Origin of the sequence: Thermoanaerobacterium sp. RBIITD, assembly GCF_900205865.1 — a bacterium.
Classification (GTDB): Bacteria; Bacillota; Thermoanaerobacteria; order Thermoanaerobacterales; family Thermoanaerobacteraceae; genus Thermoanaerobacterium.
In genome coordinates this window covers 115344-173014 of the sequence record NZ_LT906662.1, presented here as the reverse complement: position 1 = coordinate 173014, position 57671 = coordinate 115344, and the positions used below count along the sequence as shown (strand labels likewise).

At 31.0% G+C, this 57671-nt stretch carries 56 protein-coding genes, 4 pseudogenes and 3 riboswitches (2 of these 63 cut by a window edge); of the genes and pseudogenes, 47 read left to right on the top strand and 13 right to left on the bottom strand.

Annotated features, from left to right (window positions below):
- The 4 genes from modA to efeU form a co-directional block, all read left to right on the top strand.
- Positions 1–226: the 3' end of a molybdate ABC transporter substrate-binding protein gene (gene modA, locus CPG45_RS00855; protein WP_096230200.1), read on the top strand. 563 nt of this gene lie to the left of the window's left edge; only the last 226 of its 789 coding nucleotides appear in the window; its start codon lies off the left edge, out of view; it ends in the stop codon at positions 224–226.
- 20 nt (positions 227–246) lie between these two features.
- On the top strand, positions 247–723 hold the full coding sequence (locus tag CPG45_RS17240; protein ID WP_231968912.1) for an ABC transporter permease: 477 nt from the start codon (positions 247–249) through the stop codon (positions 721–723).
- A gap of 27 nt (positions 724–750) precedes the next feature.
- On the top strand, positions 751–1020 hold the full coding sequence (locus CPG45_RS17235) for a hypothetical protein (protein WP_231968910.1): 270 nt from the start codon (positions 751–753) through the stop codon (positions 1018–1020).
- A gap of 269 nt (positions 1021–1289) precedes the next feature.
- The gene (gene efeU, locus CPG45_RS00845) at positions 1290–2108 is read left to right on the top strand and encodes an iron uptake transporter permease EfeU (RefSeq protein ID WP_096230199.1); all 819 of its coding nucleotides are present in this window, start codon (positions 1290–1292) and stop codon (positions 2106–2108) included.
- Positions 2109–2240: 132 nt separating this feature from the next.
- Here the strand turns inward: efeU and splB are convergent, their stop codons facing one another.
- The 5 genes from splB to thiD form a co-directional block, all read right to left on the bottom strand.
- Entirely contained in the window at positions 2241–3263 is a 1023-nt protein-coding gene (gene splB / locus CPG45_RS00840; RefSeq protein WP_096230198.1) for a spore photoproduct lyase, read from the bottom strand.
- A 105-nt stretch (positions 3264–3368) separates the two neighbouring features.
- Entirely contained in the window at positions 3369–3998 is a 630-nt protein-coding gene (gene thiE, locus CPG45_RS00835) for a thiamine phosphate synthase (protein ID WP_096230197.1), read from the bottom strand.
- Positions 3999–4000: 2 nt separating this feature from the next.
- Positions 4001–4801, bottom strand: a complete 801-nt coding sequence (thiM, locus tag CPG45_RS00830) for a hydroxyethylthiazole kinase (RefSeq protein ID WP_096230196.1) — start codon at positions 4799–4801, stop codon at positions 4001–4003.
- Entirely contained in the window at positions 4794–5975 is a 1182-nt protein-coding gene (cytX, locus tag CPG45_RS00825; protein ID WP_096230195.1) for a putative hydroxymethylpyrimidine transporter CytX, read from the bottom strand. Before cytX ends, thiM begins: the two co-directional genes overlap by 8 nt.
- The gene (gene thiD / locus CPG45_RS00820; RefSeq protein ID WP_096230194.1) at positions 5965–6774 is read right to left on the bottom strand and encodes a bifunctional hydroxymethylpyrimidine kinase/phosphomethylpyrimidine kinase; all 810 of its coding nucleotides are present in this window, start codon (positions 6772–6774) and stop codon (positions 5965–5967) included. Before thiD ends, cytX begins: the two co-directional genes overlap by 11 nt.
- Positions 6775–6835: 61 nt before the next feature.
- Positions 6836–6953, bottom strand: a riboswitch (TPP riboswitch).
- A gap of 184 nt (positions 6954–7137) precedes the next feature.
- Here thiD and CPG45_RS00815 point away from each other — a divergent pair.
- The 4 genes from CPG45_RS00815 (at position 7138) to CPG45_RS00800 (ending at position 11550) form a co-directional block, all read left to right on the top strand.
- Positions 7138–7773, top strand: a complete 636-nt coding sequence (locus CPG45_RS00815; RefSeq protein ID WP_096230193.1) for a class I SAM-dependent methyltransferase — start codon at positions 7138–7140, stop codon at positions 7771–7773.
- 12 nt (positions 7774–7785) lie between these two features.
- The gene (locus CPG45_RS00810; RefSeq protein ID WP_096230192.1) at positions 7786–8922 is read left to right on the top strand and encodes a bifunctional cystathionine gamma-lyase/homocysteine desulfhydrase; all 1137 of its coding nucleotides are present in this window, start codon (positions 7786–7788) and stop codon (positions 8920–8922) included.
- A gap of 4 nt (positions 8923–8926) precedes the next feature.
- Positions 8927–9847, top strand: coding sequence for a PLP-dependent cysteine synthase family protein (locus CPG45_RS00805; RefSeq protein ID WP_096230191.1), 921 nt, complete (start codon positions 8927–8929; stop codon positions 9845–9847).
- Between the two features lie 165 nt (positions 9848–10012).
- Positions 10013–10120, top strand: a riboswitch (SAM riboswitch).
- Positions 10121–10257: 137 nt separating this feature from the next.
- Entirely contained in the window at positions 10258–11550 is a 1293-nt protein-coding gene (locus CPG45_RS00800) for a homocysteine synthase (protein WP_096230190.1), read from the top strand.
- A gap of 448 nt (positions 11551–11998) precedes the next feature.
- Here CPG45_RS00800 and CPG45_RS16985 read toward each other — a convergent pair whose 3' ends face one another.
- Positions 11999–12184, bottom strand: coding sequence for a hypothetical protein (locus tag CPG45_RS16985; RefSeq protein ID WP_172856428.1), 186 nt, complete (start codon positions 12182–12184; stop codon positions 11999–12001).
- A gap of 171 nt (positions 12185–12355) precedes the next feature.
- Positions 12356–12670 carry a hypothetical protein gene (locus CPG45_RS00790; protein ID WP_096230188.1) on the bottom strand — a complete coding sequence of 105 codons (315 nt, stop codon included), beginning with the start codon at positions 12668–12670 and terminating at the stop codon, positions 12356–12358.
- 803 nt (positions 12671–13473) lie between these two features.
- Here CPG45_RS00790 and CPG45_RS00780 point away from each other — a divergent pair.
- Positions 13474–15756, top strand: a complete 2283-nt coding sequence (locus CPG45_RS00780) for a sensor domain-containing protein (RefSeq protein WP_096230187.1) — start codon at positions 13474–13476, stop codon at positions 15754–15756.
- A 756-nt stretch (positions 15757–16512) separates the two neighbouring features.
- On the top strand, positions 16513–16956 hold the full coding sequence (locus CPG45_RS00775; protein ID WP_502695808.1) for a tyrosine-type recombinase/integrase: 444 nt from the start codon (positions 16513–16515) through the stop codon (positions 16954–16956).
- On the opposite strand, the gene CPG45_RS00770 is transcribed toward CPG45_RS00775, so the two are convergent.
- Positions 16951–17616 (bottom strand): Ku protein, encoded by a 666-nt coding sequence (locus CPG45_RS00770; protein ID WP_096230186.1) that lies wholly within the window; start codon positions 17614–17616, stop codon positions 16951–16953. The two genes, CPG45_RS00775 and CPG45_RS00770, sit on opposite strands and share 6 nt — an antisense overlap.
- Before the next feature lie 66 nt (positions 17617–17682).
- Entirely contained in the window at positions 17683–18486 is an 804-nt protein-coding gene (locus CPG45_RS00765; protein WP_096230185.1) for a Cof-type HAD-IIB family hydrolase, read from the bottom strand.
- 208 nt (positions 18487–18694) lie between these two features.
- On the opposite strand from CPG45_RS00765, the gene CPG45_RS16980 reads away from it, so the two are divergent.
- The 13 genes and pseudogenes from CPG45_RS16980 to CPG45_RS00705 all read left to right on the top strand — a co-directional run bounded on the left by CPG45_RS16980 (position 18695) and on the right by CPG45_RS00705 (position 32861).
- Positions 18695–18862 (top strand): hypothetical protein, encoded by a 168-nt coding sequence (locus tag CPG45_RS16980; protein WP_172856438.1) that lies wholly within the window; start codon positions 18695–18697, stop codon positions 18860–18862.
- Positions 18863–19011: 149 nt separating this feature from the next.
- Positions 19012–19392: a UPF0236 family transposase-like protein gene (locus CPG45_RS16675; RefSeq protein WP_157732433.1), complete on the top strand. Its 381-nt coding sequence runs from the start codon at positions 19012–19014 to the stop codon at positions 19390–19392.
- 222 nt (positions 19393–19614) lie between these two features.
- Positions 19615–20187, top strand: coding sequence for a DUF6431 domain-containing protein (locus CPG45_RS00755; protein WP_096230183.1), 573 nt, complete (start codon positions 19615–19617; stop codon positions 20185–20187).
- A gap of 95 nt (positions 20188–20282) precedes the next feature.
- Positions 20283–21302: a tyrosine-type recombinase/integrase gene (locus CPG45_RS00750; RefSeq protein WP_096230182.1), complete on the top strand. Its 1020-nt coding sequence runs from the start codon at positions 20283–20285 to the stop codon at positions 21300–21302.
- Positions 21303–21412: 110 nt separating this feature from the next.
- A pseudogene (locus CPG45_RS00745) lies at positions 21413–21880 on the top strand (Mu transposase C-terminal domain-containing protein); the annotation flags it as partial.
- 21 nt (positions 21881–21901) lie between these two features.
- Complete coding sequence (locus CPG45_RS00740) at positions 21902–22096, top strand: hypothetical protein (RefSeq protein WP_096230181.1); 195 nt, start codon at positions 21902–21904, stop codon at positions 22094–22096.
- Positions 22097–22153: 57 nt separating this feature from the next.
- Complete coding sequence (gene istA / locus CPG45_RS00735) at positions 22154–23752, top strand: IS21 family transposase (RefSeq protein WP_096230180.1); 1599 nt, start codon at positions 22154–22156, stop codon at positions 23750–23752.
- A 1-nt stretch (position 23753) separates the two neighbouring features.
- A complete protein-coding gene (gene istB, locus CPG45_RS00730; protein WP_096230063.1) occupies positions 23754–24524 on the top strand; it encodes an IS21-like element helper ATPase IstB in 771 nt (256 codons plus the stop codon).
- 54 nt (positions 24525–24578) lie between these two features.
- Positions 24579–25103 carry an ExeA family protein gene (locus CPG45_RS00725; RefSeq protein ID WP_231968907.1) on the top strand — a complete coding sequence of 175 codons (525 nt, stop codon included), beginning with the start codon at positions 24579–24581 and terminating at the stop codon, positions 25101–25103.
- Positions 25104–27353: 2250 nt separating this feature from the next.
- Positions 27354–28673 (top strand): ABC transporter substrate-binding protein, encoded by a 1320-nt coding sequence (locus CPG45_RS00720; RefSeq protein WP_096230179.1) that lies wholly within the window; start codon positions 27354–27356, stop codon positions 28671–28673.
- Positions 28674–28748: 75 nt separating this feature from the next.
- Positions 28749–29648 carry a carbohydrate ABC transporter permease gene (locus CPG45_RS00715; RefSeq protein ID WP_096230178.1) on the top strand — a complete coding sequence of 300 codons (900 nt, stop codon included), beginning with the start codon at positions 28749–28751 and terminating at the stop codon, positions 29646–29648.
- A gap of 1 nt (position 29649) precedes the next feature.
- Positions 29650–30492 carry a carbohydrate ABC transporter permease gene (locus CPG45_RS00710; protein WP_096230177.1) on the top strand — a complete coding sequence of 281 codons (843 nt, stop codon included), beginning with the start codon at positions 29650–29652 and terminating at the stop codon, positions 30490–30492.
- Positions 30493–30620: 128 nt separating this feature from the next.
- Complete coding sequence (locus CPG45_RS00705; protein ID WP_096230176.1) at positions 30621–32861, top strand: glycoside hydrolase family 2 protein; 2241 nt, start codon at positions 30621–30623, stop codon at positions 32859–32861.
- 1100 nt (positions 32862–33961) lie between these two features.
- On the opposite strand, the gene CPG45_RS00700 is transcribed toward CPG45_RS00705, so the two are convergent.
- Positions 33962–34159 (bottom strand): hypothetical protein, encoded by a 198-nt coding sequence (locus CPG45_RS00700; protein ID WP_096230175.1) that lies wholly within the window; start codon positions 34157–34159, stop codon positions 33962–33964.
- 215 nt (positions 34160–34374) lie between these two features.
- On the opposite strand from CPG45_RS00700, the pseudogene CPG45_RS00695 reads away from it, so the two are divergent.
- From CPG45_RS00695 to CPG45_RS00680, 4 genes and pseudogenes are all read left to right on the top strand, one after another.
- Positions 34375–34728 (top strand): annotated as a pseudogene (locus CPG45_RS00695) (transposase); the annotation flags it as partial.
- 149 nt (positions 34729–34877) lie between these two features.
- A riboswitch (SAM riboswitch) is annotated at positions 34878–34987 on the top strand.
- Positions 34988–35052: 65 nt separating this feature from the next.
- A complete protein-coding gene (locus CPG45_RS00690) occupies positions 35053–36342 on the top strand; it encodes a homoserine dehydrogenase (RefSeq protein WP_096230174.1) in 1290 nt (429 codons plus the stop codon).
- A gap of 78 nt (positions 36343–36420) precedes the next feature.
- Complete coding sequence (locus CPG45_RS00685; RefSeq protein ID WP_096230173.1) at positions 36421–37239, top strand: MetQ/NlpA family ABC transporter substrate-binding protein; 819 nt, start codon at positions 36421–36423, stop codon at positions 37237–37239.
- 40 nt (positions 37240–37279) lie between these two features.
- Complete coding sequence (locus CPG45_RS00680; RefSeq protein WP_096230172.1) at positions 37280–38473, top strand: M20 family metallopeptidase; 1194 nt, start codon at positions 37280–37282, stop codon at positions 38471–38473.
- A 31-nt stretch (positions 38474–38504) separates the two neighbouring features.
- Here CPG45_RS00680 and CPG45_RS00675 read toward each other — a convergent pair.
- Positions 38505–38717: pseudogene (locus tag CPG45_RS00675) on the bottom strand (M48 family metalloprotease); the annotation flags it as partial.
- A 168-nt stretch (positions 38718–38885) separates the two neighbouring features.
- Between CPG45_RS00675 and CPG45_RS18390 the strand changes: the two are divergent.
- The 6 genes and pseudogenes from CPG45_RS18390 (at position 38886) to CPG45_RS00655 (ending at position 42630) form a co-directional block, all read left to right on the top strand.
- Positions 38886–39470, top strand: coding sequence for a B12-binding domain-containing radical SAM protein (locus CPG45_RS18390; protein WP_502695795.1), 585 nt, complete (start codon positions 38886–38888; stop codon positions 39468–39470).
- A 143-nt stretch (positions 39471–39613) separates the two neighbouring features.
- Positions 39614–39817 (top strand): annotated as a pseudogene (locus tag CPG45_RS18385) (B12-binding domain-containing radical SAM protein); the annotation flags it as partial.
- A gap of 90 nt (positions 39818–39907) precedes the next feature.
- Positions 39908–40390, top strand: coding sequence for a DUF4080 domain-containing protein (locus CPG45_RS18380; RefSeq protein WP_502695794.1), 483 nt, complete (start codon positions 39908–39910; stop codon positions 40388–40390).
- A gap of 185 nt (positions 40391–40575) precedes the next feature.
- Complete coding sequence (locus tag CPG45_RS00665) at positions 40576–41313, top strand: glycerophosphodiester phosphodiesterase (protein WP_096230171.1); 738 nt, start codon at positions 40576–40578, stop codon at positions 41311–41313.
- A gap of 27 nt (positions 41314–41340) precedes the next feature.
- Positions 41341–41991, top strand: a complete 651-nt coding sequence (locus tag CPG45_RS00660) for an ABC transporter substrate-binding protein (protein WP_096230170.1) — start codon at positions 41341–41343, stop codon at positions 41989–41991.
- A 117-nt stretch (positions 41992–42108) separates the two neighbouring features.
- Positions 42109–42630: an O-acetyl-ADP-ribose deacetylase gene (locus CPG45_RS00655; RefSeq protein ID WP_096230169.1), complete on the top strand. Its 522-nt coding sequence runs from the start codon at positions 42109–42111 to the stop codon at positions 42628–42630.
- Positions 42631–42669: 39 nt separating this feature from the next.
- Here the strand turns inward: CPG45_RS00655 and CPG45_RS00650 are convergent, their stop codons facing one another.
- Positions 42670–43476 (bottom strand): undecaprenyl-diphosphate phosphatase, encoded by an 807-nt coding sequence (locus CPG45_RS00650; RefSeq protein ID WP_096230168.1) that lies wholly within the window; start codon positions 43474–43476, stop codon positions 42670–42672.
- Positions 43477–43606: 130 nt separating this feature from the next.
- Between CPG45_RS00650 and CPG45_RS00645 the strand changes: the two genes are divergently transcribed.
- Both CPG45_RS00645 and sspI read left to right on the top strand, forming a co-directional pair.
- Positions 43607–43900, top strand: coding sequence for a pro-sigmaK processing inhibitor BofA family protein (locus CPG45_RS00645; RefSeq protein WP_350354076.1), 294 nt, complete (start codon positions 43607–43609; stop codon positions 43898–43900).
- An 87-nt stretch (positions 43901–43987) separates the two neighbouring features.
- Positions 43988–44188 (top strand): small acid-soluble spore protein SspI, encoded by a 201-nt coding sequence (sspI, locus tag CPG45_RS00640; protein ID WP_096230166.1) that lies wholly within the window; start codon positions 43988–43990, stop codon positions 44186–44188.
- A 45-nt stretch (positions 44189–44233) separates the two neighbouring features.
- On the opposite strand, the gene CPG45_RS00635 is transcribed toward sspI, so the two are convergent.
- Positions 44234–45586: a hypothetical protein gene (locus tag CPG45_RS00635; protein ID WP_096230165.1), complete on the bottom strand. Its 1353-nt coding sequence runs from the start codon at positions 45584–45586 to the stop codon at positions 44234–44236.
- Positions 45587–45734: 148 nt separating this feature from the next.
- Between CPG45_RS00635 and CPG45_RS00630 the strand changes: the two genes are divergently transcribed.
- The 12 genes from CPG45_RS00630 to CPG45_RS00575 form a co-directional block, all read left to right on the top strand.
- Positions 45735–46046 (top strand): hypothetical protein, encoded by a 312-nt coding sequence (locus tag CPG45_RS00630; protein ID WP_096230164.1) that lies wholly within the window; start codon positions 45735–45737, stop codon positions 46044–46046.
- A gap of 207 nt (positions 46047–46253) precedes the next feature.
- The gene (locus CPG45_RS00625; RefSeq protein WP_096230163.1) at positions 46254–47210 is read left to right on the top strand and encodes a phosphodiester glycosidase family protein; all 957 of its coding nucleotides are present in this window, start codon (positions 46254–46256) and stop codon (positions 47208–47210) included.
- 12 nt (positions 47211–47222) lie between these two features.
- The gene (locus CPG45_RS00620; protein ID WP_096230162.1) at positions 47223–48254 is read left to right on the top strand and encodes a hypothetical protein; all 1032 of its coding nucleotides are present in this window, start codon (positions 47223–47225) and stop codon (positions 48252–48254) included.
- Between the two features lie 126 nt (positions 48255–48380).
- Positions 48381–49277, top strand: a complete 897-nt coding sequence (gene gnd / locus CPG45_RS00615; protein ID WP_096230161.1) for a phosphogluconate dehydrogenase (NAD(+)-dependent, decarboxylating) — start codon at positions 48381–48383, stop codon at positions 49275–49277.
- A gap of 15 nt (positions 49278–49292) precedes the next feature.
- Positions 49293–50771, top strand: coding sequence for a glucose-6-phosphate dehydrogenase (gene zwf / locus CPG45_RS00610; protein ID WP_096230160.1), 1479 nt, complete (start codon positions 49293–49295; stop codon positions 50769–50771).
- On the top strand, positions 50758–51381 hold the full coding sequence (locus tag CPG45_RS00605) for a cyclase family protein (RefSeq protein WP_096230159.1): 624 nt from the start codon (positions 50758–50760) through the stop codon (positions 51379–51381). Before zwf ends, CPG45_RS00605 begins: the two co-directional genes overlap by 14 nt.
- Before the next feature lie 4 nt (positions 51382–51385).
- Positions 51386–51613, top strand: coding sequence for a hypothetical protein (locus CPG45_RS00600; protein ID WP_096230158.1), 228 nt, complete (start codon positions 51386–51388; stop codon positions 51611–51613).
- An 11-nt stretch (positions 51614–51624) separates the two neighbouring features.
- On the top strand, positions 51625–53421 hold the full coding sequence (pepF, locus tag CPG45_RS00595) for an oligoendopeptidase F (protein ID WP_096230157.1): 1797 nt from the start codon (positions 51625–51627) through the stop codon (positions 53419–53421).
- An 18-nt stretch (positions 53422–53439) separates the two neighbouring features.
- Complete coding sequence (gene sdaAB, locus CPG45_RS00590) at positions 53440–54108, top strand: L-serine ammonia-lyase, iron-sulfur-dependent subunit beta (protein ID WP_172856434.1); 669 nt, start codon at positions 53440–53442, stop codon at positions 54106–54108.
- Positions 54109–54134: 26 nt separating this feature from the next.
- A complete protein-coding gene (gene sdaAA, locus CPG45_RS00585; protein WP_096230156.1) occupies positions 54135–55013 on the top strand; it encodes an L-serine ammonia-lyase, iron-sulfur-dependent, subunit alpha in 879 nt (292 codons plus the stop codon).
- Between the two features lie 168 nt (positions 55014–55181).
- Positions 55182–56252 carry a 3-dehydroquinate synthase gene (gene aroB, locus CPG45_RS00580; protein WP_096230155.1) on the top strand — a complete coding sequence of 357 codons (1071 nt, stop codon included), beginning with the start codon at positions 55182–55184 and terminating at the stop codon, positions 56250–56252.
- Positions 56253–56554: 302 nt separating this feature from the next.
- Positions 56555–57671 carry the 5' portion of a PrkA family serine protein kinase gene (locus CPG45_RS00575; RefSeq protein WP_096230154.1) on the top strand. The gene runs 806 nt beyond the window's last position, so 1117 of the gene's 1923 nt are visible here — the first part of the coding sequence; the start codon lies at positions 56555–56557; the stop codon falls past the right edge of the window.

The window sequence follows — 57671 nt, the reverse complement described above, 5'->3', positions numbered from 1 at the left end:
GGGTGAAGCAGACGCTGGCATTGTTTATGTAACTGATGCAAAGCCATTTTCTGAAAAAATAAAAGTTATTAACATACCTGATAAATACAATGTCATTGCAACATATCCTGCTGCTATCGTTAAAAATACTAAATACAAGACTTTATCTTCGAAATTTCTTGATTTTTTATTAAATGGAGATGGTAAAAAGATATTAAAGGATTATGGATTTATAATGAAAGAATAATTATTAAAGAGGTGTTTCAAATGGCGTATATTTATTTGCCTATATCAATTTTAATTTTTTTCTTATTAATACCTTTTATTTCGCTAATAATTAAAACTCCTTTAAATATAATGGTAGCTGAAATCACATCTAGTCCTGCAATCAATGCACTACTCCTTAGTATCATATCATCCAGTGTAACTGTCGTCATCACATTTTTATTTGGAACACCTCTTGCATACTATATTGCATTTAAAAAAGGAAAGATATCTACATTTGCCGAATACCTTGTTGACATACCTGCAGTTTTACCACCTGCAGTTGCAGGAATTGCCCTTTTGATGGCATTTGGTAGAGAAGGCATCATAGGAAAATTTTTGAGTTCAATAGGCATACAAATATCATTTACAGTGATAGCCGTAATATTAGCGCAGATTTTCATATCATCCACATACTACATCAAAGTAGCTTATTCTTCATTTATGTCTGTCGATAGAACAATATGGGAAGAATCATAATTAATCGGTGTCAACGATTTTAAACTGATGACAGCCATATACATACCGATAACAAAGAGATTTCTCATAACTGGACTTATAAGCACATGGGCAAGAGCTATTGGCGAATTCGGAGCAACTATAATCTTTGCCGGTAATCTAGAGGGAAAAACGAGAACAATGCCGCTAGCCATATACACTGCAATGCAAAGTGACTTAAATTACGCTTTAAGCCTTTCTGTCATAATGGTCATGTGCTCTTTTATCATAATCTACCTTTGCAGGTTTATGATAAAAAAAGATGTTGACAGATTTTAAAAAATATCCCGGCTTCTTAATGTACTTCCTATCAAGTAGACAGTAAAAAGTTCTTAATGGCGTCAATCATTTGATTATGGTTGGCGACATTTTTATGTAGTTTGATTTATAAAAGATTCCATTTGTACCATATTGTTGAGTCTCCTTTGATAGCAATAGTTGCGAAATATCTGGTATTTTTGTCCATTTATTGACAAGTGATAGTTGATAATTTATAATATAAATGATAATGAAAATCAAAATCAATAATAAAGGAGGATTTATATTATATGGTAGGTAGTTTCTTAATAACTTTACGGGAAGGTATAGAAGCAGCATTGATTTTAGGTATTATACTTGGATATCTGTCTAAAATTGGGCAGAACTCTTTAAAAAAGAACGTATATTATGGAGTAGGATATGCTTTTTTATTAAGCATTCTTTTGGCATACATATTTAAAATTTTTTCAGTCGAATTTGAGGGCATGGCAGAACAGCTTTTTGAAGGAATTGTCATGCTACTGGCTGTAGTATTAATTACTTCAATGATTTTATGGATGCAAAAACAAAGTAAAGACTTGAAAGGAAATTTAGCAAGAGAAATTGACATGGTCATCGAAAACAACAGTTCATGGGGTATTATCGTTATTTCGTTTATTTCTGTGTTCAGGGAAGGAGTAGAGATTGTTTTATTTTTGCAAGCAAGCCTGACACAAAGCAGTGCTATAGTATCGTTTGTCGGCGCAACTTTAGGCCTTATGGTTGCAGTTATATTAGCTTATTTCATTTTTAAGACATCCATTAAATTAGATCTTAAAAAGTTCTTTAAGATTACAGGAGGACTGTTGATATTCATATCTGCAGGGTTACTTGCGCAGAGCATTCATGAATTACAGGAAGCACATATTTTACCGGTAATTATAGAGCATTTATATGATATTAACGGAATTATCAATGAAAAAGGAACATTTGGAAGCTTTTTAAAAGCTATGTTCGGCTATAATGGAAACCCATCATTATTGGAAGTAATATCATATATTGTTTATATTGTCGGTATAGGAAAATTATTTTTTGTCTCAACAGCAAAAGACATTGAAGTCAATAATTAAAAAAATTCAACCCCCACCTGCTAAATCATGTAGGTTGACTATGCCATTTAGGCAGTAAAGGCTTCTACACTAAAAATCTTTTTCGTGTAGAAGCCTTTTAAAATCCACTATAAACTTATTTGATATTTAGACTCATATTATATATTTAATGACATTGTCAGCGAATATTGACTCTATTTCCTTTGTAAAAAACTCTTTCATTTTATTTATCTCATCATTTTTGTACATAAATTTTTTGTAGCCAAATTGGCCGAATTTACAAACCCTTTCTTCATCATTCATAGGCAGCGTATTTTCAGGAAAAATCTCTGATATGGCACTTTTGGCTTTTGCTGTGTATCTGTGCGAGATAATTTCAAATGTTATTGGATATGCAGTTTTTTCAGGTATACTTTCCTTTATTTTAAATAATAGTTCTTTATAATCTTTTTGCCAATTATCGTATAAAAAAACAGGTGCTATTAAAAAACCCATAGGATAGCCTGATTCAATAATTTTTATGCTGGCTTCCAATCTTTTATCCAATGATGGAGTCCTTTTTTCATACTCGTTTATCACTTTCTCTGCATTTAAGCTAAATCTCACTTCTGTATGTCCATTATGCTCAATATTAAGCAGTGTTTCTATATCTGTAAACTTCGTGACAAATCTAAATCTTCCATTTTGGCTTTTGCCGAAAAATTCTATCGCAGATTTTAGAATGTTTGTATATGGTTCTACTGGCACGGGATCTGATGTTGCCGAACCTTCAAAAATTGTCTTTTCAGGTTTCCTTGCTTCAATATAGTCGTTAGCCCACATAAATATGTCATCTATGTTTACATTAACCTTTATGTATGGCCTCTCACTTAAATTTGTATTAAGATAACAATACTGACATTGACCTACACAACCCGACAGCAAAGGTAGCTGATAATTAGCTGATGGCTTACACGATTGAAAATCCAGTTTTTTCTTTATGCCCACAACCAAAGTATTTTTCCCTTCTTTATAATAATCTCGCAAATTGTCTCCTGGTATATGTCCTTTTATCCTATTTCCTTTCATTTCTATAATCTCAACTTCTTTTTTGTCTTTAAAAAAATTGTATATATTGTGTCCTATTTCATAGTCTATAGCATTCTTTTCAAAAATAATACGCCTAGGAATAAACATTTTCGTACTCCTTTTTAAAGTAATTTGTTTATTTTTATTCTTAGCGCATTTCAAATAGTATATACAAAAAAGCACATCCTATCTAAAAGAATGTGCTTTTCGTACCTACTTTGATATAGCATCTTTTAAACGCCTTGTGGCAAAACCTATATCGTCTGATGCCATTATCTCTGATACAACTGATATTCCATCAACGCCTGTCCTCATTACATCTGGTGCATTGCTGTATTTTATGCCTCCAATAGCAACAACAGGTATATTTACTGCCTCTTTTATTTTTTTTAAATTCAAAAGCCCTATTGCTTCACCTATGTCTTTCTTTGTGCCTGTATAGAATACTGCACCTGCTCCTATGTAATCAGCACCGTCTTTTTCAGCTTTTACCGCCTCATCTACGCATCCAGCAGATATGCCGATTATCTTATCATCTCCCATGATCTTTCTTGCAATGCTGCATGGCAGATCTTCTTGACCTAAATGAACTCCGTCTGCATCAACAGACAGTGCTATATCAATCCTGTCATTTATTATAAAAGGAATGCTGTATTTTGCTGCAATATCTTTTAATCTTACAGCAATCTCATAAAATTCCTTCGATGAAATATCCTTTTCCCTAAGCTGCAGCATAGTAACGCCGTTTTTTAGTGCCTCTTCTACAGCATCGTAAAAATCTATACCAGCCTTCAAAAGCTTTCTGTCAGTAACCAAATAAAGAGATACATCAAAATCTTTCATGTTTACGCCTCCAATACTTCAATATCAGCGTACTTTCTTATCATGTCAGAGTCTAGAATGTATAGATAATCTATAAATTTTGTCCTGAATGATCCGGGAGTATTGCACTCTTTCTCAGCCAACTCACCAGATATATTCATAACAAGAAGAGCTGCCAATGACGATATCACTTTGTCATCGCTGCAAGCTGATGTAGCCGCCATTATTGCACCTAACGTACACCCTGCACCTGTTATTTTTGTAAATAAGTTGGTACCGTTATTTACTTTTACCACTCTCCTGCCATCGCTTATATAATCTTCTTTTCCTGTCGATACAACAACCGTATTTGTTAACTTTGCAAGTTTTACACAAGAGTCAACATTTCCGCTGTCATCAAGGGAGTCTACACCTTTCACATTTGCACTTTCACCTGATAGAGCCTTTATTTCTCCGCCGTTTCCCTTTATAATGCTTATTTCTCCTATTTTCAAAAGCATATTTACAAAGTCAACTCTGCTTTTTATGGCAGCACAGCCTACAGGATCTAGGACGACTGGTTTTTTGTGGTCTTTTGCTGATATTACAGAATTGATTATTGTCTCTTTAGTCTCATTATTTATAGTGCCTATATTTACATACAAAGCATTTGAAATGGCTGTAAAATCATACGCTTCATCTGGTGACATCACCATCGCAGGAGATGCCCCGACACTAAGTAGTGCATTGGCATTGTCATTTATGACAACGTAGTTTGTTATAGCGTGGACAAGCGGCACTTCTTTCTTTAATCTTTCTAAAACCTTTATTGCTTCTTCAATCATAAATCTTCTCCTCTCTCTTATTTAAAGATTTAATTACTGGATATATTATCGCAGTCAAAATAATCGTACCTATCGTTGGCGTAATAAACCACTTTGAAAGATATCCGCCGAAATATGTAAGGTAATTATACGTTAAAGCTCCAACGATAAATGAAATAGCTGCAGGTACATTAAGAAGTTTATCGCTTTTACTTTTCATCAAGAAGTAATCTTCAAATACCACCGTATATGCCGGGATAAATACGCTTCCTATGGCGTACAAAAAATTCTGGTAATTGTCCATTGGAAATAAGTACGCTGCAATCAAACCTACTATCGAATATACCACAAGAAGATTTTTTCTTTTTAATCGTGCTTTGACAATGGAAATCGTCGAAACAGCAGCAGAATAAACATCCATAAAAGTCGTAGTAACCGTAGATAGGAGTATTATGAGAAGCGGCACAACCCCTGTTTTTATTGATGCAAAATATGAAATTATATCCTTTCCACCTGTTTTCAAAGCCACATAAAGTCCTATAAAATACATAAAGCAGCTTGCTATGAAATATCCTGCAAATGTATAAATAAAGCTGGACTTTCCATCTTTACTGTTCATTGTGTAATCTCCAACCAATGGAAGCCATGATATAGGCATAGCAACAGCAAGCTCTACAGCACCGCTGAAGCTCATGTCTCCCGTTACTGACGCTATTTTCCCACCTTTTAAAAATGCAACTACAAAAATAGTCAGGATAAACAGAAGTACAACAGCAATATTGTTTATCCAGTAAGCTTCATTGTCAAAGAATAAGGTCCACAATAAAACAGATACACCTACTATAAAAATCCCTAAAGAAGTAGACATGCCAATAGCACCATTGAAGGCTTTTGCAGATTGTATTATCATAACAGCCGTCCAGCCAATCAATTGAAGCACATTTAAAAATCCTATAAAGATCATGCCTCTGTCGCCTAAAACGCCTTTCGTGGATTCTATTGCAGGCTCTTTAACCTTATAAGACATAAGTCCTCCAAGCGCAAAAAACAGTGTACCGATTATGTGACCTAATAAGATGCTTAAAATCCCTTTAGTTAAGCCTAATGGTGCGAAATAAGAACCAGTGAAAACTTCTGCAATCGATATAGCCGCACCTGCCCATATCAAAAATAACGTCGAGTTTTTAATATTCATAGTCTATGCCTGCTTTCCTGTAAAGATCTACTAAATGTCCTACAGGTCCTACTCCTTTACCTATCTCTAAAGAATTTTTTATAGCTTCCGTTATATAACTTTTAGCGTTTATTATTGCATCTTTCAAGCTTAATCCTCTACCAAGGTATGAAGCAATAGCAGAAGAATACGTACATCCTGTCCCATGTGTATTTTTAGTATCGATCCTCTCCTGTGGCAAACTTAAAAATTCATTTCCATCGTAAAATACATCAGTAGCATTTTCTACGGAATGACCGCCTTTTACGACGACAGCTTTTACACCCATGTCGATGATTTTCTTTGCAGCCTCCTTCATGTCTTCAATTCCCTCAATATTCATTCCGGTGAGTTCACATGCTTCTGGTATATTTGGCGTTATTATGTCTGCCATAGGCAAAAGCTTTGTCTTTAAAGCGTCTATGGCATCTTTTTTCAGAAGGTAATATCCGCTTTTCGATATCATGACAGGGTCTAATACAACATTCTTAGGATTCCACTTGCTGAGAGATGACGCAATAGCATCAATAATCTCTTCACTTGACACCATACCGATCTTTACGGCATCCACCTCTGTGTCATCAAAGACACAGTCTATCTGCTTTTTGATGATATCAGCATCCATCTCCCTCACATCAAAAACTCCAACAGTATTCTGCGCTGTCACTGCCGTAATGACGCACATACCGTATACGCCAAGGGCGCAAAACGTCTTTAAATCTGCTTCTATTCCTGCACCACCTATGCTGTCAGAGCCTGCAATAGTAAGTACCTTTTTCATAATGAATTCCTCCTTTAATTTTGCCGGCTAAGCAAAATAAAAAAGTGCACTGGATTAGCGCACTTAATTTACATTGTACTCCCTCCGCCGGCATTATCCAGATCAGGTTATGGGTCATAGCAGAGATTCGCTGCTAACTCTCAGCCGGGCTAATTCCCCCAGCTCCCCAGACAAGTTATTAAATTATAAAAATATTATAGCATAATTTTTATGTTTGTACAGTGCCTTCGATTAAATTTTTGCTATATCTATAAATCAAAAACTAATTTGAAATTTCTATTGACAATTTTAAATCATAGTGTTATTTTAATATTAAAACCAAGTAATCCAATCAATTTACTTGTAATTAAGGAGGACATTTTTATGGATTCTATTAATTATTTTAACAGTATAGCTAAAGAATGGGATGATATAAGAAAAAAATACTTTGACGATGATATTCGCAACATTGCAATTGAGCTATCAAAGTTAAAAAGAAAGAATGATTTTACTGTCGCTGATATCGGTACAGGGTCCGGCTTTATGGCCTTAGAACTATCAAAATATGCAAGAACGGTTATTGGTATAGATGTTTCAGAGCAAATGCTTAAATGTGCAAAACAAACAGCTGATAAACTTGGTATTAATAACATGATTTTTTTAAAGGGAAGTATGGAAGAAATACCCATTATTGATGACTCTATTGATATTGTATTTACAAATATGGCTTTACATCATGTGGAAAATCCATTTAAAGGAATTATGGAAATTCACAGGATTTTAAAATATGGTGGCAGCTTAGTAATAACTGATGTAATGAAGCACAATAACGAATGGGCAAGATTTGAAATGTATGACAGGTGGCTTGGATTTAATTTAGGAGATATAGAAAAATGGCTCATTCGTAGTAACTTTAAAGAAATACTTGTAAAAGAAACAGACCTTTATGCAACTGCAAAGTCTTCTAAAGGAGAGACAGCAAAAACAGGAATATTTATAGCAAAAGGAACGAAAAAATAAGGAGGATTTAGGATGAGGAAAGAGACAATATTAATTCATGGAGGTATATTTGGTGATGAAAGAACAGGTGCAGTATCAACGCCTATATACCAAACATCGACATTTAAACAGGATGCTGTAGGAAAAGATAGAGGTTATGAGTATTCAAGAACAGGTAATCCAACACGAGAATCATTAGAAAAGCTGATAAATGATCTAGAGGGTGGAAAGGGTGGTTTTGCCTTTGCATCTGGCATGGCAGCAATATCAACAGTTTTGATGCTTTTTAATGCTGGTGACGAGGTAATAGTTTCAAATAATGTTTATGGAGGAACATTCAGGGTACTTGATAAAGTATTTAAAAGACTCGGTATAGTGTCAAAATTTATTGACACATCCTCGAAAGAAAATGTTATAAAAAACATAACAAAAAATACAAAGGCAATATTTTATGAAACACCTACAAATCCTCTTATGACAATTACAAATATCAGAGAAATTTCAAGAATAGCTAAAGAATATAGCATACTTTCGATAGTTGATAATACTTTTATGATGCCATATTTCCAAAGACCTATTGAATTAGGTGCAGACATAGTTGTTCATAGTGCAACAAAATACCTTGGGGGCCATAGCGATGTTGTGGCAGGCCTTGTTGTTGTTAATAGTGAAGAATTAGCTCATAAAATTCATTTTCTGCAAAATGCAATTGGTGGTATTTTAGGACCGCAGGATTCTTATCTTGTGATTAGGGGAATAAAAACTCTTAGTGTCAGAATGGAAAGACATGAGCAAAATGCGAAAGAAATCACAAATTGGCTTTTGAAACAGCCAGAGGTAGAAAAAGTTTATTATCCAGGTTTACCTACACATCCAGGATATGATATTGCAAAAGAGCAGATGGACGGCTTTGGAGGCATGATTTCATTTGAGTTAAAAGATAAAGATACGGCATTAAAATTATTAAATAATGTAAGACTAATTACACTTGCTGAAAGTCTTGGTGGATACGAAAGCTTAATTTCATATCCAGTAAAAATGACACATGTGTCTATACCAGAGGAAGAAAGATTGAAACTCGGCATAACCGATAAGCTAGTAAGACTATCAGTTGGACTTGAGAATTATCTGGATTTAATTGATGATTTAAAAAATGCGATAAGGGGTTGAAACTATGGAATATGCAGAGGAAATCAGTGATTTAATTGGCAATACACCACTTCTAAAAATAACTCATTTTGATATACCTTCATATGTAAACATCTTTGCTAAACTTGAAAATATGAACCCTGGTGGCTCTGTAAAAGATAGAACATGCTATTATATGATAAAAGATGCTGAAGATAAGGGATTAATAAAAAAAGGTTCAACGATAATCGAACCTACTGCTGGGAATACAGGCATTGGTCTTGCACTTGCATTATTGAATAAAGGTTATAAAGTCATATTTGTAGTACCAACTAAATTTTCAGTAGAAAAACAGATACTAATGAAAGCTTTAGGTGCTGAAATAGTTAATACGCCTAAAGAGCTTGGAATGAAAGGAGCGATGGATAAAGCATATGAATTAGCGAAGGAAATTAAAGACTCATTTATACCAAACCAGTTTAAAAATATGTCAAATGTAAGGGCTCATTATGAAACAACAGGACCAGAGATATATGATGCTTTGGATGGAAATGTAGATATACTTATTGCTGGAGCAGGTACTGGTGGAACGTTCACAGGTGTAGTTAAATATTTAAAAGAGAAGAATCCTAAAATAAAAGGTGTGCTTGCTGATCCTATTGGTTCAATAATCGGTGGTGGAGATATAGTAAAATGCTATAAAATAGAGGGCATAGGTAATGACTTTATACCTGATACTATGGATGTAAGCTTAATAGATGATGTTGAAAAGGTAACTGATGATGAAGCCTTTTATTACGTAAACGAACTTGCAAGAAAAGAAGGCTTATTTATTGGATCATCATCAGGTGCTGCTTTTGCTGCGGCTATAAAACAGGCAAATAAGCAAAAAGAATCAAAAAATATAGTTGTAGTATTTCCTGATAGATCTGATAGGTATTTTAGTGAAAATTTATATAGATTTTAAGTAGAAGAAAGCATTAAAAGATTGTAAAATAGATGTGGTTCCTTTAGAAGCAGTATATATTTTAAAGAATAATCATGAGGTAAAAAAAACCAAGAATACCTATTGACATTATTAATTTAAAGTGATAATATTTATATCAATAAATTTAAAAAAGAATATTAAAACCTCTTATCAAGAGCGGTGGAGGGACTGGCCCGATGAAACCCGGCAACCGACATCAATCATTTGATGCGTCTGGTGCCAAATCCTGCAGGGAAACCTGAAAGATGAGAGGAGCGGCGTAAATTTAGCCCTCTTCATCATCGAAGAGGGCTTTTGATATTCTATAAAAAATCGAAAAGAGGTGCATTAAATTAAAGAATAACATTCAAATTTGTCTAAAACTAAAATTATGAAGAGGAGAGATTTAGATGAGTGAAGAAAGAAAGTTAAAGTTTGATACATTGCAGGTACATGCGGGGCAAAAACCAGATCCTACGACAGGTTCAATGGCTGTTCCAATCTATCAGACAACATCCTATGTGTTTAAAGATACTGACCATGCTGCAGCATTGTTCAATCTTAAAGAGGCAGGAAACATATATACGAGAATCATGAATCCGACAAATGATGTATTTGAGCAGAGAATTGCCGCACTAGAAGGAGGAGTAGGTGCGGTTGCAACAGCATCTGGTTCTGCAGCTATAATGTACTCCATACTGAATATAGCAGGTGCCGGTGATGAAATAGTATCTGCAAGCACACTATATGGTGGGACATACAACCTTTTTGCTTTAACATTGCCTAAACTTGGCATTAAAACGACATTTGTTAATCCAGATGATCCTGAAAATTTCAGAAAAGCAATAACAGACAGAACAAAGGCGTTGTATATAGAGACAATAGGAAATCCAGGAATAAATATACCTGATTTCGAGGTCATAGCAAAAATAGCGCATGAGAATAAAATACCGCTAATTGTAGACAACACATTTGCAACACCATATCTCTTCCGCCCATTTGAATATGGAGCAGATATAGTAGTACATTCAGCGACAAAGTTTATAGGAGGGCATGGGACATCAATAGGAGGAGTAATAGTAGATTCAGGAAAATTTGATTGGGTAGGAAGTGGGAAGTTTAAAGAATTCGTAGAACCAGATCCAAGTTATCATGGGTTAAAATATGTGGAGACATTTGGACCTGCGGCATACATAACAAAAGTAAGAGTACAGCTTCTTAGAGACACCGGTGCAGCTTTGAGCCCATTCAATGCTTTCTTATTTATACAAGGACTAGAGACTTTGTCATTAAGAGTTCAAAGGCATGTGGAAAATGCACAAAAGGTAGCAGAATTCTTAGCAAGCAATCCAAATGTGACGTGGGTTAACTATCCTGGACTTAAAGAAAATAAATATCATGAGCTTGCAAAGAAATACCTACCGAAAGGTGCTGGATCAATATTGACATTTGGAATAAAAGGTGGAATAAATGCTGGAATCAAATTCATAAACAGCCTTGAATTATTCTCATTGCTTGCAAATGTAGGTGATGCAAAGTCTTTGGTAATTCATCCAGCAAGTACTACCCATTCACAGCTAAACGAAGAAGAATTGTTATCAGCAGGAGTAACGCCTGATCAAATTAGACTATCAATAGGCATAGAAGACCCCGACGACATAATATATGACCTTGATCAAGCACTTAAAAAGGCAGCAGAATAAATCATATGCATTTAAAGGTATAGTGAGGGCTGACTAGAAAACTGGAGGCTAGACATATTTAATAAAATGTGTCTGGCCTTTTAATTAGAGATAAACTGATACTTGTTATTATAATTTATAATTAAATTCTCTATCATTTGTTTTAAGTATATCATTTTTATTGTTTTTTAAACACTTTTTCTTTTAAAGGTTAGTTGTATAATTAAATGTAACAAGTAAATAACATTTAAGAAAAAATTGAAGCTATGGCTATTAATAATGATAACACAAAAAAGAGAAGTTTTAAACACCTTAAGCAATATGAACGTGGAATGATTTATACTCTAAAACAAATGGAAAGTTTTAATATTAAGAGAACTAATGAAAAGTACTAAGCGATTTTATGTAAACATACTCTGCATGGTGCTTAACCTCTTCATATTCTTCTTCTGTTAAAGGACCTTCTTTGTTAATTATACTGTTTTTTTACCTTTATTTTACCAATATCGAGATATAAAGCTGCATAATAGAGTTTTTCAAGGTCATTTTCGGTAAAAATCAACTTTTTAGCTATTTCAATAGACCAAAATGCTATATTGACAGTATGCATCTTCGTAGACGACTGGTTTGATTTTATATTATCTTCAAATACCATAAGGAATATTAAAATTTTTTCGGTATCGGCTAACTGGTCATATTTTACCAATGCATAATAGTATATATCAAAGAGATCGAACTTATTAAAAAATGAAGATAATAATTCTGTGATGTCTTTAGCTTTATGATTGAATCTAAAATATATACAAACAGTGATATCTTTGTGTTTTTATATTTTCACAGGGATGCATATTTCCTCGACGATATCTTTTTCCATTGAAACTATGGTATCGTCGTCTTTAGTAAGATGGTAAAGGAGCTTTGAGCTGTTGCATGCAAAATAAATAATATTATTATCATGTGAAACAGGTAAAGGATAACAACAAGAGGTATCATTAACAACATCAATTTTTTCGATACAGTATATTTTGTTTTGATCAACGAGGAAAATACTTAAACAATTTATATCAAATTCTGTTTTAAAATTTGAAAGTCTTCCTGTCAAATCCAGCGTTCCTTTGATATTTTCAAAATATGTAAGCATTTTCTTCTCCTGCAGTATAAATTGAAAAACTAAAGTAAAGTGACAAAATATTTAGGAATAGGCATTGCCATATTTTAAGCTATTATATAATTTTATCTTTAAAGATATTTTATTAAAGCTTGTATTTATAATGTATTAATTATATAATATTTAATGATACTACACACCATGAAGGGAGAATAATTACATGACAGTAGAGCCAATAACGAACAAAAAAAATTAAACAAATGCACAAGTTCTTAAATGGGAAAGACCTGAAATATGGCTTATTGCTCAAGCTCGGTCTTAATGCTGGTTTAAGAATCATAGATATCCTGAGGTATTGAGAATTTTAGCACATACAGCCTACGAAAACCTGGAAATACTGGACATATAAAACCTTCAAATACAATATCGGGTTCATAATGGATACTTTCAATCACAGTTTATAGCATATCGCCCCCCACTATATAGGGGCAAGTCAGAACCAAAAAGATAAGTTGTATTCAATTGTCTAGTTCTATAAAAAGATTTCCTGATAATAAATGTTTAGGTAATTGAAAAGTATAAAAAATTTTTTTGAGGGAGATAAACCTTTTTACCATATAATATGAATTTAAGTAACAAAATTCATATTTTGTTACTTTATTATTTTATTTAGCAGGAGGGCTCTCATAGAATACAAATAAAAGCAGTAAGGAATCTAAATTTGAAAACCAGCCATCAGGCAGCGGTTGGTAAACTGAAAGACAGTAAAAGCTTTGAATTAAAGCAGCGTCAAAAATGTTTGAGTTTTTATTCGAAAATCAGAGAAGGAGAAATTTATGGCAAACAATAGTAAGAAGTTGCGTATTGAAAATAGTAAAAGTTTTATCGAAAAATCCAAGAAATCAATTGCTTATCTTAAGAAGAAAGAAGAATTCTTGAGTAGAATTTTTGAAAACGAGCATATGCTTATAGTAGTCTGGACATTGGATGGTAAAGTTATTTGGTTCAACAGATATACCAAAGCTGTAATTGATATAGTAGTCGAGGAACAAACAGAGAGTATAGATGTAAGTTCAATAATTCCCAAGGATATGATAATCCGCATAAAAGAACATTTTGACGATACTGAAGATAGAAGTATTCGTTACAAAGGTGAAAAACCAATGATTATGAAGAATGGCAGAGAAGTTTATATTATGTGGCATAATAGTATTATTTGTGATGATGAAGGGAACAAGTATATAGTTTCCACTGGCATAGACATTACAGACTTAAAGAATGCAGAAATGAAACTTGAAGAAGCAAATAGCAACCTTCTTGCTTTAAATGAGGAATTGATTTCACAACAGGAAGAACTATCTGCAATGAATGAAGAACTTCTGGCCAAAGAAGAAGAGTTGAGACAGAACTTAATTGAAATACAAAGGCAGCAGGATGAATTGAAAAGAAGTGGGGAACGCTACAAACTGGTAGTTGAAGGAGCAGGTGATGGACTATGGGATTGGGATATGATAACAGATACGGTATACATATCTGAAAGATGGAAGGATATCATTGGTTTTGATACGGAAGTAGTGAATAACTACTGTAAAACATGGGCTAAATTTATTCATCCAAGAGATGTTAAAACAGTTATCAATAGTCTGAATAGGCATCTCGAGAAAAAGTCACCATTTTATTCATGCGAATATAGGGTAAAAACAAAAGACGGTAAGTATATATGGATTTTAAGTAGAGGAAAGGCATTATGGGATGAAGACGGTAGAGCAATAAGAATGGCAGGGTCGCATACGGATATTACTGAACGTAAGCAAATGGAGAGCAAGTTAGAATACATGGCATTTTATGACACTTTAACCAACCTGCCACGTCGTGATGTTTTTATGGACAAACTCAAAGATGCTATGGCAGATGCAAGAAGTAATGGAAAGAAATTTGCGGTACTTTTTATTGACCTTGATAATTTTAAATCTATCAATGACTCTTTGGGACACCATATAGGTGACAAGCTATTGAAGAAAGTTGCAAAGAAACTAAAAGCGTGCCTGCGTGAAACAGATATGGTATCCAGAGTGGGCGGTGATGAGTTTGTCATTTTACTTACTGACATAAGTAGTATTGACGATACGAACAAGGTTGCAAATAGAATATTGGAACTATTTAACCTGCCAATAAAGCTAAATAATCATGAACTGTATGTCACTATTAGCATGGGTATTGCCATATATCCTGACCATGGAAAAAGTGAAAGGGCTATACTTGAAAATGCGGATATAGCCATGTACAGGGCTAAAAGAAATGGAAAAGATAGTTTCCAATATTTTGACATGGTTATGAGAAGTGAGGTAGAATTTGTTAACGCAATAAAAAAGGATTTGAGGGTGGCTTTGGAAAAAGATCAGTTCCTTTTGTACTATCAGCCTATTGTTGATGCAAGGACTGGTAAAGTAGTTAGTATGGAGGCACTATTAAGGTGGCAGCATCCTAAAAAAGGAATGATTAGTCCCATTCATTTTATTCCCATTGCAGAAGAGACACGACAGATAATATCTATAGGTGAGTGGGCGTTAAAGACAGCTTGCAACCAGATAAAAGAGTGGCTTAATATGGGGTATTCTGGTTTCAGTGTTTCGGTGAATGTTTCGGTGCATCAGCTGCAGCAGCCTGATTTTGCAAAGGTTGTTTGTGGTATACTGAACGAAATTGAGATTGAATCGAGATATCTGGAACTGGAGATAACTGAAACTGTCCTTATAGAAGCAGTGGATACGGTAGTTGAAAATCTTTATAATTTGAAGGAAGCGGGGGTTAAAATAATAATAGATGATTTCGGGACGGAAAACAGTTCTTTCAGATATATGCAAAAATTTGCAGTTGATGGTTTAAAAATAGACAGGTCGTTTGTGAGCGAAATAAAAGTAGATGTAAATAAGGCTATTGTTGATGCGATTATTTTATTGGGACATAGGATGAAACTCCGCGTTACTGCTGAAGGTGTGGAAACAAAAGAACAACTTGATTGTCTTGTAGAGTGTGGGTGTGACGAAGTTCAAGGTTATTATTTCAGCAAACCTTTGCCTCCAGACGAGGTTATTCGAACTGTTCAGAGAAGTCAATAAGAAAGAAGTTTAAGGGGAAGTGGTAAAAGAACAATTAAGGTATAATAAGGTATAAGAGCAAAACTTAAAAATAATAGTTTAATCTATTTCTTTTTCCCTGATCTATGACTTTGATTTTTTACCAAAATAGGCATTTAATAAGGGAAAATAGTGAAGAACTGTTGTTTTATGGTGATGATTTGAGCCCCACATTTATAATTTCCAAAGCAGATAAATAAGATTTGGACAAAATAGGCCGGATTTATTCTGGCTTATATTTTTCTGTAACACAAATATTTGATTTTGAATTAAGTAGAAATATTTTGTATTTAGAGTGAAAACTTTTGCTTTTTTATGTCTGTGTTTTTCATAAATTTAATTACCTTATATTTTGTTTTCCATGTAATCTTATGATGGAAAATCAGGCTCGACTTTTTTAGGTTATCATTTATATTAATTATCGTATTATTATAATAATGTACAGTGCTGATTCACCATATCAGTACCTGGCATAGCTGAATAAAGTAACAATACACATAAATTGTAACTTCTATAGACGTTTAATTACTGGCATTCAAAGATAAAAATATACTTCAATGGATAAAAATACACTTGAATTTCTATGTATCATTTTTTAAAATATTAATGAAAATGCTACATAAAGGAGTGCTATAATGACAGTTGAACCTATTAGAGACAAAAGTAAAATTAAACAAATGTACCAGTTTCTTAATGGATATAACCCTAAGTATGCATTACTTTTTAAATTTGGCATAAATTAGCGATATTATCTCTTTAAGAGCGAAAGATATTTTTAATAGTAATGGACAATTTCGTGAATATCTTGTTTTAAAAGAAAAGAAAACAAGTAAGGAAAAAAAGATTAAATTAAATGCGACATTGCGTAAAGCTATTATTTCATATGTTAACAGCCACAATCTTTCAGATGACAGCTATCTTTTCTTTAGCCAGAAAGGTGGGCATCTTAGCCGTGTCCAGGTGTATCGTGTTTTAAAAGAAGCAGCAAATATCATTGGCATAGAAAATTTCGGTACACATAGCTTGAGAAAAACCTGGGGATACTGGACATATAAAATGTCAAAATACAATATTGGTTTAATAATGGATACTTTTAACCATAGTTCCCAAAGCATAACGCTTCGCTATATTGGCATAAATCAAGACCAAAAAGACGAATTGTATTCAACTGTACAATTATAAAATTGAACTACCCCTAACTTCTAATAATGAAGTTAGGGGTTTTTTGGTATTGAAATTAGATATAAAAATTTTTGCAGGAATTTTTGTTTTTTTGTTGTACAAATAAAAGGGGAAATAAATATAACTATATCTAAAAAAGTAACAATTTATGGACTTAATAATTTTAATAAGTGATTTTCTATAATTATCATCATACTTTTCAGGTTTAAATTCAGATGTAAGTGTATCAATCAGTTGTTTTGACATTTTTATTTTATTCTCGTATATGTTGACTTCTCTTAAAGGAGGAAACTGCTTTTTACTTTTTATTTCATCAGGAAAGTGCATTGTTTCCATAACTATATATTTTTCATTATATACTCTAATACATGCAAGGTATTGCTTTGACCTTATTGCAACCTTTGCTATCGCAACACGGTTTTTTGTTTTCATTGAATCTCTTAAAAGAATACATGGCTTAGTACCAATGTCTTCTGGCGCTATAAAATATGTTTTATCATAATATATAGGATCTAGGACATATTTTTCGTATTTTATTGGTGACTTACAGTCTCTATGAAGCTGTCTAAAATGTATTGTATGGTCTTCTGTTGTGGTATAAAGTTTTATCGGGTTACTTACAAGTCCAAAATTTATTGCACCTTTCCACATTGAGCGCATAAAATCATCTCATATTTAATATGCCCACAAACATTTTTTTAACAAAGTGTTAGAAATTTCCTACTTTTATATTATGTCTTTCATGATTTTTTCAAGTACATCGCTTACTCCGTTTTGAATATTAGTTTTAGCTATGTATTTAGCACATTTTTTCAATTTTTCATCCGCATTTCCCATGGCTATTCCGTATCCTGCTGTGCAAATCATTTCCTTATCATTATCTTGGTCACCAATTGCTACAACATTATTTATGTTTATATTTATTAGTTCACAAAGCTTTTTCAATGTAGTGCCCTTTGTAACACTAAATGGTAAAATTTCTATAAAGAATTCATCTGATTGTACATATGTAAATGGTTCTTTAGACATGTTCTTTAAATCATGTACCAATTGCATAGATACTTTGGTATTACCTATGAGCATTACTTTTATTATGCTATTAAGACAAGTCATATCTTCAACAACGTCACACTGTACATGGTCTATAGCCATATATAATCTAATTATATCAGTAATTTCCTTTACAAAAATGCCATCAAGGCTGAATACAAGCATATTAACATTATATCTGCCTGTTTGCCATAATTCGGCGATTAGTTTATATAAAGTGTCAGGAAGAAATCTTTTATATAATATCTTCTTTTCAAAAGGATGGTATATTATACACCCATTAAACAAAATAACAGGTACGTCTAAATTTAAAGCTTCAATGTAAGGCGATGCAGACTTTATTCCACGTCCAGTAGCTAATGTAAAAATCCCTCCCATATTACGAAATTTTTTTACACTATCTCTTGTAATAGTAGTTATCTCTCTATTATTATTTAATAAGGTTCCGTCTACGTCAACTACTACCATTTTATATTTCATTTCATTCACCTCAAAAAAGTTATCATGTAGATTATTACATTACTGAAATATCATTTATTGGCCAAAAATTCAAAGAGTTTATCTTACTGTATAATTTTTGTAGGCGGTAAAAAAAGGAAATAGGAAGTTGCCCAAAAATACCTTTCTAAAACATGAATCATCCGTTATAATGTTTATTTAAGAAAACAAAACAAAAAAGGGTGATTACATGTTCGAATTAAGTTTAAATGAAAATGAAATAAATTTCAAGAGTTTAGAGACAAAAATTTATAAATTTGTTTGCAATGAAACTTGGATTTCAATGCAGGGCAAAGACAGGCTAAAAAACAAAAAAAAGCAGAGGGAAAAAAGAAATAAAATTAGCAATAATATATGACGGATAAAACAAAAAAACGCCTAGCAGTAATGAATACATAACACATAATAAAATAGCATGTGCTGGATTTGGGAGCAGTAAAGAATTTAAAGATCTAGTAGCTGCTTTAGTAGTGAGAGAATATAACAATAGATGAAATAGAAACCTAGATAATAAATGGAGATGGTGTAAGCTGGATAAAACAATGCATTTGCGAAGAAGGAGTATATTACCAATTAGACCTATTTCATAAAAGCCAAGCAGTCATCAAAAATGTAGAAAATAAAAAAGAAGCACATGAATTAATAAAAATGCTAAATGAAGGAAGAGATGAAGAAAGCTTAGGATACATAGCAAAGCTAATTATAAAGCAAAAAGATGATGAAAAGAAAAAGGCAAAATTAGAAAGATTTAAAAACTACAAAGAGCTACCGCTTTATTGCAATTTATTTTTTCTACTTTTTGTTAGCAAGAGTATACTAAATTTCTTAATGTTATTTTTTGAAATTGTAAAAAGTATTGCAAATCACATTCCTTTCATGTATCATTAATTATGTAAATGGAATTTGAATTTTTCGATTTATGTCTAATGTTATACAGCAAATTATTTCAATATAAAAAGCACCATAAAAAGCAAAATAATTTGACCTTATCCATTATGTAAAGCTAATTAATTTTCATATACATGTATAAGATTGGTTAATCTTGCCTACAATTATAGAAAAAAATAATGGGGCGGTAAAATTAATTACCACCCCAAGAAAGGTATCATAATGATAATTATAGCCTTTCCAGTTAAAAATATACATGAATATATCGAAAATGAATCATATTTGTACATAGATACACCATCTGGATGTCCTAATTGCACTTACAACGGTAAATTGCACAGGCATGGTTATTACTGCAGGGGTGTCTTTATCGATAATAATTGCGTAGATATTACCATAGCAAGAGTTATTTGTCCTGTATGTCATAAAACACATGCTTTAATACCGGATTTTCTTGTGCCATATTTTATCTATCCTTTATCCGTTATTCTAACTTCTTTAAAAAAGCTATTTATCGATGGACATGGCACTACATATGTTGCTGATGAAATTATTGACGACTTTAATTTGTCTTTTGTAAAAGAGCAAAATATCAGTTATTTCAAAATGAGATTTCTCTCGATTATGAATTATGTTCACAGCTTTTTTGCTAACTTTCAAGGATATATTGAAACAATGAACAATTTATCACCTAGAACTTTGATAAGCAATATTTGTAAATATACAAAAGAAAAACTAAAGTTTAATTTACACTATTTTGATTTAATGAAAGTACATTTTCTCAAAAAAGTTTAAACTTAATTCTTGGTTAAATTTTTTTGCTTATTTGCAAAAGCCTTGTTTTTTATGTAATTTACCGCTATTTTTGACAGTATTTGGGGAGGCAAATCATGAAAACAGCTAAATTTGCCTATTATCTTAATAAGTTTTTTACCGTATATCTTCCTAATACCAACGGTAGTACACCAATGACAATTGATTCATATCGATACGCTTTTATACTATTTCTTACTTTCATGGAGGAGAAAGGCACTCCGGCCGATTCGATAGAAATATCTGACTTGACTTACCATACAGTACTGGAATTCCTTGAATGGTTACAGGCAAAACGAAAAAACTCAGTCGCAACACGAAATCAACGACAGACCGCATTGAACAGTTTTATCAGTTATTTGATGTATGAGTTTCCGGATTATTTAGTTGAGTTTCAACTTATTTTAGGCATACCGATAAAAAAAGCCCCACAGAAAGAGATTTCATATCTTAAAACGGAAGGTGTTAAACTACTGTTTGAACAAATAAATATCAATACCAGAAGTGGTTTTCGTAATTATACAATGCTGACATTGTTATATACGACAGGTATCCGGGTAAGTGAATTGATCAATATCAAAGTTAAAGATATATCACTACATTACCCAGCAACGCTTTTAGTTCATGGAAAAGGCCAAAAAAGTAGATATGTACCACTGGTAAGCAATACAGTAAAGATACTTGAAGATTATATTGTAAGATATGGTCTTGATAAAGAATATCGTCTAAATGACTGGCTTTTTAAAAACCACATGAAAGAACAATTTAAACGTCAAGGTATAAATTATATTATCAAAAAATATGCTGATTTGGCCAGAATTAAAAAACCAGATTTGATTCCTGAAGATTTCAGTCCACATAAAATGAGGCACACAACAGCAATGGGTCTTGTAGATTCCGGAGTTGATTTGATATATATCAGGGATCTTCTCGGACATGTAAGTGTCAAGACCACTGAAGTATATGCCAGAGCCGACGCAACAAAAAAAAGAGAAGCTATCGAAGCAGCAAGCAAGGAAATAGTTCCAAAGGAAGATGCAGAATGGGATAACAATACAAGATTGAAAGATTGGCTTAAAAATTTTAATCGCAGATGATTATGTAAAGAAATAAAATCTAAAATTCCGTTATGTATTGAAGGTTACAATCACTTCTTTACATAACGGAATTCTTAACATAACCTTTTTTATGTTAATCTTAACATAAAAAAGGAAAAATTGAAAGGTTTTTCAGGACATTAAAAGACCAATGGATGTATGGATTTGATTGGCAGAAAATATCTTCCATAGACGAATTGAATGAGAACTTGAATAAATATATCGAAGGAATATATCATCAAACAGTACATTCATCAATAAATATGAAGCCCATAGAGAAATTCATTAAATATACAGACACGATGAAATTCATAAATTCTAAGGAAGAACTTGATAACATATTTCTCTATAGAGTTAAAAGGCGTGTAATTAAAGATGCGACAGTATCAATAGAAAAAGTTAAATTTGAAGTACCAATGCAATATATCGGTGATTATGTAAATATACGATATTACCCAAAATCACTTGATAAAGCATATATTTTTAGCGAAGACGGTAAGCTCTTACAAACAATACATCCAGTAAACAAAATTGATAATTCTAAGATAAAAAGAAAAGAAATAGACTTTTCTTTGTAAATGAAGAAAGAAGGAAAAACAATGTTCAATGTATATTATGGATTAACATTTAATCCATTTTCTAAAGACTGTGATGTGAAATATCACTACAAATCACAGGATTATATACAAGCAATGAGCAGATTAGAATTTTTAAAAGATAAAAAAGGATTTGGGTTAATAACAGGAGATCCTGGTGTCTATGTTACACTAAAAGTACCCCAGTATTTCAGTTGAAAAATCCCCCACTTTAAGATAAAATTTCTCTCATGTAATAAAATACATGAGGGAGTGATGGAGTTGATTTCTTTGAAAGACAAACAGGAAATAATATTATCATATATAAGAGATGGTAAATCTCAAAGACAGATATCTAGAGAAACTGGTATTGATAGAAAAGTTATTAGAAAATATATTAAAAAATATGAAGAAAAGAGAAGGGACTTGATAAATGAATGGAAAATAGATGGAAATACAGATATTCAAGAGATTATTGATGACATAATTGAGAAACCTAAGTACAATATCGAAAACAGGCATAAGATAAAGTTAACTGAGGAAGTGATAAATCGCATAAAATTTTATCTTAGAGAAAATGAGCAAAAAAGGTATTTAGGACAGTCCAAACAACAAAAAAAGAAAATTGATATATATAATGCCTTAAGAGAAGAAGGCTATGACATAGGTTATACATCCGTTTGCCAAGCAATAAATAAGATATTAAATGAGCAAAAAGAAGCATATATAAAGGCGGAATATCAACTTGGAGATGTGTGTGAATTCGACTGGGGCGAAGTCAAATTATTTATAAAAAGCGAGTTAAAAACATTTCAGATGGCGGTATTTACAAGTGCCAAAGGCAATTACAGATTTGCAAAACTTTTTCCAAAACAAGATACTTCATGCTTTCAAGAAGCACATGTATCATTCTTTGAAGATATAAAAGGCGTTTATCATACTGTAGTATATGACAATGCAAAAGTTATGGTTAAAAAATTTGTAGGAAGGAGTGAAAAAGAACCAACAAAAGGACTTTTAAAACTATCAATATATTACTGCTTTAAATTTAGATTTTGCAATACATATCGAGGCAATGAAAAAGGACACGTTGAAAGAAGCGTAGAATTTATAAGAAGAAAGGCATTTTCTAATAAAGACTACTTTGACTCATTGGAAGAAGCTAATAACTATCTTTATGAAGTATGTAAAAAGCTGAATAATACAAAAAATCATTTAAAAGACAACAAGTCACCTGCAGAGATACTTGAAGAAGAGAGACCGTATTTGCTGCCGCAATTACCACCATTTGATGCAGCAAGATGTGAAGACTTGCGGGCAGATAAATATTCAACAATAGTTATAGACTCATGTCATTATTCTGTACCGGATGCTTATGTCGGTAAAATCATATTTACAAAAATATATTCGCATAAAATACTTTGCTATTATGACAATGTAAAAATTGCCGAACATGAGCGAATATACGGATTTAACGAATGGTCAATAAAAATAGAGCACTACTTGAATACACTAAAGAAAAAACCTGGGGCCCTGCCTTCAAGCACAGCGCTTAAACAGGCAGACCCAAGGTTGCAAAATATCTACCATACCTATTATACCACCAGGGAGAAAGAATTCATAGATCTCTTGCAATATGTAGGTATAGTAGGTATGCAAAAAATACTTGATGCTATTGAGAAATTGAGAAAAATAGATCCAATTGATATTACAACAGATAAAATAAAAATAATATGCGAAAGAAAGGTTGATGAATATATAGAAAAGACAAAAACAAATAATGAAATAGAAGATAAATCAAAAGAAATGCTGAAAGAATTCGGCAATTTAATACCTAAAGAGGCCGAAAATTTCAAAGAGGAGGCCGTCATTTAAAATGAATAAAAAAGAAATATCAAAAGAAATAGAACAATTTGCAACAAGCTTAAAACTACCAGGGATAAAGAAATATTTTAGAGAAGATACAAAAGATGCTGCAGCAAGAGATATAAGCTATGAAGAATACTTATACGGATTGCTCCAGAAAGAATATGATCTAAGACAGGAACATGCGAAAGAAAATCGTATAAGACTAGCTAATTTTCCATACAAAAAATATCTAGAAGACCTAAAAGTAGAGTATCTACCAGATGATGCGAATAGAAAATTAAAGATATTAAGTTCACTTGAATTTATTAAGAATGGACAAAATGTAATACTTGCAGGAAATCCAGGTACAGGCAAAACACATATAGCAATAGGACTAGGCATAAAAGCTTGTTTGGCAGGATATAGAGTACTATTCACAACAATTCCAACTTTAATAAATCAATTAAAAGAAAGTAGATCAGAAAGAACATTACACACTTTTGAAAACAAATTTGCGAAATACGATCTAGTAATAGCAGACGAACTTGGCTATATCTCTTTTGACAAAGAGGGATCTGAGCTTTTATTTACAAACTTATCATTAAGAGCAGGAAGAAAATCAACGATAATAACAACAAACTTATCATTTGAAAGGTGGGCTGAAATATTTCAAGATCCAGTGATGACAGCAGCGATGGTAGATAGACTAACACATAAAGCCTATTTAGTAAATATGAATGGAAATTCATATAGACTTAAAGAAACGGAGGAATGGATAAAGAGTCAGAATATTGCTTAATTTTTTATACACTAAGTGGAGGAAAATTCGATTGAAATTTGGCGCATCTTTCACTTGACAAATGCACCTGGATCTGGTAAGTCATATACACTAAAATGCTTTGTAAATTCTTTAAATCCTAATATGTACAAGGTTGTATACATACCAATATCAACACTTACCGTTATGGATTTTTACAGGTATTTATCTGACGGTCTCGGATTAATACCGAAGCATAGAAAATGTGATATGTTTCGCCAGATACAGGATGTAATATTAAGTTATCATTCAAAGAACATAACTCCCGTTATCATCGTTGATGAGGCCCAGTTCATAAGCAACTCAATCCTTGATGATTTACGTATTATATTTAATTTTGACATGGACACAAAAAATTATGCATTACTTATATTGTCTGGACAAACACAATTAATTATACAGTTGAATAGACAAGCACATGAAGCATTAAGACAGCGAATAGTTTTAAATTATTCATTTAAAGGGTTTAAACAAAGAAGAAACAAAAGAATATATAACATCCAGATTAAAATGTGCAGGATGCAAATGAAACAATATTTACTGATGACGCAATTGAATTAATATATTCAAGCACAAATGGATATTTAAGAAAAATTAATTTACTTGCAGAAATGTCAATGATATTAGGAGCTAAAGAAAGTCAAAAAACTATAAATGGTGAGCTAGTATTTAGAGCTCAAAGTGATATAAATATTACAGAATAATTGGATATATGAGTGTATCTTCTTCTCCGAAGGGGATAGGGAAATGCAGGGGTGCAACCTGAGCACTTCGGAGAGGGTTGGTGCCATAAAACAACTTTCTCCCGGTTCAATCCGGGGGAGAAGGTACATTCAAGATGGCATTTACCCAAAAAGCGTAAAACCTAAAGATGGATATACTTAAAGCTATATGTATATGATTTTAGAATAATATGATCTTATAGATTGTATAATGTGAATTTTTGAGTAAAAACAATGTTTAGTGATTGTTTAATCTTTATACTTTTTAGGATAAGTCAACTTAATTAATCTCAATTTTTCAGGATGTGATATCTTGCTGTTTAACAGTCTAAAAGGTCCTGCTATGTTAGTGCATAATGTCGAAAGCTTTCTAAAGACGCATGGACTGTTTTTTTTATGTTAGAGTTTAATATGCCCTGTTTTTCAATGAAATCCTTAAAAAATGTTTCATCACTTTTAGTAATTTTCTAAAAGCCTTACTTTCTTTTGTTAATTCCCGTCTTTCTTTTCTCGTCATTATTAATAGCCTCTAAACGATAAAATAATTTTAGTATATACTACTATTGCATATATGGGGCTTTATGCTCGAAAATTTTTACTTCTCATAGCTGCCATATTTTTTATTGCTTCTGTTTTCTACCTCCTGAACAAATTAGGGCTAAGTTCATATTTGGTAGTTATTTCATTTAAAGACATTTCCTCACGCAAAACTTCAACAACGATTTTTGATTTTAATTCTGCTTGATGATTTCTTCTTTTCACCTATGGATAACTTTTCTAATATTTCGTCATAATTATAGCACTTATTATTAACTTAAATCACTGAGAAAATCGATTTTCGTTGTCTAAATTTCTATAACTATTATATATACATAAACCCGGTGTTAAATATCCAGATTTCGTAGTCTCTTTTGAAACATATACAAGTAATTGAATGTTTGAAATAGAGACACTAAGCCAATTAACAAATCTGTAGATACTTTAGAATACGTTGAAGAATAGGTGCTTTATGATGATGTAAATGGGATAATAGATGAATGTGTATTTGATGAAATTGTAGAAAAATATTGCATAGTATAAAGAAAACATGTGAATAAAAAAGTTTATAAAAATAATTAATTAATTATGATTTCAAGAAGGAATTTATAAATTTATGTCGAATATATAATATATAAGTTAATTAAAATAAAAAAATAAGATCTAAAAATATAGTATTGAGAATATATATTAAATGTTTATAATGCCATATTTTTAGATTAAAAAAATATTATATAGTACAAAAAAAGCATGTGAATAAAAAAAGTTTATAAAAATAATTAATTAATTATGATTTCAAGAAGGAATTTATAAGTTTATGTCGAATATATAATATATAAGTTAATTAAAATAAAAAACTAAAACTAAAATAGTACTGAGAATATATATTAAAAATATTTATTATGGTATATTTTTAGATTAAAAAGCATAAGTTAGAAAAATGTTTTGATAAACTCTACAAAAATAAGAATGATTTTAAGGATAAAGGTAGAATATTTTAATTAAAACATTTAATAAATATTTGTTGTAAGATATATTATAGAATATGTAAAAGTTTTATATCTTTTGTTTTATACTAAACAATAATCTTATATGAAAGAAGGTTGAGATTTAAGTATTTAGAAAGAGGACTTAAAATAAAGTTCAAGTAAAGGTTTCTTTAAAAAGCTAAATTATGTTTAAAACTTATTATAGCTGATACATGTAGGTTTTCCTCTTTAATGTTTATTGAATTTTAGCAAATATTATAATTCGAAAAAAAGTAGAAAATCCTACATATCAGATAAAAAATTTTAGGGTAATAGGGAAAAAGCATATATTGAAAATGGCTTAAATAAAAGCTCTTAAAATATGCACAAGTTTAAATAAAACTATTAGAGAGGGGGTAAATTTAATATAATTATTTAATATGGTAAAGCAACTTTGATGTGACTATAGTTAAACAATTTCGAAGACTTGTTGTAATTAAGAGAGCTGGGAAAATGCTTTTTCTAAAAAAGTTTGATTTGCAAGTGGTATAAGTGAAAATAAAAAATAATAAGAGGTGAAAGCAATGAAAAAATTTATGATGATTGTTATTTCAATAGTTCTTATATTCTCACTAGTTTTAACAGGTTGTGGAAATTCAGGGAAATCATCAACTAGTAATTCTTCAACAAGTAATTCCAATGAAAAGAGCAACTTAAGTGGTTCAATAACAGTATGGAGCTGGAATGTTGCGGCAAAAACTCTTCAAGAAGCAGCAGATAATTTTGTAAAAGCAAACCCAAATGTTAAAATTGATGTGAAAGATATTGGAAGACAAGATGTTTATGATAAATTAACTGTAGGGTTAGCGGCAGGTTCTGGATTACCAGATGTTGTTTCTATAGAAGATGATCATGTTTCTGGTTTTGTTAAAAAATTCCCTAATGGCTTTCTTGATCTGACCAATGAAATTACACCTATTAAGGACAAATTTATATCTTCAAAAGTAGCAAATGCAACTGTAGATGGCAAGTTCATGGCTATTCCTTGGGATGCTGCTCCGGCTGCAATTTTCTATCGAACAGATATTTTTAAAGATGCAGGAATTAATCCAGATGATATTAAGACATGGGATGATTATATAGCTGCCGGTAAGAAAATTGTAGAAAAGACTAATGGGAAAGTAAAAATGTTAGGCATTGATGAAAAAGCTGACGATGGTCTTTATAGAGTAATGTTAAACGAACAAAATTCTTGGTATTTTGATAAGAATGGAAAACCAATCTTAAATTCAAAAGAGTCAATTAATGCTATGAGCAAAATAAAGGAAATGGTTGATGCAGGAATAGTAGATAATGTAAACGGCTGGGATGGTGGAGTAACAGCTACAAAGAATGGATTAGTTGCAACAAGTGTTAGTGGTGTATGGTGGTTAGGAACTCTTCAGGACCAATGCAAGGATCAAAGTGGAAAATGGGGAGTATTTCCTTTGCCTGCATTTAAAGAAGGAGATAATAATGCTGCGGCACTTGGTGGTTCAACATTAATGGTACCTAGTTCAACTAAGAACAAAGAATTAGCTGTTGCTTTTGCCAAATTTGCAATGACTGATAAGGAATCCGTAAAAATTGGTTTTACAAAATATGGTTTATTCCCATCACTTGTTGAATTATATAATGATCCTGTATTTAGTGAAGGTGTTGAATATTGCGGTGGTCAAAAAATATGGCCGATTTTTGCGGATATTGCCAAAAGGATTCCAGGTAGCACATATTTTACAGAAAATTTTGCAGAAACACAGACACATGTTTATGATGCACAAGCGGCAATTTTACTAATGCACCAGGATGTAAGTAAAACTCTAGATGATTTACAAAAAAATACATTATCTAGAATTGGTAAATAATTTAAATAAATAATTATTTAGTACAGCCGCATTTTAGCGGCTGTACTAAATATATTTACGAAATGGGGGTATAAAATGGTTACTTATTCAAATAAAAAAAAGAGTTTATGGGAAAAATTAAAAGTTAATCCTTCTAATGCGCCATACTATTTCATATTACCTGTGATGATTTTATTTATAATTTTTATGGTTTATCCAATAATAGATTCATTGATTCTTAGCTTCCAAAAATTTGAATATGGTAAATATACTTTTGTAGGAATAAAAAATTATGAAATGCTTTTTAAAGATCCTACTTTTATAAAAGCATTGGAAAATAATTTTATTTATTTAATAATTCAAGTACCTATTATGATATTATTAGCATTGATTTTTGCTACGTTAGTAAATAGCAAATTTATAAAATACAAACACTTCTTCAGGATGTCGTTTTTTCTTCCTACAGTTACCGGGCTTGTAGCATATTCAATTGTTTTTAAATTATTACTAAATACAGATTATGGTTTTATTAATTATATATTGAGATTATTCCATTTGCCAATTGTTGACTGGTTAAATGGAGAGTTTTCATCCAAAATTTCTATAATTTTAGCCCTTACATGGAGATGGACAGGATACAATATGGTCATATTATTAGCGGGTCTTCAAGGTATTTCAGAAGAAATTTATGAAGCTTGCGATATAGATGGTGCTAATGGAATTCAAAAATTTACATTTATAACAGTTCCTCTTCTTAAGCCCGTTATAATATTTTGTACAATAACGTCAACAATAGGTACACTACAATTATTCGATGAATCATACGTTTTAACTCAAGGTGGACCTAATAATGCGACAATAACTGTTGCACATTATTTGTATAATACTGGATTTAAGTTTTTTAATTTTGGTTATGCTGCTGCAATAAGTTATATTCTTGTTATAATTATTGCTGTGTTTTCATTTATACAATATAAGGTTATAGGGAGTGATTAAAATGTTAAGAAGTAAACCAAATGAAGCTAAAATATATAGTAAAATATTGATATATTTAGTTTTAATTGTAGGTGTAGTAATTTCTATTTTTCCGTTTTACATGATGTTTGTATCAGCTACTCATTCTTCTGGAGAAATATTAAAGTTTCCACCACAATTAAATATTGGAAAAAAATTGATAAAGAATTACCTTACTATTCAATCAGATATTAATTTTTGGAGAGTGCTAATGAATTCATTATTAATTTCAACATTATATACAATATTAACAGTGTTTCTATGTTCTATTACTGGTTTTGCATTTGCTAAATACGATTTTAAGGGGAAAAATATATTTTTTTCAATTTTATTGGCTACTATGATGATACCAAATCAAGCATTATTAATACCTTTATTTAATATGATGTCAAAATTAGGTTGGATAGATACCTATCAGGCAATAATATTACCAACACTTGCTAATGTTTTTGGAATATTTTTAATGAGACAGAACATGATTTCTTTTCCTAATGCACTAATAGATGCAGCAAGAATTGATGGGCTTGGGGAATTTGGGATATTTTTTAAAGTGGTATTACCTAATATGAAGCCATCATTAGGTGCTCTAGCTATATACATGTTTATGAGCCAGTGGAATAACTTTATGTGGCCATTAATAGCGTTAAGAAGCAATGATATGTTTACATTTCCTGTAGCATTAGCACAATTAAATGGGTTTTCAAGAATTGACTATGGAGAGATAATGTTTGGAGCATCAGCGTCTGCAATTCCGATTATTATTGTGTTTTTGATATTCCAAAGGCAATTTATTTCAGGTATTTTGGGTGGTGCAGTTAAAGAGTAAGTTAAATTTTCTATATAATTAAGATTTAATTTATTTGTGATTACAAATGATGAAAGAGTATTGAGAGTAATAAAATATTTACAATTTTAAAAATTAAAAGAAAAATTAAAAAAGGAGAATGAAAACTGATGGAAAGAAAGGTAATGAATTTCAATATTGACTGGTTGTACATTCCAGAAAACACATCGGATGGTGATAAGGTTTATTGCGATGAAAGTGGTTTTGAAAAAATAAGCTTACCACATACTAATAAAATTTTGCCACATCATTATTTTAACGAGGATGATTATAGATTTGTTTCGTGGTACAGAAAGCATTTTCGAATTGATAAGAAATATGAGGGAAAAAAGATTTATGTTCATTTTGAAGGAGTAATGACGATTGCAAAAGTTTATGTGAATGGTAATTATGTTGGTGAACATAAAGGCGGTTACACACCTTTTGAATTAGATATTACCAACTATATTAAATATGGTGATAATGATAACTTAATTGCAGTTCAGGTTGACTCAAATAAACATCCTGAGATACCTCCTGAAGGATATATTGTAGATTATATGCTTTTTGGTGGTATATATAGAAATGTTTTTATTAAAATTGTAAATGAATTTCATATAAAAGATGTATATTTTGTTGTTGATAAATTGGATAAATATTCTGCAGAGGTTTTAATTTCAACGACATTACAGGGAACTAAGATAAACGGTTCTAAAATATTGACAGAGATTATAAATAAAGATGGAGAGGTGTGTTCATCTTCAATTATTGATGTTGAGGAGATAGAAAAAGAAATTATTCAGAAAATCAAAATCGATAATCCACTGACATGGCATCCAGATCATCCACATCTTTATAGTGTAGTAGTAAAACTAATTGTTAATAATACAGTTTTGGATGATTATACATTTAAGACAGGCTTAAGAACTGTTTACTTTGGAGATGATGGTAAGTTTTATATCAATGGTGAACCTTTAAAATTGAGAGGGCTGAATAGACACCAAACATTCCCATATGTTGGAGGTGCGATGCCAGATAGAGTTCAAAGAAAGGATGCTGATATATTAAAATACGAATTAGGGCTTAATTATGTTAGAACATCACACTATCCGCAAGCTGTTTCATTTTTAGAAAGATGTGATGAAATAGGGCTATTAGTCTTTGAAGAAATTCCTGGATGGCAGCATATTGGTGACAATGAATGGAAACATATAGCAAAAGAAAATGTTAAAGAGATGATATTAAGAGATAGAAACCATCCATGCATATTTATGTGGGGTGTAAGAATAAATGAATCCCTTGATGACCATGAATTTTATACACAAACAAATAAAATAGCACATACCTTGGATAGAAGCAGGCCAACAGGTGGTGTTAGGTATTTGAGAGACAGCGAAAAACTCGAGGACGTTTTTACATATAATGACTTTATCTACAATTTAGAGGGAAAAATACAATTACCTAACCACAGCAAATATTTAGTAACTGAATATCTTGGTCATATGTATCCAACAAAATCATATGATAACTTACAAAGGCTTATTAACCATGCGAGATTACATGCTCTTATTCAAGATAAACAATATGGAATACCAAACATGGCAGGAGCATCAGGATGGTGTGCATTTGACTATAACACTACAAGCGCATTTGGCTCTGGAGATAATATATGCTATCATGGCGTGTCTGATATTTTTAGGCTTCCAAAGTTTGCAGCACATTTTTACAGAAGTCAGGCAGACCCACAATTATATGGGGCGTATGTATTCATAGCTTCTTACCTAATTCCGTCTTTTGAAGAAGAAAATGGAGATAAATTACTGATATTTAGTAACTGTGATTCAGTAAGTTTATATATTAATAATAAATTTTTAAAGTTGTTGTCTCCAAACAGGGTTGACTTTCCTAGCTTGCCACATCCTCCATTTGAAGTTTCATTAAAAGAAGTCGGAATTGACTATATGGATGTGCGAGTCAATAATGCTGAAATTTCGGCAATTGGAATTATAAACGGGATTGAAGTTGCAAAACATACATTAAGGCCATATGATAAACCATATAAATTGATTTTAAAATCTGATGATACTGAACTTTATGCTGATGGCGGAGATTGCACAAGAGTAACTGTAGCTGTTGTTGATAGAAATGATTCTGTTTTACCCTATGCTAATATACCAGTAATATTTGAAATAAATGAGAATGGTGAGCTTATTGGTGAAAACCCATTAACATTGGAAGCAGGAAGAGGAGCAGTTTATGTTAAATCTAAAAGAAAAACTGGCAAAATAACTTTAAAAGCAAAGTCGCCATATGTTTTTGATGAGTCAAAAATTGAATTGAATTTAAAAAACGTAGAATATTTATTTCTATAGAAATGTATTTAAAAATAAAATATAAGTTGTAATTAAAAAGTATCTGAGATGATGTATAATATTTTGTGTAAATAACTTGACTAATAGAGAAAAATAAGGTAGCCTCAATTAATGTCAATAAGAAATAGTAAGAGGTTACCTTTCTATCTTACTATGGATAGCATAGCGTAAAATAACTTTGGAAATCAATTAGAAAATTTACTAAATGCATTTATTAAAAAATGGAAATTCTTATGAAAGAGGAGATAAAGAATTTTCTTTCAGTGGAAGTATCCTGATTTAATTAACAGTAGAAACGGGTATATCAAAGAGTAATATAATAATTCCTCCCATAATATCATAGACGCCATGAAAAATTTGTTTTTTACTTTTTGTTTGCGAATATTTAACTGCGATATAACATAATAACTGTAATAATAGAAGCAAAAAATATAAATTCCAATTTAGATGCTGTATAGTTCACATTACCAAAATCGTCTCTAGCCATAAAAATTATTTATCATTTTAGGAGGAAAATATTTTAGTATTATTTCTAATAGTAAAAAAAGTAATAGAATACCAATTGTGAGAAATAATCTTCCTAAAAAATCATCCATGTATCAACATTACCTAACATTTCTTTACAAAAATTTTACTTTATCAGATTGTTTTATTATATTGTTCTATGTTTTTAACATTTTAGCTGCAATAAAGATGGCAGTTGCACCATTTGCCAAAAGATTGCATATAAAGTGCGCAGTCATTTAACATATGATATAGTAAATGGGATACCCCAGATAGCTGAAATTAATAGTACTAAAGGCTTTAGTGAGTGACCACTTGCATATAATATAATTCCGATAATGGAGGATAAAGTAAGTAAAATTTTATTATTAAAATTTATTATTCCTTTCTATAAAAGGCTTCTTCAGCTATTGAAGGAAGAGAAATATTGTTGATATGATAAAAGTTATAAATGATGGCCATCCAGTTATTTTATAAACATTTATACCAGCATCAACATGTGGCAACATAACTGAAATTGTCATTCCAATTCCAAAGGCAATTATTTCTCCTATTATAGTATATAAAACAAGTCTCCAGAACGTTTTTCCACTTTTCTACTCATCCAATAAACTTTTGAAACTGATGGAACCAATTGCTATAAAATACAAAGATAACCCTGTGTAAAACACAAATTCAAGATAAATCCTATATACCTTACTAATACTACTAGCCAAAAATAAATCTAAAATGTGCCAAATAATTGGTAAAGCCAAATATCTAAATTGCTTTTTTATACCTATCTGTATCTCCATTAAAGTACCTCCTCATTTTAAAGTTTTTAAACTTGTACAAATCTTAGATACTTTCATTTAAGCAATCTTCAAGAACTATTTTTATATCACTAACAGTTGCAATCTAACTTGAATATATCACTATAATGATACCATAAATTAATACAGACAAAATGTTAAAAATAAGTTAGAATAAGAGTAAGAATAAAAGGAGAAAATTTACACCGGAAGAAAAAATGAAAATAGTAATTGAGGTTCTGCGTGAAGAAAAACATTAAATGAAATTGCAGCAGAATATAAAATTCATTCAAATCAATTGAGCCGATGGAAAGCAGAATTTTTATCAAATGCGGCAAAAGCATTTGATAAAGGGACAGATGAAATTGATAAAGTAAAAGAGTCTTATGAAAAAGAGAAGTATGAATTGCTAAGACAAATAGGACAACTATCGTATGAAATTACGTGGCTTAAAAAATCTGGAAGACTCTAAATCCCGTGAAGATCGCATAAACATGAAAGAAAGGGGTAATAAGAAACTCAGTATAAGTAAGCAAGCGGAGCTTCTGAGCTTAAACAGAACAAGCCTTTATCAAATATACAAATTATAGTTATATATTTTTAGCATATAAGTCTATCATAAAAAACTTATTTCTCATGGCTGCCGTTAAATGAATTAACTTGACATAATATAAATAAAATGATAATATTTATTTAAATGAAAATCAGATATTAATAAAGCCTCTTATCAAGAGTGGTGGAGGGACTGGCCCGATGAAACCCGGCAACCGGCATCAATCATCTGATGCGCCCGGTGCCAAATCCTGCAAGGGAAACCTTGAAAGATGAGAGGAGCGGCGGACATTTAGCCCTCTTCATCATCGAAGGGGGCTTTAAATTTTGGGGGGTATTTAACAATGGAAATTAAAATTGGGCTATTGGGTCTTGGTACTGTCGGCAGTGGAGCTTTTAAGATAATAAATTCAAGAAAAAATTTAATTAAAGAGAAAACCGGATATGAAGTTAATATAAAAAAGATACTTGTTAAACATCTTAATAAACAAAGAGGCATCAATGGCATAGAAAGAATACTTACTGTTAATATCGATGATATTATATATGACAAAGAGATAAAAATTGTAATTGAAGCTATTGGAGGAACAAGTCCAACTTATGAATATATAAAGAAAGCTTTATATGCCGGAAAACATGTAATTACAGCTAATAAAGAATTAATTGCAAAACATGGAGTTGAGTTATATTCACTTGCAAAAGAATTTAAAGTCCAATTAAAGTATGAGGCAAGTGTTGCAGGTGCAATTCCAATTATCCATCAAATAGAAAAGTTAAATGTTACAGATAATATAAATTATATTTGTGGCATTGTAAATGGAACAACAAATTATATTTTAACACAGATGATAAATAAGCAATGCAGCTTTTTGGAAGCTTTGAAGCAGGCCCAAATTTTAGGATATGCAGAAAGCAACCCCGACAATGATATTAAGGGGTATGATGCATTATATAAACTTGTAATATTAATACGGAAAGTTTTTGGAGCTAATATCAAAGTAAATTCTATATACAGAAGAGGTATAGATGAAATAAAAGAAGAGGATATTGAGTATTTTAAAAAGCTAAATTATACTGTAAAATTGCTTGCATGGGCCAAAAATGTCAATGGTAATATTTATGCAGGAGTTGAACCAGTTCTAATTAATAATGACAATGTTCTGTCACATATAAATGACGTTAAAAATGCAGTAATTGTTCGCGGAGATAACTTTGGAGAATATATCTTTATAGGTAAAGGTGCGGGACAATTGCCAACAGGTGACGCAATCGTAAGTGATTTACTTAATATCCTATTTGGGTTTAACATAAATGAAGAAATTACTAAAGAAACTAAATATGTATATAATAATAATCTAACAAATACTTATTATATAAGGTTAAAAATCAAAAGTAAATTCAGCTTAAAAAATCTATTTACGATTTTTAGTGATAATGGGATTTCATTTATTAATCAAATTTATGAAAATAATACATTTATTGCAATATTTATTGCTGATAAATCAGATATAGATTCATTAAAGGAGGTGCTTGAAAACAGTAAATTCATCAATATTGAAAGTTTTTACAAGGTTTTAATGAATGAAAATGATGGCAGTAAATTGGAGAAGGTTGAAAGCAGTATAGTAGTATAAGAGATTAAATTAAAGTTATTTAATAATTTTAAATATAAATAATTTAATGTTTTATGAAAATTTGGGAGGATGACTAATGTGAAAAGATTTTTAACGTACATTTTAGTTATATTAATTTTTTCTAGTATTTTATCAGGCTGTGGTTCAAAAACAAGTAATTCTAATATAAACGGAAAGAAGCAAATATTAAAAGTTGGTGCAACAGATGGACCGATGGCACAGATTTTGGAACAAGTAAAGCCTATATTAGCTAAAAAGAACATAGATCTTCAAATTGTCATCTTTAATGACTATGTGCAACCTAATTTAGCTCTTGCACAAAAAGAAATTGATGCAAATGTATTTCAACATATACCATATTTTAATAAATTTATAAAGGATCACAATTTAAAACTAGCAATTCTAGGTAAAACAATAATAGCACCGATGGGAATATATTCAAAAAAGTATAAATCTATAAATGATTTACCTAATGGTGCTAAAATTGCAATACCAAATGATCCTACAAATGGCGCTAGAGCATTAATTCTTTTATCGAGGGCTGGCCTTTTTAAATTAAAAAATGGCGAAAATGTAGGTGCAACTGTCAATGATATAATTGAAAATAAAAAGAATATAAAAATTTCTGAAATAGAAGCAGCACAAACTGCAAGAGTATTACAAGATGTAGATGCAGCTGCAGTTAATTCGAATTTTGCTTTACCACTAGGATTAAATCCACAAAAAGATGCTATTTTTGCGGAAAAACCAGATTCTCAATATGTTAATATTATAGCAATAAGGGAAGAGGATAAAGGAAAACCAGTTCTTAATGAGTTATTAAAAGCATACCAATCACCGGAGATAAAAAAGTTTATCGAAGAGAAGTTTAAAGGTTCTGTAATACCAGCATTTTAAAATATTTTAATATAATAATTTATTAAGGATGTGACATTTCGTGGATAGCAATGCAGTAAAATCATTAAAAAATAAAATTGATGAAATAATTGATGAAATAAAAAGTGATATTTTTGATGTTGCAGATAGAATATACGAGAATCCAGAAATTGGGGGAAAAGAGTTTAATGCAGTTAATTTGTTAACTGATAAAATTAAAAAATATGGCTTTGAAATAAATTATATTGAGGATTTACCCACTGCATTTGTTGCAAAAAAATCAGGTTTTAGAAATGGTCCGACAATTGCTTACATACTCGAATATGATGCGCTTCCTGAATTGGGTCATGCATGTGGACATAATATAATAGCATCTACATCTTTTGGAGCTGGGATAGCATTAAGCATTTTATCAGATCAAATAAAGGGCAATATAGTGCTTATAGGAACACCGGCTGAAGAAAATTTAGGTTATAAAACTTTGCTGATTAAAAAAGGCGTTTTTAATGATATAGATGTTGCTATGATGATACATCCATATGACATTACGACGCCATATGTATCATCACTAGCATTACAGGATATAGAATTTTCTTTTAAAGGAAAACCGTCCCATGCAGCTGTTGCACCTCATTTAGGTGTAAATGCCTTAGATGCACTTATATTGTTATTTAATAATATAAATGCATTACGACAGCAATTAAAGTCTGATGTTAGGATACATGGAATTATAACTGATGGTGGAAAAGCTCCAAATATCATACCCGATAGTGCAAAGGCATATTTCTTTGTAAGAGCTTTGAACAAAAATTGTCTAAATGAAGTAGTGGAGAAAGTAATAAATTGCGGAAAAGCTGCTGAAATAGCAACGGGAACTACATTATCATATAGAAGTTCTATTAAACTTGATGATTTGGTTACAAATAAAATTCTTGCTGACAGATTTGCAATTAATTTAAAGGGACTTGGGTATAATGAGATTTCATATGAACAAGGTTTTATTGGCTCGACAGATATGGGCAGTGTTAGCTATATTATACCGTCTATACATCCGTTTATTAATATTGCAAAAGAAAAGATTGACCTTCATACACAGAAGTTTTGTGAAGCTGCAGGTTCAAATTATGCAAAAGAAATGTCTTTATTGGCAGCTAAAGCATTAGCTCAAACAGGGATAGACGTCTTAACAGATGGTAATTTGTTGGGTGATATAAAGAAAGAATTTTATAATAAAAATAAGGATAAGGATGTGTAGCCATCCTTATTTTTTATCTTAAATCAAAATTTTATACTGTTCTAATTCTATCTATAGTACTGGGATGTGTATATGTTAACCATTCGATAAATTTTGGCGGATCAATGTCTGAAAGACTTCTTTTGGCAAGGTCGATTTGAAGCTTTATAACGACGTTTTTATCATGTAAATACTGTACAGATAATAAGTCTGCCTGTCTTTCCATTTGTCGTGAGATATAATTCTGAATTGGATTTGCATCAAAGCCATAATTTGTTAAACTTTAGAAATTGCATATAATCACTGTCCTTTCTTTAATAATCATCATGGATATATTATATTATAGGCTTTAAAAAAATTTAAATTATTAATGTACTTTATTTGGAATTTTCCTGTGCTATAATTATTATAGTATATATTAAGAGGTGTAAAAATGAAGGCATTATTAGTCGGACTTAATGCAAAATTTTATCATATGAATCTAGCAATAAGAAACATTAAAAAATATTGTGAATCATTTAATATAGAATTATTCGAAGCAACGATAAATGATGATATGGATTTCGTCTTAAAAGAAATCCTAAAACGAGAACCAAATATAGTAGAATTTTCGTGCTACATATGGAATATTGAACAAGTATTATATCTTTGTGAATATATAAAAAAGATAAACAAAAAGATTATAATTTTATTAGGTGGGCCCGAAGCATCATATGATGCGGTAAATCTTTTAAAGAATAAATATGTAGATTATGTTGTTTTAAATGAAGGTGAAAAAACTTTTAAAGACTTGTTAGAGAAATTAAATACGGATAAAAACATAGATAGTATAAATGGTATTGCATATAGAGAAAAAGATGAAAGAATAATAATGAAACCGGAAAAAGATTATGTAAACTTAGATGATATTCCGTTTCCATATGATGGAGAAGATTTTACTAATAAACTTATATACTACGAGACATCAAGAGGGTGTCCTTTTAAATGTTCATACTGCTTATCATCACTTGATAATTAACTGAGATATGTTAATATTGACAAATTAGAGACAGAACTGAAACTTATTGTGAATAAAAGGGCAAGGATTGTAAAGTTAATCGATAGATCCTTCAATAGCAATCTAAAAAGAGCAGAAGAAATAATAAATATAATGGTGATACGATTTTTCACTGTGAAGTAAATCCAGAACTCGTAAATAGTGATTTTATAAGTAATTTAAAAGGCCTTGAAAAAAGAATACAATTTGAGTGTGGCATACAAACGACAAATAAAAGTACACTTACGAAAATATTAAGAACAACAGATGTAGAGAAAGCGCTAAATGGAATAAAACTAATAAAAGGTAGTGGTATAAAAGTTCATGTTGATTTAATTGCTGGCTTACCTGGCGACGATTTTAAATCAATAAGGGAATCATTTAATGATGTATATGAATTAAATCCAGATGAGATTCAATTGGGATTTTTAAAGTTATTAAAGGGTACAAAGCTAAGGGATAATGCTGAAGAATTTGGATTAATATATAGAAGTAAAGCTCCGTATGAAGTATTGCAAACAAATAGCATTACATATGAGGAACTTGCAAAATTGAAGGGGATTGCCTTTTTGGTTGAAAAATATTATAATTCCGGGAAATTTAAAAAAGCGTTGAAGTACTTATTAAGTTTATATAATGAGCCGTTTGATTTTTATGAGTCTTATTATGATTATTGGGATAAAAATAATCTTCTTTATAGAAGATATTCGCTAAATAATTTATATGATATATTAAATAACTGTGCAAAATCTCAAAAAATAGTTGACTCAGAATTATTTATTGATTACTTGAAGTTTGATTATATGTATAATACAGATAATAGAGCATATCCTGTATGTTTAAAGGGTAATGGTTTAAAGATCCCGGATGATATTAAATCCTTGATACACAATGTTGATTAGCTAAAAAGCAATATGCCGGAAGCAAGAAATTTATCAAATATGGAAAGAGGAAAAAGGATTGCAATAGGGTATTTTAAGCATGATATCATTGATGGCGGCTCAGAAAAATGTTTATATATAATATTTTTACATAGTGAAAATAGTACAATTTGTGCTAAAATTTATAATTAAGGGAGTTGTTAAATATGTCAGAAACGCTTGTTATAGCACATAGGGGTGATTCAAAAAATGCCCCAGAAAATACAATTGCATCCTTTAAAAGAGCTATTGAAATGGGTGCAGATGGTATTGAATTTGATGTACAGCTCAGCAAAGACGGACAATTAGTGGTTATCCATGATGAAAGAGTTGATAGGACAACGGATGGAATCGGCTATGTTAAAGATTATACCTTGAGTGAGCTAAAAAGGTTAAACGCTGGAATTAAATTTAATAAAAAATTTTCTAATGAAAGAATACCGACGTTGCCGGAAGTTTTTGAACTTGTGGGTAATAAAAGGATGGTTCTAAACATTGAAATTAAAAACGGAATTGTAATATATCCAGGGATTGAGGAAAAACTTGTTAATAGCATATCAGACTATAATTTTCAAGATAGAGTAGTTATTTCATCATTTAATCATTATAGTGTAAGGGATGTAAAGGAGCTTGAACCGAAATTAAAAATAGGACTTTTATATGAATGCGGCCTTGTTGAACCATGGCATATTGCAAATAGAATACATGCATACTCATTACATCCTTTTTATTTCAACATTATACCCGAAGTTGTAGAAGGTTGTAAAAAGAATAATGTTAAACTATTTCCATGGACAGTTGATAGCCCAGCTGATATGGAGAGAATGCTAAAAATGGGCATAGATGCAATTATTACAAATGATCCTCAACAACTAATTGATTTAAAGAAGAAATTTGAAAAATGATATTATTATAAGAGGAGGATTTACCAATTGAAACAGAATAAGTGGATGAAAGATATGACATTTAAAGAAAAGATAGACTATATTTGGGATTATTATAAGATACATATGATAGTTGGAACTGTAGTATTAATTTTAGTCATATCTTTTATAAATTCCGCGATAAATAGCAAAGATTATGTATTTGATTTTTCTATGTTAGGTACTACAATAAATCTTGATAAGCAGTCGAGTTTTGAATATATTGTGACAAAAGAATTATTGGGCACGAACCCTGGCAAAAAGCAAGCACTAGTAGAATTTTATATGCTTAGTAAAGGTAATAATGGTAAGCTACAGCTTGATCCACCATCAACACAAAAATTGATGGTTAAAATAGCAGCTGGAGAAGTTAGCGTAATGGCTCTAGACAGAGATTATTTTGAGATATTTGCAAAACAAGGTGTTTTTACAAATCTTGATAATGTAAAAGAGTTAAACTTAAATAATTTAAAAACTGAAAAGTTGGGCTCAACTGATAAAATAAGTGCAGGCACTTATGGAATAGACATTGGAAGTAGCAATAAATATCTTGATGCAATAGGATATGATTATAAAGATAAAATTATTGCGATTGTTTCAAACACTAAAAATAAAGATTTAGCAATAAAGTTTATGAAATGGTTACTGAATATTAAATAAGCTCCTACGATGGAGTTTATTTAATTAATCAATAATTGATTTAAATGCTTTTTTTATGTATACTTAAAGTATCATTTATCAAAACTATTATGTGGCAATTATTTATGAGGTGATCAAATGAAAGATAATATCAAGTTATTAAGAGGAGACATTACTGATCAAGAAGTTGATGCAATAGTAAATGCAGCAAATTCTGAACTTGTTGGCGGTGGTGGTGTAGATGGGGCTATACATAGGGCTGGTGGATATGTTATTGATGAGGAATGTAAGGCAATTAGAGACAAAGAAGGTGGTTGCCCTACTGGAAAAGCTGTTATAACATGCGGAGGAAATTTAAAAGCAAATTATGTAATACATGCTGTTGGTCCAATCTGGAAAGGTGGCAATAATGAAGAGGATAAATTGCTTGCAAGTGCATATATAGAAAGCTTAAAGATAGCTGATAGATATAACATTAAAACTATAGCATTTCCTTCGATAAGTACTGGAGCATATGGATTTCCTGTTGAAAGAGCGGCTAAGATTGCTTTAAGAGCCGTTTCAGATTATCTTGATAAAAGTGGAATAAGAGAAGTAAGATTTGTATTATTTACTGATCATGATTATGATATATATTCCAAAGTATATGATGAATTATAAAAATAAGCAGACCATATATGGCCTGCCTATCTCTAAATTCTATTTTACTATTCCAGTTAAAACAAGTCCGATCATAATAATACCAACGATCAATCTATAATATGCAAATGGTCTTAATGGATGATTTTTTAGATATGTGAGAAATTTTTCAACAACTATTAACGCTACTATAAACGACATTATAAAGCCCACTGCTAATGCTTCCCATTCTATTAGATTCATAGAAGCTATACCTTTGTGCAATGAAACAACTGTTGCACCAAACATCGTAGGTATTGCTAAGAAAAATGAGAATTCAGCAGCAGCTTTGACAGATAAACCAGCCATCATCCCGCCCATAATTGTTGACGCTGATCTTGACATGCCAGGAAACAATGACATACATTGTGCAACACCGATCAAAAAAGACCTTTTAGTATCAACTTTATCCATATCATTGATCTTATAATTTTTAAAAGCATTTTCAACTATTAACATCATTATTGCACCTATAACAAGTGCTATTGAGACAGTAAATGATGAAAAAAGATGCTTATCAATATAATCATTTAACAATACTCCAAAAATTGCAGAAGGGATAAAAGCTACTACTATTTTAAACCATAATTTAAATCCCCATTTATTTGGAGCAAGATTTTTTAGTGAATTCCATATTTTTTCTCTGTAGTAATATATGATAGCAAGAATTGCACCAAGTTGAATGACAACTTCAAACATAGTTGCATAGGCACCTCTAAAATTTAGAAAATCGCCTACAATTATAAGATGTCCAGTCGATGAAACAGGTAAGAATTCCGTTAGACCTTCTACTATACCAAGTATAAATGCTTTAAATAAAAGTACCATAAAATTTTCGACTCCTTATCTTAAAATGTTGAACACTATTTAATTTTATATTAATATCAATATTAATTCAACTTTTTTTGATTCTTCTAATCTATTTTTAATATTTTTCATATGATATAATAAATGTATAATGATAATGTGGGGTGGTTTTGTGTTTTTATCGGGTTTTATTCCATTTGCAATTGGCATAATAATCCTTGCATTAATAGTATGGCTTTTTGGAAAATCAGTTAAAATATTATTCAAGTTTATATTGAACTCTATAATAGGTTTCGTGATTCTTTTAATATTCAATTTTTTTGGTGCAATTGTTGGATTGCATTTATCTATTAATATTTTAACGGCATTTATAACAGGGGTATTTGGTATACCTGGAATACTCGTTTTATTAATATTGAAGTATATTTTTGGCATTTTGATATAAACCCGAGAGGGTTTATTTTTTAAACATAATAAAGCTTATTTGATATGGGAAATATATAATATGTACAATATGATAGGAGGTATAAATTTGGACATACGAAGAATAATCCTTGATAATTTAAAAAACCGTTCAAAAGAAGAAATAAAGGGTTTTATTCAAGATGCAGTTGACTCAAAAGAAGAAAATGCGATACCTGGACTCGGAATAATTTTTGAGGCATCGTGGGAAAAAATGAATGATACAGAGAAGAACAATATGATGGACTATGTTATGAGAGGCATTTCATAAAGGGTATCGAAAAGATATCCTTTGTATGTGCAAAAATCAAAAGTATTATAATAAAAGAATTGTAACGACATAACCGCATATTAAACCAATAATAACTGGCAACAAATTTCTTTTAACGATGTCGTCTGGGTCAACTTTAATAATTGCTGTGACCGGTACGACACTCCAAGGTATAATTGTACCACCACCTATCCATATACATGCAATTTCGCCTAATGATGCAAGTATTGCCGAATTTAGATTAAGTGTTTGCGAGAAGGTCTTTGCTAATGCACCAACAAGTGGAAGCCCTGAAAAACCTGATCCAGATAATCCTGTTAAACCACCAACTAATAGCTGCATAAGGGCGACCGTATATTTATTTAAAGGTATATGTTTTGAAAGATATAATCCAAGGTCCATCAAATATCCTTTTGCATTTGGCCCAATAACTTGTCTTGCTGTTGTCAATTCTCCAAGGAAGAAAAAAGCACTAACAAGTATTATTGGAGCAAAAGTTCTTATTCCTGATAAGAATCCGCTTTTTAAGTATTCCCTTATTTTATTTAAGAAATCTTTTTGTACGATTGATGATGCCGTAAGAATCAAAACGGCTGTACCGCCGATAAGGGCAGTTGCCGCATTTCCTCTGATTTTTAGAATATACATTAGAAAAGTATCCACGATAAAAAATACTACACTTATAATTGATATTACATAACTTTCTTTAAAAATTTTCTTATTTTTATTTTTATTATTATTGTTTTGATCGTTATTTTTATTTTTCAGTTTTTTCATTGTAATAAAATAGAAAATAATAATTGTTACGAACGAGGTAACTGCCCAAATAGGGAGACTGCTTATGATCAATTTTGAAGTTGAGACTCTTGATGTTTTTGCTGTTACAGATGGTACACCTTGAATAAAAAAATCACCTGATAAAGCGGCACCAAAACCAAATATAGTAAGAAGTGAAGCAAAGCTTAATTCATCAAAACCTGATTTTAAAACGGGAGCGATTAATACAGCGCCAATTAGTCCTACAGCAGGTGATGGCCATAAGAAAAAAGACAAAAGCATCATAAGTATTCCAAGTATCCAGAAAGACTTGTTTGGAGTATTTAAATAGCGCAAAAAAGGTTTTGTCAAAATTATATCTGCACCGATATCATCCAAGGCACGTGACATGGCAATTATTAAGGATATTATAAGTATAACTTGCCATAGTTCTCTTCCGGATACGAATATTGCAGTATATAAAATTTCTATTGACTTTAAAATGTTTTTTGTTTGAAATATTGCTACGGCTAAAATACCAAGTATACAAGGCAGAATAACGTCTTTTCTAAAAAGCATAAGAACTAGAATTACTATGATTGCTATTAAATAGACTATATGTGCTTCTGTAATTACTACCATAATAACACCTCGCTAATTTTAGATTTTGCATATTGAGCGTTTTTATTCTTTATTTTGATTTTATGCAAATTGTAAAAATGTTTTAAATGAAAATTTTGACTTGGATATACTATTTTTAAGTGTATAAAATACCTTATGAGGTGATATTATGATTAATTTAAATAGCCAAAACTCAATTGCACCAGGTGTTATCACGGCATTGATACCTAATAATGAAGATACAAAATTGAAGGTACCTCAAGATGCTCTAAATGTTTATGTTAATGGTGACATTATCGGTGACAAGGTACTTGTCACGCAAGGCGATGATGGACTTAATGCCGTGAAGACCTATTTAGAAAGCAATGGATTTTCAAATTTTGAGTATAAAATAGATGGTAATAGCATATATATAAATGTTAATGATGATATTTCCCAAGATATAAAAAATCATTTGAGAGTGTATTTAAACGTGAGATAAAGGAGCTTTTAAAGGAGCTCCTTTGCATTTTTGTTTTATATTATTTGAAATTTAATGTTTTTTAAGTATAATATATAAAGAGGATTTTATATTTTGCATAGGGAAAGTAGAAGCATTCTATAATTTATTACTTTCCATAAAATGCGTAACAAAAAAGTTTCTTTAAACCATATCCAACTTATTAACTTTTTTATTGTGAGGTGCATTATGCTAAAGAGGATCTCATTTAAGGAGATAATAATATTTATTGTATTTGAATTAACTTTTACTACTATTACTATGCCATTAACAGTTTTTTACGGACCGTTTACAAACGTGAGAAATACTATTGTCACAACAGCAATGACTACTTTAAAACATCAATACATAGCAACTATGTTTTTGCCGAAAAGCCTAACTGATAAAATAATGAATGATAACAAGCAAATTTCAACAGGGAATAGTGATGCTAATAAAATTAATATAAAAAATCGCGATAATACTATTGAAATTTACAATGTTTACGGTAAACATTTTGAAGGTAAGATAATGCTTATACATGATCCCTTAAGAGTAGAAGTAGGATTATCAAGCAAGATGCCAGAGCAAGGGGAGACCACAAGCCAAATAGCCAAGGCTAATAAAGCGATAGCTGCTATAAATGCAGGAGGATTTGGTGATAGCGGTATGAAAGGAATTGGTGGATCACCGCTCGGATTCGTTATTCATAATGGGAAGATAGTATATTCAGAAAAAACCAATGAAAATGATAAAGTTGACCTAATAGGATTTACGACATCGGGTAAAATGCTTGTCGGAAAATATAAATATGGCGATATAAAAGATCTTAATATAAGAGAAGCTGTAAGCTTTGGCCCTGCATTAATTATAAACGGTGAACCTATGGTAAAAGGTGATGGTGGATGGGGTATCGCCCCAAGAACGGCGATAGGTCAAAGACAGGATGGTACAGTAATATTTTTAACTATAGATGGAAGAACAGTAAAAAGTATTGGAGCAACATTGAAAGACATACAAGAGATAATGCTTAATTACGACGCATATAACGCTGCAAATCTCGATGGTGGTTCATCGACAACTATGTATTATAATGGTAAAGTAATTAATAATCCGTCAGATACACTTGGTGAAAGGTCTGTTCCTACAACGTTCATTGTCAAGTAATAGGAGGATAATATGAAAATACTAAGAAAAATTGCTATTTGGATAGTAATATCATTTGTGCTACAATTTGTAGTTTTATTCTATGTTAATAATTATTTTTTAACAGATTCTGCAATGGTTAAGACTAAAAAGATTGTTACAACAAATACGAGCAATAGCAATGAAATAAACGAGATAAAGGTAAATATTCCTTCTAATGCTACTAATATAAAACCTTCATATGATGGAAAATATTTGTCGTATATTCTAAATAATGAACTTATAATTTTAGATACAAAAACTTCTAAAATAGTCAAATCTATATATATAGATGGTAATGATATCGATTATTACAAATGGCTTAGCGATAGAAATAGGGTATTATATTTGCATAAAGAATTAATTAAAAAGGTAGAAAATTTAAATATAGAAACATATGATGTTGACAATGACCAAAGCAATAGTGTAAATAAAACTGTTTATAATTCATATAAGAGCCATGTAACGGATTTGACAGTTTCTCCTTTAACTAATATTATATATATTAATGTAGCTGGTAATAACGTAGATGATAAACTATTTCAAATAAATATTATGGGAGAAGTAAAAGAGATAAAGTTACCTGTAAGTAAGATTGAAAAGATGTATGAAACACAAAAAACAGACAACCTTATATATGAATCATCCAATAATATTGTGCATATTATAAAGAATGGTAAAAATGATATATATTTAAGCAAAGAAAAGTATTCTTTAATTGGTATCGACAGCAGTGATTATATATATGTTGGTAAACTGAAAAACAATTTGATAGTAAAAATTTATTATGGGAAGGCCGATGATCCTTTAAAGGACTGGCATCCAATAGACATTGATAATCCTATAAAACCAGATGAGATATTCTTAGCCCCTAAGGATGATAATCTTTATAAAATAGATAATGGAAGAGATTTAATAAATTTATTTAGTAATAAAAAAATATACGGACCAGGTGAATTTATTACTTATAACGAAAATTATTTTGAATATAGAAATGGAGATAATATTATATTAAAGAAATATTAAGAGAATACTAAAAGTGAGGTTAAAACCTTACTTTTTCTTTTAATATTTTATTTAATTAGGAAAAAGTAGTATAATATTATTTAGAAAAATTATATCATAAAATAATTATTATTAAGGAGTGATTTTATGAAAATAGGACTTGTTGGACTTGGCAAAATGGGGTATAATCTTGCATTAAATATGAGAGACCATGGACATGAGGTTGTTGCATACAACAGGACATTAGAAAGAGTAAAAGAAGCAGAAAAAGTGGGCATTACTGGTGCTTATAGTGTAAAAGAATTAGTAGATAAATTAGATAGAAGAAGAGTTATATGGCTTATGGTGCCAGCTGGCAGTCCTGTTGATGAAATGATTGATAAAATTTTACCACATTTACAGGAACATGATATTATAATTGATGGTGGCAATTCATATTATAAAGATACATTAAAAAGATATGAAATGCTTAAATCTAAAGGAGTAGATTTTGTTGATGTTGGAACAAGCGGTGGGATAGAAGGAGCAAGACATGGTGCATGTACTATGGTCGGCGCAGAAGATGAAGTATTCAAATATATAGAACCGATTATAAAAGATATTAGTATAAAAAATGGTTATTTACATACTGGAAAAAATGGTACAGGACATTTTGTTAAAATGGTTCATAATGGGATTGAATACGGAATGCTACAAGCGATAGGGGAAGGTTTTGAAGTTCTTGAAAAGAGTCAATTTGATTTTGATTATAAAGAGATAGCTAGAGTATGGAATCATGGATCCGTCATTCGTGGTTGGTTAATGGAGTTAATGATAGATGCATTCAAAAAAGATCCTAAATTAGAGGCAATAAAAGGCGTTATGCATTCATCTGGTGAAGGGTTATGGACTGTTCAGGAAGCCTTAGAGCTAAAAGTTTCAGTACCTGTTATTGCAGAGTCCCTTTTTATGAGATATCGTTCAGAAGAAAATGATACATTTGCTGGCAAAGTTGTTGCAGCACTGAGAAATGAATTTGGTGGTCACGCAGTAGAAAAGAAGTAAAAGAAGGTGGCAAATATGTCATTAAATGAGTTTTCAAGTATTATGGTTATATTTGGCGGAACTGGCGACTTGACACATAGAAAGTTAATGCCAGCTTTGTATAATTTGTTATTTGAAAAAAACCTCCCAGAAAATTTTTGTATTGTATCAGTTGGCAGACGCGATAAAACTAATGAGTCATATCGCAATGAAGTTTACGAATCAATAAAGAATTTTTCAAGGATAGAATTAGATGAAAATGTCTGGAAAGTATTAAAGAATAAAATTTATTATCAAAAGTTTGACTTTCACGATGATAATGGTTATACACATTTGAAAGGATTATTAAGTGAACTGGATGATAATTACAATACAAATGGTAATAGAATATTTTATTTGGCTGTTGCACCAGAGTATTTTGAACTTATAGTCGAAAAATTAAATGAGCATGGCATGGTTGAAAATAATAGGTCCTGGCAGAGGGTTATGATAGAAAAACCTTTTGGGAAGGATTTGAATTCGGCTAAATACCTTAATAAAAAGATAACTGAAGTTTTTAGAGAAAAAAATACCTATAGGATTGACCATTATCTCGGCAAAGAAATGCTCCAGAATATTATGGTTATACGATTTGCAAATGTTTTTTTTGAACCTGTTTGGAATAACAAGTATGTAGATAATATTCAAATATCCTCAAGTGAAACCGTTGGTATTGAAAATAGGGGTGGTTATTATGAAAAAGCCGGAGCATTAAGGGATATGGTACAAAACCATATGTTACAGCTTATAACACTGACAGCCATGGAACCGCCTGTAGACCTTTCAACTGAATCTATACATGATGAAAAGGTAAAAGTGTTAAAATCACTACAAGAACTTACCCCAGAACTTGTATTAAAAAATGCTATAAGAGGGCAATACAAGGGATATAGAGAAGAAGAAAAGGTCAAACCTAACTCAGATACAGAAACATATGTCGCTTTAAAAATATATATAGAAAACTTTAGGTGGGCCGGTGTACCTTTTTATATTAGAACAGGGAAAAGACTTCCGGTTAAATCTACGGAGATAATAGTGCAGTTTAAGCCTCTTCCGGGCATATTGTTTTTTAAAGAAAATGGTGGATTGACACCAAATTTATTAGTTATAAAAATTCAACCAGAAGAAGGTGTATTTTTACAGTTTAATGCCAAAAAGCCAGGCACTTCTAACAAAATAATTCCAGTTCAAATGGATTTTTGTCAGAACTGCCAAGTAGGCAGCAATTCACCTGAAGCATATGAAAGATTGATATATGATGCTCTAAGAGGTGATTCAACACTCTTTACACGATGGGATGAAGTTGAGTACTCATGGAAATACGTTGATAAAATTGCAGAAGTGTGGAGAAATGAAAAACCGAATTTTCCAAATTATGAAGCTGGTACTTGGGGACCAATAGAGGCAGATAAGCTTATCTTAAAAGACAACTTTAAATGGTGGAATATAGGAGGCTCTAATAATGAAAATTTATGACATATCAATGAATATAAACCATTATATGCCTGTATATAAAAATAAACTAGATAAAAGGCCTAATCTAATTGTGAATAAGGATTTTCCTGCTGATAAAGTTCATGAGTCGAGAATTTGTATGGACATGCATACAGGGACACATTTTGATGCACCACTTCACATGATAGAGGGTGGAGATACAATTGAAAACTATGATATAAATAAGGCTATTTCAAAATGTAAAGTTCTTGATATGACAAATGTAAATGAAAAAATCACCGTAGATGATTTAAAAAATAAGGATATAAAAAGTGGCGAATTTATTTTACTAAAGACGAAAAATTCTTTTGACGAGGTTTTTAACTTAGAGTTTATATATCTTGAAATGAGTGGCGCAGAATATCTTAAGGAAAAGAGTGTTATAGGTGTTGGTATAGATTCTCTAGGGATTGAAAGAGCGCAAGAGAACCATGAAACACATAAAATTTTGCTCAACAATAATATAACAATACTTGAAGGATTGAGATTAAAAGACATCGAAGAAGGAGAATATACATTATTTGCAGCTCCATTGAAGATAGATAGAGCAGAGGCAGCACCAGCCAGAGCGTTACTGTTAAAGGAAGATTAGTGATATGAAATTAAATATGTATAATATAGGGAATTTCATAGTAGGTAATACTAATATAAATATTGATGATGTTAACCAGTTGGTAGTGTTACTTATAGAAAAGTATGGAGAAAATACTTTAAGAGAAGTGCTTAAAAACCGTGAAAATGGGCAAAATGATGCAGATGCTTTTAAAAACGCACTCTCAAATGGAAACATGTTAAAAAAGTTAAAAATTAAAGAGAATAAATGAGGAGGTTTATAATGGATAAAAAGCTTAAAGATAGAAAGGATATTGATGATAAATATAAATGGAGGCTTGAGGATATATATGCAAATGATGAAGATTGGAATAAAGATTATGACAATGTTAAGAAATTAATAAATGACATCTTAAATTATAAAGGAAAGATAAAAGATGAAAATGCCCTTTTAGATGTACTTAAATTAAATGAAGAAATTAGCATGATTACGGAAAAGCTATTTGTCTTTTCAAGAATGAAAAGGGATGAAGACAATGGCAATGGAAAATATCAAGCACTGGCAGATAAAGCAATGCGACTTAGTATCGAGGTATCGAGTGCAACATCTTTTATTGTCCCAGAAATATTATCAATTGACGAGAGTACACTGAAAAGTTATATTGATAAAAATAAAGATTTCAGCGTATATAGACATTTTTTAGAAGATCTTTTAAGATATAAACCGCATACATTATCAGAAAGTGAAGAAATGATACTTGCTGAAAGTGGAATTATGGCTGAAGCACCAGGCAATGTATTTAGAATGCTTGACAATGCAGATATTAGATTTCCTGTGATTAAAGATGAAGATGGTAATGAAGTTGAGATAACACATGGGAATTATATAAAATTTATGGAAAGTAAAGACAGAGAAGTGCGGAAGAATGCATTTAATGCATTGTACAGTGTATATAAAAGTTTTGTAAATACTTATGCATCTACAACAGATTCTAATGTTAAAAAAGATATATTTTATTCAAGGATGAGAAATCATAAGTCATCACTTGAAGCATCACTTTTTGATGATAATGTACCAAAAGAGGTATATGATAATTTAATAAATACTATACATGAAAAGATTGATTTGCTTCATAGATATGTGGCATTAAGAAAAAGAATGCTTAAACTTGATGAAATACATATGTACGACCTTTATGTACCACTTGTAAAAGATTATGATAAAGAGTACAAGTACGAAGATGCATTAGAGATTGTAATTAAAGGTTTAAGTCCTTTAGGGGATGAATACATTAATATCTTAAAAGATGGGTTTAACTCACATTGGATAGATGTTTATGAAAATAGAGGAAAAACCTCTGGAGCATATTCATGGGGAGCATATGGGACACATCCATATGTGTTATTGAATTATCAAGGTAAACTAAATGATGTATTTACAATTGCACATGAGATGGGACATTCGCTACACACATATTATTCGAATAAAACACAGCAGTATATAAATTCACAATACAGAATATTTGTTGCAGAAGTCGCATCAACTTGCAATGAGGCAATTTTGATGAACTACTTACTTGAAAATGCTACTGATAAAAATGAGAAATTATATTTATTAAATCACTACCTTGAGGAATTTAAAGGGACAATATATAGGCAGGTTATGTTTGCTGAGTTTGAGAAGTTCACACATGAAGAAGCTGAAAAAGGTGAGTCTTTAACACCTGAAAAATTATGCAGAAAATATCATGAGCTAAACAAATATTATTATGGTAATGATATAGTAGTTGATGACGGTATTGATTATGAATGGGAAAGGATACCGCATTTTTACACAAGTTTTTATGTATATAAGTATGCAACTGGATTTTCTGCCGCAATAGCATTGTCACAAATGATTTTAAACGAAGGAAAACCCGCTGTAGACAGGTATAAGGAATTTTTAAAGAGTGGGGGTTCAGACTATCCATTGAACCTTCTTAAAAAAGCTGGTGTAGACCTTACAACTAAAGAACCCATTTTAAATGCATTAAATGTATTTAAATCACTACTCGATGAAATAGATGGCTTAATAATATAAATATAATAGGTGATAAAAGTGAGAGAATATAGTGTATTTGACATAATGGGTCCTATAATGATAGGACCCAGCAGTTCTCATACTGCAGGTGCTGCAAGGCTATCTAAAATAGCAAGACAGGTAGCTGGTGATGATATCAAGGATGTACAATTTGTACTTTTTGAATCATTTGCACATACATATAAAGGCCATGGTACAGAGAAAGCACTTGTAGCAGGTATATTGGGTCTCGACCCAGATGATGATAGGTTGCCTAGGTCTTTCGAACTTGCAAAGGAGCAAAATATATCTTTTACTTTTATTGAAAGCAATGAGGAAGCGCCACATCCTAATACAGTAAGGATTATAATAAGAGGTAAAACTGGCAATGTGACAAACATACTAGGCTCTTCAATAGGTGGTGGTAATGTAGTATTGAAAGAGATAAATGGCATGAATGTAGAATTTACTGGTGAGTATGAGACCTTGATTACAAAACACGTAGATAAACCAGGTATTATAGCAAAGGTTACAAAAGTTTTATCTGATTATGAGATAAATATTGCCTTTATGAGGGTATATAGACAGTTAAAAGGTGATAACGCGATTATGGTGATAGAATCAGATCAAAATATACCTGACGATGCACGAATGGTCATCGAAGATATTGACGGTATTGAAAAGGCTATTATCATAAATAGTATATGATAACATGATAATCTGGGGTGAAAAATTTGTATCAATTTAACCATGGAAATGAGCTAATAGAACTCACAAAGAAGTATAATTTACCAATATCAAAAGTGGTTTTACTATTTGAAAATGAAATGACTGGAAAAGACAAAGAATCTATTTTTAATGATATGATTAAGATTCTTGAGATAATGAAAAGATCTGTTGAAAAGGGGCTTAAAGATGATGTGAAATCAGTAAGCGGCTTAATAGGCGGCGATGCAAAAAAACTGTATGATAAAATTATCAATAATTTTACAATATCAGGTGAAACAGTTTCGAAGGCTGTAGCATCAGCTATTGCAGTTTCCGAGGTCAATGCATCGATGGGTAAAATTGTAGCGGCACCTACAGCAGGCTCAAGTGGTGTGATACCCGGAGCTCTTATTACCATTGGAAAAAAATTTGGTAAAAGCGATGAGGAATTGGCATATGCTTTATTTACAGCCTCTGGTATAGGAATTATCATTGCTAAGAATGCTTCATTGTCAGGTGCTGAAAGTGGATGCCAAGCTGAAGTTGGTTCTGCATCTGCCATGGCAGCGGCTGGATTAGTTGAATTAATGGGTGGGACACCAGAAGAAGCGTTTAATGCTGCATCTTTTGCAATAATGAATTTACTCGGACTTGTGTGTGATCCCGTTGCTGGGCTTGTTGAAATACCTTGTATGACACGTAATGCTATAGGAACTGCAAATGCATTGATATGCGCAGATATGGCTTTATCAGGTATTAAAAGTTTTATACCCTTTGATGAAGTTGTTGATGCAATGGGAAAGGTTGGCAGGATGATTCCGTGTGCGTTAAAGGAAACTGCAGAAGGTGGACTTGCCAAAACGCTTACAGGGATAAAATTTAAAAATGAATTTTTTAAAAAATAGATTTGAGGCTTATCCTTTACGTTGGATAAGCCATTTTAATTTAACCTATATAAAAATATCGGCATAACCTCGCAAAGAGGTTTAAAATTGTTTTATTTTATTTAATTTTCTATTATAATATATGCATAAATAATCATTATTTGTACAAATCGTAAAGGAGCTGATACATTGCAAATCGTAAATATTAATTTGAAAGAACATTCATATCCTATATACATATCAAAGGGGATGCTAAATAACTTAAGCTGCTATATTGAAAAACATTTAAGGAGTAATAAAATTTTTATAATTACCGATTCCAATGTTTCCAATTTATATCTAAACATATTAGAAAAGTCATTGGAGCTTAGTGGTAATAATACTTTTCATACAATCATTAAGGCTGGTGAAGAGAGCAAAAATTTAGAAACGATCAAAGAACTGCTAGAAGAGTGTTATAGGCACGAACTTTTACGAGATAGCACAATAATAGCATTAGGTGGGGGAGTAGTAGGGGACATAGCAGGTTTTGTTGCTGCTACATATATGAGAGGCATAGATTTTATACAAGTTCCTACAACACTACTTGCACAAGTAGATAGCAGTGTCGGAGGGAAAGTAGGCGTAAACTTAAAAAATGGGAAAAATATAGCTGGTGCATTTCATCAACCGAAAGCAGTTTTTATAGACACAGGGGTGATTAAAACTTTAAATAAAAGAGAAATAAGAGGCGGTCTTTCAGAAATAATTAAATATGGTATTATTAGGGATGCAGATTTATTTAATTATATTGAATATAATCTTAGCGAAATACTTAATTTAAATGATGACATGATTTCACATTTGATTAAAAGGTCGTGTGAAATCAAAGGTGAAATAGTTTCAATTGATGAAAAAGAAAACAATCTACGGGCAATTTTGAATTATGGACATACGATTGGACATGCAATAGAGGCATTAACCGGATATAAAAAATATATACACGGAGAAGCTGTTGCAATAGGGATGGTTTGTGCAGCAAAAATTGCTTTAAATAGAAAGTATATTGATGTAAGTTACTATGAAAGAATTAAGTCACTCCTTAAAGCTTCCGGATTGCCAATTAATTATGGCAACTTAAATAAGAATGATATCGTTAATCTTATAAAACACGATAAGAAAAATCGTGAAAGTAAAATAAAATTTATATTGCCTAAATGTCCTGGTAAAGTCGATATTTTTGATGTTACAGAAGATGAGATATTAAATATTCTTAATTAAATAAGGGTTATCCAGAAATATCCCTTATTTTTTTGCCCATAAATTCTTGAATAAAAATAAAAATTCTGATATAATAAATTAAACTAATATTTTTACTTTTGCAAGCATATTTATTTAAAATTTCACAATTTATATTCGACTAAAGAGTTTTAAATATAAAAAAACCATTCTGGCTATAAATTAAGAGATATAATTTCCACTTTTGATGTTTTAAAACCATATTTTATTTCATAAATATATAAAGAAATATAAAGACAAGTTATTTATAGTTATATTTGTGATAATTAAAGGAGGAGATTTGAATGAAGTTTGAGGAGTTGATAAAGAAAGATAGAGAGAATAAAAAGGTATATGATTTTGAAGGTACGTTTTTGGATTACCTTGATATAGTTAAAAAAAATCCCGAAGTAGCTAAGCTTGCTCATAAAAGATTGTATGACATAATTATCGAAAAGGGATTTGAAGTTCTAAAGCCAGAAGAAAATCCTCGCATAAGAAGGCTTTATGGAAATGAAACAATTAAAAAGTATAATTTTTTTAAAGATGATTTTTATGGTATTGATAAGACTATAATGAAGCTTGTGAACTATTTTTATGCTGCTGCTATGAAGGGTGAAGAGTCTAGACAAGTATTGTATCTTGTTGGACCTGTTGGTTCAGGTAAATCTTCAATTATGGAAGCACTTAAAAAAGCACTTGAAAATAGTGAACCAATATATGCATTAAAAGACTGTCCACTTAGAGAAGAGCCATTGCATCTTGTTCCTAAGCATTTGAGAAAAGAATTTGAGGAAGAACTTGGTGTAGAAATTGAAGGAGATCTGTGCCCTATATGCAGATACAGGCTTAAAAATGAATATCATGGTGAATACGAAAAATTTCCTGTAGTTTCAACAGATTTTTCTATAAGATCAAGAAAAGGAATTGGCGTTGTACCACCTGTAGATCCAAATAACCAGGATACATCCGTTTTAATAGGAAGTGTAGACATTTCAAAGATGGATTTATATTCAGAAGATGATCCGCGTGTATTTTCACTTAATGGAGCATTCGACGTAGGAAATAGGGGAATAGTTGAATTTATAGAAGTATTTAAAAATGATGTAGAATACCTTCATACAATTATTACAGCAACACAAGAAAAGTCGATACCTTCACCTGGAAAAGGATCAATGATATATTTTGACGGCGTCATATTAGCACACTCAAATGAAGCAGAATGGAACAAATTTAAATCAGATCATACAAATGAGGCAATTCTCGATAGAATAGTAAAAATAGAAGTTCCCTATTGTCTTGAATTAAATGAAGAAATAAAAATATATGAAAAGATTTTGAAAAAGAGTAACTTTAAAGCACATATAGCACCACACACAATAGAAGTTGCAGCAATGTTTGCCATATTATCAAGACTATTAC

Excerpts from the sequence above, each read along its gene's own strand:
- CPG45_RS00810 (WP_096230192.1), top strand. The coding sequence starts at position 7,786 with ATGAGGAAAGAGACAATATTAATTCATGGAGGTATATTTGGTGATGAA.
- CPG45_RS00790 (WP_096230188.1), bottom strand. The coding sequence starts at position 12,670 with ATGCTTACATATTTTGAAAATATCAAAGGAACGCTGGATTTGACAGGA.
- CPG45_RS00650 (WP_096230168.1), bottom strand. The coding sequence starts at position 43,476 with ATGGTACTTTTATTTAAAGCATTTATACTTGGTATAGTAGAAGGTCTA.
- CPG45_RS00635 (WP_096230165.1), bottom strand. The coding sequence starts at position 45,586 with ATGGTAGTAATTACAGAAGCACATATAGTCTATTTAATAGCAATCATA.
- CPG45_RS00625 (WP_096230163.1), top strand. The coding sequence starts at position 46,254 with ATGCTAAAGAGGATCTCATTTAAGGAGATAATAATATTTATTGTATTT.
- CPG45_RS00740 (WP_096230181.1), top strand. The coding sequence starts at position 21,902 with ATGTTCAATGTATATTATGGATTAACATTTAATCCATTTTCTAAAGAC.
- CPG45_RS00665 (WP_096230171.1), top strand. The coding sequence starts at position 40,576 with ATGTCAGAAACGCTTGTTATAGCACATAGGGGTGATTCAAAAAATGCC.
- zwf (WP_096230160.1), top strand. The coding sequence starts at position 49,293 with ATGTCATTAAATGAGTTTTCAAGTATTATGGTTATATTTGGCGGAACT.
- CPG45_RS16985 (WP_172856428.1), bottom strand. The coding sequence starts at position 12,184 with ATGGTATTTGAAGATAATATAAAATCAAACCAGTCGTCTACGAAGATG.
- CPG45_RS00605 (WP_096230159.1), top strand. The coding sequence starts at position 50,758 with ATGAAAATTTATGACATATCAATGAATATAAACCATTATATGCCTGTA.
- efeU (WP_096230199.1), top strand. The coding sequence starts at position 1,290 with ATGGTAGGTAGTTTCTTAATAACTTTACGGGAAGGTATAGAAGCAGCA.
- CPG45_RS00630 (WP_096230164.1), top strand. The coding sequence starts at position 45,735 with ATGATTAATTTAAATAGCCAAAACTCAATTGCACCAGGTGTTATCACG.
- CPG45_RS00780 (WP_096230187.1), top strand. The coding sequence starts at position 13,474 with ATGGCAAACAATAGTAAGAAGTTGCGTATTGAAAATAGTAAAAGTTTT.
- thiD (WP_096230194.1), bottom strand. The coding sequence starts at position 6,774 with ATGAAAAAGGTACTTACTATTGCAGGCTCTGACAGCATAGGTGGTGCA.
- splB (WP_096230198.1), bottom strand. The coding sequence starts at position 3,263 with ATGTTTATTCCTAGGCGTATTATTTTTGAAAAGAATGCTATAGACTAT.
- istB (WP_096230063.1), top strand. The coding sequence starts at position 23,754 with ATGAATAAAAAAGAAATATCAAAAGAAATAGAACAATTTGCAACAAGC.
- CPG45_RS00805 (WP_096230191.1), top strand. The coding sequence starts at position 8,927 with ATGGAATATGCAGAGGAAATCAGTGATTTAATTGGCAATACACCACTT.
- cytX (WP_096230195.1), bottom strand. The coding sequence starts at position 5,975 with ATGAATATTAAAAACTCGACGTTATTTTTGATATGGGCAGGTGCGGCT.
- CPG45_RS00620 (WP_096230162.1), top strand. The coding sequence starts at position 47,223 with ATGAAAATACTAAGAAAAATTGCTATTTGGATAGTAATATCATTTGTG.
- gnd (WP_096230161.1), top strand. The coding sequence starts at position 48,381 with ATGAAAATAGGACTTGTTGGACTTGGCAAAATGGGGTATAATCTTGCA.
- CPG45_RS16980 (WP_172856438.1), top strand. The coding sequence starts at position 18,695 with ATGTTCGAATTAAGTTTAAATGAAAATGAAATAAATTTCAAGAGTTTA.
- istA (WP_096230180.1), top strand. The coding sequence starts at position 22,154 with ATGGAGTTGATTTCTTTGAAAGACAAACAGGAAATAATATTATCATAT.
- CPG45_RS17235 (WP_231968910.1), top strand. The coding sequence starts at position 751 with ATGACAGCCATATACATACCGATAACAAAGAGATTTCTCATAACTGGA.
- CPG45_RS00715 (WP_096230178.1), top strand. The coding sequence starts at position 28,749 with ATGGTTACTTATTCAAATAAAAAAAAGAGTTTATGGGAAAAATTAAAA.
- CPG45_RS00600 (WP_096230158.1), top strand. The coding sequence starts at position 51,386 with ATGAAATTAAATATGTATAATATAGGGAATTTCATAGTAGGTAATACT.
- CPG45_RS00765 (WP_096230185.1), bottom strand. The coding sequence starts at position 18,486 with ATGAAATATAAAATGGTAGTAGTTGACGTAGACGGAACCTTATTAAAT.
- CPG45_RS00690 (WP_096230174.1), top strand. The coding sequence starts at position 35,053 with ATGGAAATTAAAATTGGGCTATTGGGTCTTGGTACTGTCGGCAGTGGA.
- CPG45_RS00710 (WP_096230177.1), top strand. The coding sequence starts at position 29,650 with ATGTTAAGAAGTAAACCAAATGAAGCTAAAATATATAGTAAAATATTG.
- pepF (WP_096230157.1), top strand. The coding sequence starts at position 51,625 with ATGGATAAAAAGCTTAAAGATAGAAAGGATATTGATGATAAATATAAA.
- CPG45_RS00815 (WP_096230193.1), top strand. The coding sequence starts at position 7,138 with ATGGATTCTATTAATTATTTTAACAGTATAGCTAAAGAATGGGATGAT.
- CPG45_RS18390 (WP_502695795.1), top strand. The coding sequence starts at position 38,886 with ATGAAGGCATTATTAGTCGGACTTAATGCAAAATTTTATCATATGAAT.
- CPG45_RS00720 (WP_096230179.1), top strand. The coding sequence starts at position 27,354 with ATGAAAAAATTTATGATGATTGTTATTTCAATAGTTCTTATATTCTCA.
- CPG45_RS00705 (WP_096230176.1), top strand. The coding sequence starts at position 30,621 with ATGGAAAGAAAGGTAATGAATTTCAATATTGACTGGTTGTACATTCCA.
- CPG45_RS00750 (WP_096230182.1), top strand. The coding sequence starts at position 20,283 with ATGAAAACAGCTAAATTTGCCTATTATCTTAATAAGTTTTTTACCGTA.
- CPG45_RS17240 (WP_231968912.1), top strand. The coding sequence starts at position 247 with ATGGCGTATATTTATTTGCCTATATCAATTTTAATTTTTTTCTTATTA.
- CPG45_RS00770 (WP_096230186.1), bottom strand. The coding sequence starts at position 17,616 with ATGCGCTCAATGTGGAAAGGTGCAATAAATTTTGGACTTGTAAGTAAC.
- CPG45_RS00800 (WP_096230190.1), top strand. The coding sequence starts at position 10,258 with ATGAGTGAAGAAAGAAAGTTAAAGTTTGATACATTGCAGGTACATGCG.
- CPG45_RS00645 (WP_350354076.1), top strand. The coding sequence starts at position 43,607 with ATGATAATGTGGGGTGGTTTTGTGTTTTTATCGGGTTTTATTCCATTT.
- thiE (WP_096230197.1), bottom strand. The coding sequence starts at position 3,998 with ATGAAAGATTTTGATGTATCTCTTTATTTGGTTACTGACAGAAAGCTT.
- CPG45_RS00655 (WP_096230169.1), top strand. The coding sequence starts at position 42,109 with ATGAAAGATAATATCAAGTTATTAAGAGGAGACATTACTGATCAAGAA.
- CPG45_RS00700 (WP_096230175.1), bottom strand. The coding sequence starts at position 34,159 with ATGGAGATACAGATAGGTATAAAAAAGCAATTTAGATATTTGGCTTTA.
- thiM (WP_096230196.1), bottom strand. The coding sequence starts at position 4,801 with ATGATTGAAGAAGCAATAAAGGTTTTAGAAAGATTAAAGAAAGAAGTG.
- CPG45_RS00755 (WP_096230183.1), top strand. The coding sequence starts at position 19,615 with ATGATAATTATAGCCTTTCCAGTTAAAAATATACATGAATATATCGAA.